General features: G+C 54.6%; 26 protein-coding genes and 2 pseudogenes (1 of these 28 running past the window's edge). 10 read left to right on the top strand and 18 right to left on the bottom strand.

What is annotated here, in order from left to right:
* Window positions 1-195: 195 nt before the first annotated feature.
* A complete protein-coding gene (locus AC3WJN_RS09500; protein WP_007786616.1) occupies window positions 196-1,233 on the top strand; it encodes a tetratricopeptide repeat protein in 1,038 nt (345 codons plus the stop codon).
* Between the two features lie 91 nt (window positions 1,234-1,324).
* On the opposite strand, the gene AC3WJN_RS09505 is transcribed toward AC3WJN_RS09500, so the two are convergent.
* Window positions 1,325-2,203, bottom strand: a complete 879-nt coding sequence (locus AC3WJN_RS09505; protein WP_007786619.1) for a 5'-3' exonuclease — start codon at window positions 2,201-2,203, stop codon at window positions 1,325-1,327.
* A gap of 250 nt (window positions 2,204-2,453) precedes the next feature.
* On the opposite strand from AC3WJN_RS09505, the gene AC3WJN_RS09510 reads away from it, so the two are divergent.
* The 9 genes from AC3WJN_RS09510 to AC3WJN_RS09550 all read left to right on the top strand — a co-directional run bounded on the left by AC3WJN_RS09510 (window position 2,454) and on the right by AC3WJN_RS09550 (window position 9,620).
* On the top strand, window positions 2,454-2,654 hold the full coding sequence (locus AC3WJN_RS09510) for an alpha/beta-type small acid-soluble spore protein (protein WP_005836264.1): 201 nt from the start codon (window positions 2,454-2,456) through the stop codon (window positions 2,652-2,654).
* Between the two features lie 189 nt (window positions 2,655-2,843).
* Window positions 2,844-3,101: a hypothetical protein gene (locus tag AC3WJN_RS09515; protein WP_007786621.1), complete on the top strand. Its 258-nt coding sequence runs from the start codon at window positions 2,844-2,846 to the stop codon at window positions 3,099-3,101.
* 103 nt (window positions 3,102-3,204) lie between these two features.
* A complete protein-coding gene (locus tag AC3WJN_RS09520; RefSeq protein ID WP_005836267.1) occupies window positions 3,205-4,080 on the top strand; it encodes a M23 family metallopeptidase in 876 nt (291 codons plus the stop codon).
* 14 nt (window positions 4,081-4,094) lie between these two features.
* Window positions 4,095-4,910, top strand: a complete 816-nt coding sequence (locus AC3WJN_RS09525) for a GTP pyrophosphokinase (RefSeq protein WP_005836270.1) — start codon at window positions 4,095-4,097, stop codon at window positions 4,908-4,910.
* A 74-nt stretch (window positions 4,911-4,984) separates the two neighbouring features.
* Window positions 4,985-6,220, top strand: a complete 1,236-nt coding sequence (locus AC3WJN_RS09530; RefSeq protein WP_007786623.1) for a D-alanyl-D-alanine carboxypeptidase family protein — start codon at window positions 4,985-4,987, stop codon at window positions 6,218-6,220.
* A gap of 164 nt (window positions 6,221-6,384) precedes the next feature.
* The gene (locus tag AC3WJN_RS09535) at window positions 6,385-7,278 is read left to right on the top strand and encodes a hypothetical protein (RefSeq protein WP_007786625.1); all 894 of its coding nucleotides are present in this window, start codon (window positions 6,385-6,387) and stop codon (window positions 7,276-7,278) included.
* Window positions 7,279-7,282: 4 nt separating this feature from the next.
* Window positions 7,283-8,005, top strand: coding sequence for a glycosyltransferase family 2 protein (locus AC3WJN_RS09540; protein WP_007786627.1), 723 nt, complete (start codon window positions 7,283-7,285; stop codon window positions 8,003-8,005).
* A gap of 121 nt (window positions 8,006-8,126) precedes the next feature.
* Window positions 8,127-8,834 carry a purine-nucleoside phosphorylase gene (deoD, locus tag AC3WJN_RS09545; RefSeq protein WP_005836275.1) on the top strand — a complete coding sequence of 236 codons (708 nt, stop codon included), beginning with the start codon at window positions 8,127-8,129 and terminating at the stop codon, window positions 8,832-8,834.
* Window positions 8,835-8,927: 93 nt separating this feature from the next.
* Complete coding sequence (locus AC3WJN_RS09550; protein WP_005836277.1) at window positions 8,928-9,620, top strand: DUF4241 domain-containing protein; 693 nt, start codon at window positions 8,928-8,930, stop codon at window positions 9,618-9,620.
* A 2,125-nt stretch (window positions 9,621-11,745) separates the two neighbouring features.
* On the opposite strand, the gene AC3WJN_RS09555 is transcribed toward AC3WJN_RS09550, so the two are convergent.
* From AC3WJN_RS09555 to AC3WJN_RS09635, 17 genes and pseudogenes are all read right to left on the bottom strand, one after another.
* Window positions 11,746-12,603, bottom strand: coding sequence for a class I SAM-dependent methyltransferase (locus AC3WJN_RS09555; protein WP_007786634.1), 858 nt, complete (start codon window positions 12,601-12,603; stop codon window positions 11,746-11,748).
* A gap of 33 nt (window positions 12,604-12,636) precedes the next feature.
* Window positions 12,637-14,892, bottom strand: a complete 2,256-nt coding sequence (locus AC3WJN_RS09560; RefSeq protein WP_007786636.1) for an ATP-binding cassette domain-containing protein — start codon at window positions 14,890-14,892, stop codon at window positions 12,637-12,639.
* Between the two features lie 163 nt (window positions 14,893-15,055).
* Window positions 15,056-16,648 (bottom strand): alpha/beta hydrolase, encoded by a 1,593-nt coding sequence (locus AC3WJN_RS09565; RefSeq protein WP_007786638.1) that lies wholly within the window; start codon window positions 16,646-16,648, stop codon window positions 15,056-15,058.
* Window positions 16,649-16,698: 50 nt separating this feature from the next.
* The gene (locus AC3WJN_RS09570) at window positions 16,699-17,433 is read right to left on the bottom strand and encodes a thioesterase II family protein (protein ID WP_007786640.1); all 735 of its coding nucleotides are present in this window, start codon (window positions 17,431-17,433) and stop codon (window positions 16,699-16,701) included.
* 54 nt (window positions 17,434-17,487) lie between these two features.
* A complete protein-coding gene (locus AC3WJN_RS09575) occupies window positions 17,488-19,275 on the bottom strand; it encodes an ABC transporter ATP-binding protein (RefSeq protein WP_007786642.1) in 1,788 nt (595 codons plus the stop codon).
* A gap of 2 nt (window positions 19,276-19,277) precedes the next feature.
* Entirely contained in the window at window positions 19,278-21,059 is a 1,782-nt protein-coding gene (locus AC3WJN_RS09580; protein ID WP_007786643.1) for an ABC transporter ATP-binding protein, read from the bottom strand.
* A gap of 84 nt (window positions 21,060-21,143) precedes the next feature.
* Window positions 21,144-40,604: a tyrocidine non-ribosomal peptide synthetase TycC gene (gene tycC / locus AC3WJN_RS09585; protein ID WP_492329251.1), complete on the bottom strand. Its 19,461-nt coding sequence runs from the start codon at window positions 40,602-40,604 to the stop codon at window positions 21,144-21,146.
* Window positions 40,605-40,711: 107 nt separating this feature from the next.
* Window positions 40,712-43,456 (bottom strand): annotated as a pseudogene (tycB, locus tag AC3WJN_RS09590) (tyrocidine non-ribosomal peptide synthetase TycB); the annotation flags it as partial.
* Window positions 43,348-49,833 (bottom strand): SDR family NAD(P)-dependent oxidoreductase, encoded by a 6,486-nt coding sequence (locus AC3WJN_RS09595; protein ID WP_492329252.1) that lies wholly within the window; start codon window positions 49,831-49,833, stop codon window positions 43,348-43,350. The gene AC3WJN_RS09595 and the pseudogene tycB, both read right to left, overlap by 109 nt.
* Before the next feature lie 99 nt (window positions 49,834-49,932).
* A complete protein-coding gene (locus AC3WJN_RS09600) occupies window positions 49,933-50,655 on the bottom strand; it encodes a thioesterase II family protein (RefSeq protein WP_152344092.1) in 723 nt (240 codons plus the stop codon).
* Between the two features lie 358 nt (window positions 50,656-51,013).
* Window positions 51,014-51,684 (bottom strand): annotated as a pseudogene (locus AC3WJN_RS09605) (RNA-guided endonuclease TnpB family protein).
* A gap of 250 nt (window positions 51,685-51,934) precedes the next feature.
* Window positions 51,935-52,912 (bottom strand): LLM class flavin-dependent oxidoreductase, encoded by a 978-nt coding sequence (locus AC3WJN_RS09610; RefSeq protein WP_007786655.1) that lies wholly within the window; start codon window positions 52,910-52,912, stop codon window positions 51,935-51,937.
* 61 nt (window positions 52,913-52,973) lie between these two features.
* Entirely contained in the window at window positions 52,974-53,258 is a 285-nt protein-coding gene (locus AC3WJN_RS09615) for an acyl carrier protein (protein WP_492329253.1), read from the bottom strand.
* Between the two features lie 67 nt (window positions 53,259-53,325).
* Entirely contained in the window at window positions 53,326-54,360 is a 1,035-nt protein-coding gene (locus AC3WJN_RS09620) for a cysteine peptidase family C39 domain-containing protein (RefSeq protein WP_492329254.1), read from the bottom strand.
* Window positions 54,361-54,419: 59 nt separating this feature from the next.
* A complete protein-coding gene (locus AC3WJN_RS09625; protein ID WP_007786661.1) occupies window positions 54,420-56,837 on the bottom strand; it encodes an excinuclease ABC subunit UvrA in 2,418 nt (805 codons plus the stop codon).
* A complete protein-coding gene (locus AC3WJN_RS09630) occupies window positions 56,827-57,306 on the bottom strand; it encodes a type II 3-dehydroquinate dehydratase (RefSeq protein ID WP_005834032.1) in 480 nt (159 codons plus the stop codon). Before AC3WJN_RS09630 ends, AC3WJN_RS09625 begins: the two co-directional genes overlap by 11 nt.
* A gap of 32 nt (window positions 57,307-57,338) precedes the next feature.
* Window positions 57,339-57,671 carry the final stretch of a beta-ketoacyl synthase N-terminal-like domain-containing protein gene (locus tag AC3WJN_RS09635; RefSeq protein ID WP_492329255.1) on the bottom strand. The gene runs 4,062 nt beyond the window's last position, so only the last 333 of its 4,395 coding nucleotides appear in the window; its start codon lies off the right edge, out of view — the gene reads right to left on this strand; the stop codon is at window positions 57,339-57,341.

Below are 57,671 nucleotides of genomic sequence, written 5' to 3' on the forward strand. Positions count from 1 at the left end.
TGGAGTGTAAACCAGCCATATAAAAAAGTGAAAAACTACGCTAGAGGAAGATCAAGCACGTTTAATGGTGAAGAGCTCATATTTACTAGATTTGGAAACTATTTCTATTATACCTCCAAAAGAACAACTTGTAAATTATGTAAAAAGTTGGATAGAATATAGGGAGCTAACCTTATATGTCAGGAGGACCTGTTGATGAGAAAGGTAACGGAGAAAGAGACACATCTAATCTTACAGCATATCGTCAACAAAATAGAAGAGAACAAGTGGGAGGAAGCGAAAAAGCCATTTGACAATCTGGATGTAGAACAAGTCGCTGCAGAAGACAGAAGCATATACTGGTGGGCGAATGCTCGCTTTCATCATAGAAGTCAGAATTTTGCGGTTGCGGAAAAACAATATCTGCTCAGCATTGCCCTGGCGAAAAAAACGTACGAAGAAAAAGCAAATCCTACCGACTATGTGAGGGGGTTATCCTCCATCGGGCTGTTTTACTCGCAGGTCGGGGAAGCGCACAAAGCCGTTCCTTACTTGATGACGGCCAACCAACTGATCGACAGGCATGAAATCGGCGGGGTGCAAAAGGTGCTTGCCTACTATTCCAAAGGCGTGATGCACGGCGTCCTCGACGAGCACGTGTCCGCGATTGAATGGCTGAAGCGTGCAGAAGAGTTGAATGTTTCGCAAAGATTGCTCTACAACGGAGCAGACATACATATTGTCATGGGGATTTGTTATCACAAGCTGTCCCATTTCGAGGAAGCGGAGCGCAGCTTTTTGAAGGTGCTGGATATTTTGAAAATCATTCCCGACGAACGGCTGGAAGCCGCTCTCGACCACAATCTGGGGATGCTGTACAGAAGAACAGGCCGCTACGAAGAAGCGATTGAACATTTGCAATCCGCTTACGAGCTGCACCAAGAAGCCGGCCGACACCATTCCACGAACAATACAACGATTGAGCTGGCAAAGGCGTACCGACTCAACGGCCAGTTGGAAGAGTCCAAACGGCTCTGTTACAAGGTGATGAATGATGGCCCGGTGGAGGAGCTGTTGGCGGAAGCGCAATACGCTCTTGCCGAGACGCTGTACGTGGACGGGCAGTATGAGGAAGCGCTGGAAAACGCCAAGCTCGCCCTGGAGTTTTTCAAAAAAGCGCCGAACCGGCTTGAATTTGTAAACAAGACGTATGAACTCATGGTGAACATATACGAGATAAAATGTTCTTCCTGAATAGATCGGGGGGTTCCCGACAAGCACGAAAAAAGCATCCCGTTTCACTTTTGATCGCGAAAAGTGGGACGGGATGCTCGTCTTTGTTTTGCTAGCCAACTCTTGTCGCCAAGCTGCGGCCAAATTCGAGTTCTTCAAACTTGCTGAGCACCATTTCAGAATCGTATTGCCAAGCGGCTTCCTCCATGGAAAACTCGACAGGCACATCGCGAATGATCGTCGCCAGCTTCTGGCTTAAGTACACCTGCTCGCGATGCTCTTCCAGCTTGCTGCGCATTTTCGGCGTGCAGCTCGTCAAGTTGTCGTACAGGTTGTCCAGATTGCCGTGCTCGGTAATCAGCTTGGTCGCCGTCTTTTCCCCGATGCCCGGGCAGCCTGGAATACAGTCTGACGTGTCACCCATGAGCGCTTTGACATCTACGACCTGTTCCGGAGCGATGCCGCGCAGGGCTCGCAGGCTCGCCGGGTCGTAATGTTCGTGCTTGCCGCCGTTTTTCAAGATTTTGACGCTGACGTTTTCATCGACCAACTGCAAGCTGTCGTAGTCGCCCGTCGCGATGACGATCTCATGGCCATCTGCGGCGAGGCGCGTGGACAGCGTCCCCAAAACATCGTCGCCTTCGTAACCCGGACAGCCCAGGTTCGGCACGGAAAAGGCAGCGGTGATTTCCTTGACCAGCTCGAACTGCGGAATCAGCTCGTCCGGCGGCGCCGTGCGATTGGATTTGTAGCCGTCAAACCACTGGCTGCGCACGAGCGACTCGCGCGACGCGACGTCCCAGCCGACCATCAGGTGGGTCGGGCGAACCAGCTCGGCGTAGTCCAGCATCATTTTCGTAAAGCCGTAGACCGCATTGGTGTAGACGCCTGTGGACGTTTGCCGATAAGCGCCGCCCCAGGCAGACCCGTAAAAGGCGCGAAATAAAAAGCTCATGCCATCGATGAGCAGTACTTTCCCTGTTTCATTCACAAATGGTGACTCCTCTCAGCTCCAAACTTTACGCCTCATTATAGCATAAAGCAGGGGGACAGCTTTGACAGATTTTACATTTGCAAAAGGCGTATGGACTTAGGATCTCGTGGGATGATAGTAGCACAAGAGGTTGAACCACCGCCTCTTGGACCTCAAAATCATCTTCCGGTCTCAGTCGGTGGGAGGCGAAGAAGCAGGCGGTTCAAATCCGTCCCGGGAGAAAAAAACGCGTCAGGAGGAATCAATCATGGCTAACAACAACGGAAGCAGCAACAACCTGGTAGTTCCTCAAGCGAACCAAGCTCTGGATCAACTGAAGTATGAGATTGCATCTGAATTTGGTGTAAATCTCGGCCCAGACACTACTTCCCGCCAAAACGGATCTGTTGGTGGCGAAATCACCAAGCGTCTGGTAAGCTTCGCTGAGCAACAAATGGCTGGCCGCTAAGCACAAGCTTTTGACAAGTAAATAGTTGGATGAAGAAAGGTCCCTTGCACGGGGCCTTTCTTGTTTTGGCTTGCAGCCCTTTCTTTTTGACAGGGTGCAAACACACAAGCACATTCGCGGACTAGTCATATGGTGTAACGAACAGCTCTCTATTTTGGTTGTACACGCGAAAGGAGTGACGTTTCGACGATGAAGAAAAAAGAAGTGAAAAAGCTTCTGCGGGAAAATCCTGAATTCGAAGCGTGGGTCGTGGAAGACTCCATGCGCGTCCGGGCCGTCCGCAGCAATCCCGGCATGGCCGAAGAATTGTTCAAGCGTTGGAATGACCGCAAAAGAGGGCGCCTCGATTTTGACAACATCTCGCAAAAAACAAAACGAGCCAGCGAAATGCTGACAGGCGTGCAGTCGATCATGGACATGATGGCTGATTACACGAAAAAACTGTAGGGCGCGCTGCAATGGATTGGAGAAGGCTAGTCGGATAGCCTTCTTTTTCTTTTTCCTTTCAAAGCCTGTTTTGTTATACTAGAAAATGGGAGGGAGCATGCCTATGTTTCAATCGATGGTCAGTTTGATGACGGTCGTTGCCCTGACGCTCACGTCCGGAACGGCCGCTTGCAGCCAAGTACTGGAAGGCGCTTACGCGAGTGTAGAGAAACAGCAACCATCGATTAGCGTGACGCCAGCCAGGACGTATCCCGGTGATGTCATTTTCGTGCGCAGCAAACAGCCTCAAACGGTTACACTCTTCTCGCGATCGTACCGTTTGCAGCCCTCTTCTAACGAGTATGCCCGATTTATCCCGATTCCATTTGACGTGAAGCCGGGAGATTACAACGTGCAATCAGCGGATAAAAAACTCACGGCAACCTTGACGGTTCAGCCGAAGCAATTTGCCGTGGACAAGCTGACCGTCAGCAAGCAAATGAATGCGATGCGGCAGGACACGGCCCGGATCAACGCGGATCAGAAGAAAATCAACGCCGCTCGCGCAAGCTCCCGGGCGACGCCGTACTTTAGCGAACCGTTTACGATGCCGGCAAAAGGGACATTGACGACACCTTTTGGCTATCAGCGCGTCGTAAACGGAGTGCCCGCCAACCGCCACGCAGCGATTGACATTGCGAACAAAACCGGAACGCCGATCTGGGCGAGCAACCACGGCAAGGTCGTTTTGGCCGACTCGCTCTATTTGACCGGAAACACGATCATTATCGACCACGGCATGAACGTCTTTTCGATCTATGCGCATCTGTCCAAGCTTGCGGTTGCGACCGGGCAGGAAGTGAAACAGGGACAGGTGATCGGGCTTATGGGCACCACAGGTTTTTCCACAGGCCCTCACCTTCATTACGGCATGTTGATTGGCAATACGTACGTAAATCCGCAGCCGTTTTTTGATGCATCACCTTTCCTCTGGAAGTAATTGGAGGTGTTTTCATGAGAGTTACCCATGTGCCAAGCAAAGTCTTGAACAATATGGTCCATTTCTTGGCACCGTATGAACAGGCAGTAGAGGAATTGAAGCTCAAACTGAAAGGAATCAAGTACGGCTTTCTGAAAAGCGGCCGCTATTCTCCGATTGAGTTCGTGGTGGGACGGGTCAAAAAAGTGGACAGTCTCATCAAGAAAGCCAATGAGAAAGGAATCGATTTTCAGCAAGCCAACTGGCAGGACGAAGTGGCGAAGGAAGTCCAGGACATCGCTGGCTTGCGCATAGTCTGCCGCTACGTCGATGACGTCCGCGAAGTTCAGCAGTTGCTGCAGGAACGGGAGGATATCGTCATTCATGACATCAAGGACTATATCTCCACGCCAAAAGATTCGGGCTATCGCAGCATCCATATGATCGTTTCCTACACTGTATATCACGGGAGCGAAAAGCGTACCCTTTTTTGTGAAATCCAAATTCGTACACTCGGCATGAACTTCTGGGCGACAAACGAGCACGAGCTGCGCTACAAATACGCCGGAAACATTCCAACCGACGTGATGCAGCAACTGCACGAGGCTTCGGTCATTACTCATCAGCTAGACGTGCTGATGAACAACCTGCGCCATGAAATCCTCACGCCGGCCGAGGTGGATTCGACTTTGGAAGAAAAGCTGGAGGAAATTTTTTCGCTGTACGTGAAACAAGATGTGGAGTCCGCCGCAGCCCTGTACCGCGAGCACGTCAGCGGCTTTGAAGAGGCGTTTGCAGACAATCCCAAGTTTAAAATGATTCACGATTTGCTGGGAAAGCGTTTGAAATAGCAGACTCGCGAAGCTTCCTGAAGCCAAAAGCCATACGTTAACACCCGACAAGCAAGGAAAGGATATAGACTAACATGCGTCTTCTACTAACGTACCTTCTCGTTGTGGTCACGGTTATTTTCAACCTTGACGTGCCTGTGGCTTTTGCCGAGGGATCGTCATCGATTACACCAAATGAGCTGTTTGGCGAATCGGCCATCCTCATTGATGCGACAACGGGACAAGTCCTGTTTGAAAAGAACCCTCATGTGAAGCTGTACCCTGCAAGCATTACGAAAATTGCCACTGGCATTTACGCCATTGAAAAAGGAAATCCGGACGACGTTGTCACGGTTTCCAAAAAAGCCCGATATGAAGAGGGAACCCGGGTTTATTTGGGCGAAGGCGAGCAGGTTTCGCTGCGCAAGCTGGAATACGGCCTGCTCATGCACTCCGGCAACGATGCGGCGACAGCGATTGCGGAGCATATGAGCGGGTCCACCGAGCAGTTCGCCGAGGAATTGAACGCGTTTTTGGTCGAAAAGGTCGGCGTGACCGAAACGCATTTTGCCAATGCGCACGGCCTGCACGACCCGGAGCACTATACGACGGCGGCCGACATGGCGAAAATCGCGCAGTACGCGATGAAAAACCCGATTTTCCGCGAGATCGTCGGAACGAACCGCCTCCCCTGGGACGGAAGAGAGTGGAAGTCGGAGCTTATCAACCACAACAAGCTGTTGCGCGATTACCCCGGCGCGACCGGGATTAAAAACGGCTTTACCGATCAGGCGATGCATACGCTGGTTGGCTCTGCCAAGCGCGGCGATACGGAAATGATCGCGGTCACGATGAAAGCGGCTTCCGGCAATTACGCCTACAAAGACGTGACCAAGCTGCTCGATTTCGGGCTGAACGGATACGAAACGAAACAGATCGCCGCAAAAGGCGAGCGCTATTCCGCCATTGCGGCTCCAGGCGACACAAACCAGGTGAGCTATACGGCCAAGGAAGACTTGTACGCCACGGTTCCGGTCGGGAGCGAGCCGCTCGTGGAGCTGACCGCAGACGGACAGCTTTCGGTGTCCGCCGGAGAACTGGCGATGACGTATCCGCTGGAGCGCCACGAGCCGCCTGCGCAGCGCGTGCAGGCAGCAAGCGCCGCTTTTGGCTTTGGCGCGGCGGACGACGACAGCAGCCATTCCTACGCGCGTTACGGGCTTTTGATCGCCTGGCTGGGAATGAATCTGTTTTTGATCGGCTATACGTTTTCCCGCTCGCGGCGAATGCGCCGAGTCCGGCAGCGCAACCTGGAGCGCCGTGTCAATTGATCGACCCGACAAAATCAAAAACAGGACGGAGAGCAAAGCGCCGTCCTGTTTTTTTGGCATGCGGATTTGTATGAGCGACGCGGGTATAGCAGCCGTGTCCAAACGATCAAGCAGTACGTACACTACCGATATAGCTTTACTTTTCTGGCGAGGGGGAAGGGGAAGTGGACTCTCAAAACTATGCGCAAAGCCTCGTGTCCGTCATTATCCCCACCCATGGCGGAGCCAGGAATGTGGAACGACTGGTTCACATCGCCAAACAGGTGGCTTTGGCTACAGAAGTGATAATCGTCTGCGCAGGCTTGCCCCCGCACGCGGCAGACAGCGAATACGTGTGGGGCGCCAAAGTAGTTCCGGCGAGCGAGCAGGCCACGGCCAGCGAGTGCCGGGCAATCGGGGCGCAGCACGCTCAAGGAAACGTGCTGCTGTTTTTGGAGGAAGGCATCACGCTTCCTCTCGGTTCCTTGAAAAAATACACCGCAGCCTTGCTGAAAGGCTACGACCTCGTTCTCTCCGCAGGGTGCCGCGTGTTGACGACGAAAGGCAAGCTGTCGTCAGAGCGCTGTGCCTATGCGCTATTGAACCATCTGCTCGGGCAAAAGCAGCTCGGGAGCGCTTCCTTGGAAAAAGCTCCGTTTGCCTTGAACCGCAAAGCGCTGGAAGCGATCGGGCAGCACCATTTGCACGTTCCGGCGGCTGCGCTCGTCCGCGCTGTGCAAAAGGCTCTGGCGATTACGCTCGTGACATCTGGCTCGACTGGCCAAGCAGCGCGGAAAAGGTCAGCGGCGAATCAGCCTTTGGCCAAAAAGCAAGCTTTGATATTCCAGGAGCATGGCGAAGCGATTCAACTGCTCCTGCAGGATAAAGACGTGCGTGGCGCCTTGCCTGATGGAGAGCGGCACCGCATCCTGGTGCAAGCGCCTGGACTGCTGCATTTGCGTTCCGTATTCTATCAGGAATCCCGCGAAAAGGAGGGGGATGAATGGGGTGCCAAACGGAAAGAAAGGCCCAAAAGAACCCGCAAAAGGGCGCAAAGTCGCAAAAAACGGTCGCATTAGCGATGTGGACAAATTGGAAAATCAGGACAGACTAAGCATTATCATCGGGGTGGAGCAGGACGAAGACACGATCGTCAAGGTGCTCAAGCAGGCAGAAAAGCTCTGTCCGCTAGAGATTGTCGTCGTCGTGCACGGCAGCCATGATCGGTCACTGGAGCATGTGCTCGCTTACTCGGCGTCGCCCGTCCTCCGCGTTTTTGCCTACCCGTATGCGCTCGGGGAAGACGTCTGGCGGGCGATCGGCGCGCGCGAAGCGGCAGGAGATGTGTGGCTGTTTCTGGGGGCGGAACAGATCGTCGCCGCGCAACAGCTTCAGCTTTTTGTCCGCTCCTGCTATCGCGGTACAGATATCGCGTTGCGGCAAGCGCATGCTTTTCCTGCGAGCGAAAAAATTGGGCAAGATCCAGTAGAGCTGGCGAAGTGTTTTCTGAACAACCTGCTCGAGCGAAGCGAGCTCGGCAGCTCGTCGATGGGCGATCTTCCGTTTGCCATGACCCGGGAGGCCGCGGCGTCGATTGGCGCGCATCATTTGTTCGTTCCGGCTGTCGCCCAGGCGATCGCGCTGCAAAAAGAGCTGCGAGTAACCCCCGTGCGCACCGCGAAGGAGCGCGTCTCTGCCAAAGCGGCAAAAACAGAGCAGGCGAGAGACAGCACAAGCGCCCTGACAGACTTAGGAGATCATCTGGAAGCGCTCTCCCTTTGGCAAGCACAAGCAAAGGACAAGTGAAAAACCTCAAACAAGCGATGCTGCGACAAGTATCGCTCTATATTTTTCATTTTGCAGCGTTCGGTTTTTGTAGTACGATAAGCTGGTAGGAAATTTTTTGAAAGCGAAGGAGCAAGCGATTATGAGCATACATATCGGAGCCAAGCAAGGCCAAATTGCGGACACCATTTTGCTGCCAGGCGATCCGCTGCGGGCCAAATACATTGCCGAGACCTTCCTGGAAGGTGCCGAATGCTACAACGAAGTGCGCGGCATGCTCGGATTTACAGGTACATACAAAGGGAAGCGCGTATCCGTACAAGGGACAGGCATGGGTGTGCCTTCGATTTCGATCTACGTCAACGAGCTGATGGAATCTTACGGCGTGCAAAACCTGATTCGCGTCGGCACGTGCGGAGCGATCCAGGAGGACATCAAGGTGCGCGACGTCATCATTGCGATGAGCGCTTCTTCTGATTCGCAAGTCAATCGCCTGTTGTTTAACCAGATTGACTTTGCCCCGACAGCAAGCTTCGACCTGCTGCACAAAGCTTACCAGGTCGCTTCCGAGCGCAACCTGTCAGTGAAGGTCGGCAATATTTTCACAAGCGACAGCTTCTACCGCGAGAATTTTGACCTGTACAAAAAGCTGGCCGGCTACCAGGTGCTCGCCGTAGAAATGGAGTCTTCCGCGCTCTACACGCTCGCTGCCAAGTACAAGCGCAACGCCTTGTCCATTTTGACAGTAAGCGACCATATCTTGACCGGGGAAGAAACGACGGCCGAGGAGCGTCAAACGACTTTCAACGAAATGATCGAAGTGGCGCTGGACGCAGCCTTAACCAAATAACCATCGCGAAGACTGACAACCCGCTGGCAACACGTGACAGTGGGTTGCTTCATTCTGTCGCTCACTATATCGCTTTGCTAGGAGGAATGAAGCTTGAGACAGCATTACCCGGATTTTTTCGAAACAGCGTTTACAGAAGGCTTCCGCACGGAGCAGCATAACTACGAATACCGCCTGGTGCCCCAGGAGATTGGCCAGTTGCAGGTGCCAACGGGAAAAATCGTCGCTAACGATCCGCTCGTCATGTTTGAAACCGAGCCGTTTACCGAAACATTTCCGACAGGCTCGTTTCCGGTGCAGCTTGCGATCGCCCAGGTAACGCCTTTGGACGCGGCAGGTGCGACACAAGGGGAAATGGAGCCGGATGAGCGCGTCGCGCTGGCCCGGATCGTTTTTGCCGACAGGCCGGTCGCTAGCTGGAAAATGGCTGTCTGGGAAAATTCCGATGTGACGCAGCTCGCCGCCAATGAGTTTTTCGGCTACGGCGTGGACGCCGGAACGGGCGCTTTTATGGACGAAAAGGCGTGCAAGCGCCTGGAGAGCCGTTTGGAGCAGGATGAGGCATTTTCCGAGGCGTTGATGGCGGAAATGGATCAGACGTACAAGCATACGAGAAGCTGGCTCGTCAAAGATATGGGGGATGGGTGCAACATCGCGATGTTTTCCAGCGGCTGGGGTGATGGCAGCTACGCGAGCTATATCGGCTATGACGCAGACGGGCAAATCGTTCGGCTGTTGACGGATTTTTATTTGGTGGATTGGATGGAAGGGCAAGAAGGGGAGTAAGGTGGGAGTCCTCTTGGAGTCTTATCTTTATATCTTCTGATCTGGAGAAGGGAAGCGAAGGATAGGGCGAAGGGGAAGGAATGTTCATAGTTCATATACGTCAAAACAGAGTGCCGCTATTTTTGGGCACTCTTTTATGTTTACTTTTTCTTGGCTTCTTTTTTCAGGTAGTGGGCCAGGTTGTTCAAGGTGTCTTCGTAGGAGCGTTTTTGGGAACGGGTGGCGGTTGCCGTCGAGTTTGTTTTGCTTTTCGTCATGTCGGGACCTCCAGGTGGGTGAATTTGAATTTTTAGGTATAGTGATCTCGATTATACTATATATTAATTTCCAATAAATGTAAATACAATTTTATATAATACTTAAAAAAGTTACTTTATAGTGAATTTTGACTGGAGCTTTTTCGCATCGCATGTGGTCTACTGACCGTTTTCAGGCAGCGAAAATACCGCGCGCCGAATGTGGGACCCGAGTGCGAGTATCTGAAGGGAATGGTCGAGTTTGGTGGAAGGTTGCTGATGTGGCTTATTGTCAGAACATGCTTTTTGTCATTTTTGTCAAATGAAAATTTCGTCTGAGCGTATGTTAACTGATGTATGCAGGTTGCTAACGGATATTGAGGTTTGTTGATTGAAGTTGATGTTGAATTTGCGAAGTTTGCTGTTTGTTGCTGATTTCGTTGCTTAATCCGCAAATGCGCAGTTGGCGATCTACGGCTAGTAGCCAATCCAAGTTGTGTAGCTCTTGTTACTCAAACAGGCAATAGGCGAGCGCATCTCACTGCTGCTTTCTCCATTTTATTTTGAGTCCGATAATATATATTATGTAAACTTATAAAAAGAGCAAGAAATGCATGGGTGTGGTTACGCTGGATGATGTGTGCTGATTATGTACGATTTAAGTGTGTTAAGTATGCAGCAGCAGCTCCAATAACTGCGTATGGCTTAAATTTATGGTTCCGTCCATAGATTTTGCATAGTTTGATGCTATATCCAGATTCGCAATGGGATTGCATGTTAATAGCGTGTTGTAAGTTATGAGAAATTGTCAGTAACGATAAACAGTTGTCAGTAATGCTTTTTGTCGACGTCAGAAGAACCAAGTAGTAGCCCTCCACAGTCAAAGTTTCAAGTTTTCCTTTCAGTTCATGAAATGGCTGTTTTATGAACTGAAAGGAAAACGAAATGAGTTTCGCTCATCATTGAATCAAAATCTAATCATTTTTGTTTGATGTTCGTGTCCCTCACCACGGGTTGGCATTTTGCCCCCAGCTTCAAATAAAATTCGACTTCCCGAATTGCCCCCCTTGCTCTTGGCTGATGGTTAGTAACTCTAATCCTCGCAACGGACTCCTCCACCTGGTTGTTTGATGCTCCTCTCTCCCCTGTTCGGCTCCCTCGGTTTGGCGTCGCTTTTGCCGGATTGCCTTTCCGCTCAGGAGTTTAAGCGGATAGCGCTGAAAATGACGGTTTGATAAACACCCGAAACCTTGGCCCTCGTGATCTCTTGTCTTGCCGCCTCGACAACTGCAAAAACGGAAAAGATCGGCGTAAAAATTTCCCCCAAAAAGCTTGACTGCTCGTGGAAAACGGAATACAACTCTCCTATTTGACAATTATGACAATAGTCAGTAGATTCCGGTATGATGAAACAAAGTAAGGAAGAGGCACACTTTTTTGCGGAATACCAAACTTCTGATTGTAGATATAGAACTAATTACAAATGAAAGGATAATTGGTTGGTTTGAGCAAACATTTGCACATGCGCCCGTTCGCCAATTTGATTACATTGAACGAACTGGTCCATTTGGAGATAGCCCTTGCATGTACGTTGCCAGAAAAAATCGGTGGCCAAGAGTAATTATAACATGACCAGCTCGATGTGCAGTTGTTTCCAGAGGCGGAACAAAACGTCGCCGCGCAACATCTTTAGCCCTTTGTGCGCTCCTGCTATCGCGGGACAAATATCGCATTGCGGCAAGCGCATGCTTTTCCTGCGAGCCAAAAAGGTGAAATCAAAAAGCAAGGCATAGGTATTTATCCTACACCTTGCTTTTGGCAAAGGAAAAAGTGCAGATGTATCTCCCTGCACGGTGCAGCCGACTCGCACATTTTCCCAACAGCCTAACCTAAGTACTCGCTAGAAGAAACTCCTCTCCACTAGGCAACCGCAGCCCATCTGCTCGACCGCTAAAATACCGCTGGTCAAGCTCGCTTGCAGACACGTGCTGAACTTCCCGGAACCCGGCCGCGCGGGCCAAAGCTAGCATTTCCGGCGGCGTGAAAAAGCTGATGAACGGGGTTCCGCTTGCACGCGCGCCCTTTGCGGATGTGGCAAATCCGGAACGGACCTCGGGAGCTGTGGCCTCCATCGGCAAAAGGAACGTCATCGCCAGCGTGGAGCCAGGTTCGAGCGTCGCTACCTGGCGCAAAGTGGCGGCAATGGCGTCTTTTGTGAGGTACTGGGTAACGCCAGTCGAGGCGACCACAGCCGGGCGGCTCGGGTCGAAGCCGGCAGCCTTAAGCTGCTCCAGCCAGGACTGGTCTGCCTCGAAGTCTACCGGGACGAACCGCAGCCATTCCGGGATACCAAAGCCAAGGTCCAGCAGCCGCTGCCGCTTCCATGCCTGTGTCTCGGGCTGGTCAATTTCGAAGACGCGGATGTTCGCGGCGATCTCCGGGCGACGCTGGGCAAAAGTGTCCAGACCTGCACCGAGAATAACGTATTGCGTGACGCCCTGATCGGCTTGTTCGCTGACGAGATCCTCCACGAAGCGGGCACGAGCTACGATAGACGCCCGGAAGCTGCGCGAGAACTGCGGGTCCATATCGGGGCGCTGGCGCCAATCGGCGTCCGGGTTCGCCAGTTGCAGGCCAACTTCGTCTGCAAGCACATGTGGTGCGGAGTCGAGCCGGACGTGCAATGCCCGCCACAATGCGACTCGCACCGCCGTGTTGTCCGGGATTGTCTTTTGCTTGTCTGGCATGATGTGCGCTCTCCTTTCCATGACTGTTTTCTATTACCGCAAATACTTCCCCGTGATCGACTGCTCCGCATGGACGATCTGCGACGGTGTGCCCTCAAACACAACCTGGCCGCCTTTGCTCCCACCGTCCGGCCCCATGTCGATGATCCAGTCCGCCTGGCTGATGACTTCGAGGTTGTGCTCGATGACGATCACGGTATTGCCCGCATCCACGAGGCGGTTCATGATCTCCAAAAGGTGGCCGATATCTGACATGTGCAGTCCTGTCGTCGGCTCGTCCATGACGTAAATGCTGCCCTTTTTATGCAGCTCGCTGGCCAGCTTGATGCGCTGGCATTCCCCGCCCGAGAGCGTGCTGAGCGGCTGGCCGAGCGTAATGTAGTTCAGCCCCACATCGCTTAGCGCCTGCAGCTTGCGGACGACTTCTTTTAGCTCGAAAAAGTCCAACGCCTGCTCCACTGTCATTTCCAGTACATCTGCGATAGACTTGCCGTTCAGCTTGTAGTCGAGCACCTCTTCCTTGAACCGCTTGCCGCCGCATACTTCGCACGGCAGCTTCACGCTCTCAAGGAAGGCCAGGTCTGTGTACACGACCCCGAGCCCCTGGCAGTTCTCGCAAGCGCCTTTGGAGTTGAAGCTGAACAAGCTTTGATTGACCTTGTTCGCGGAAGCAAACGCCTTGCGCACATCGTCCATAATCCCTGTGTAGGTGGCGGGATTCGAGCGCGTCGACACGCCTACTGCCGACTGGTCGATGACGATGGCGTCCGGATGCTGGCGGAGGAATACTTCGTTAATGAGCGTGCTTTTGCCTGAGCCGGCGACACCCGTCACGACTGTCAGCACGCCTGTGGGAATGTCCACACTCACGTTTTGCAAATTGTGCAAAGTAGCTTCTTTAATGGAAAGATTGCCGGACGGCTGCCTGCAATCTTGCTTCAACTGCAGCGGCCGCTTCATGTGCGTGCCTGTCAGGGTGCCTGACTCCAGCAGACCCTGGAAGCTGCCTTCGTACATGATGTTGCCGCCGCGGCTGCCCGCGTGAGGCCCGACGTCGACGATATGGTCGGCTACCTTGATGACATCCGGGTCATGCTCGACGACGATGACGGTATTGCCTTTGTCGCGCAGCTTTTGCAGCAAGCCGTTTAGCCGATGGACATCGCGCGGGTGCAAGCCAACGCTCGGCTCATCGAAAATGTAAGTGACATCCACCAGACTGCCGCTCAAATGCTTGACCATCTTGACGCGCTGCGACTCGCCGCCGGACAGCGTATCGGTCTCCCGGTCCAGCGTCAAGTAGTCCAGCCCGATATCGACCAGATGCTGCAGCCGCTCTGTCAGCGACTTGACGATCGGGGCGGCGGTGGCGTCGTCAATTTCCCGGATGACGCGGATGAGCTGGCCGACCTCCATGGCAGACATGTCCGCGATGTTGCGCCCGTTGATTTTGCAACTGAGCGCGGCCTGGCTGAGCCTTGCGCCGCGGCAACTAGGGCATGGCCCTTCGATAATGTACGGGGCGACCGCTTTTTGGGTGCGTTCGGACTTCGTTTTCACGTCCTGCTTGATGTACTTGTTGGTGAACTTCTCGATGACGCCTTCCACGGTAATGTTCGTCGCCTTTCCGGCGAAGTCCAGCTTCACTTTCCTCGCTTTGCCGTACAGCAGTTGCTCAAGTTCCTCCGCCGAGTAATCGCGCAGCTTTTTGTCCGGGTCAAACGAGCCTGACTGCACGACCAACGTCCAATCCCAGCTATCTACTTTATAGTCCGGCAGCATGATCGCCCCTTCGTTCAGCGACTTGGACATGTCGATCGCCTTGCTCATATCGACGCCCAATTTGCGGCCGATCCCGTTGCACTCCGGGCACATCCCTTGCGGATCGTTAAACGAAAACATGTGCGCTTGTCCGACATACGGCTGCCCCACCCGCGAAAAAAGCAGGCGGAGAATGGGAGAAATATCGGTAATCGTGCCCATCGTGGAATGCGAACCGCCGCCCAGCCGCTTCTGGTCGACGATGACAGCCATACTCAAGTTTTCGATTGCGTCTGCATCCGGCTGCGGATAGCGCGGCAGGAAATTGCGCACGAACATGCTGAAGTTCTCATTCAGCAAGCGCGTCGATTCTGCGGCAATCGTATCGAACACGATGGAAGATTTGCCGGACCCGGATACCCCGGTGAAAATCGTAATCTTCCGTTTGGGAATGCGCAACGATACGTTTTTGAGATTGTTTTCCCGCGCTCCCGAGATGACGATATACTCCTGATTCGGTTCGCTCATGCGTAACACCCTCCCGCTACTGGTAGTTTCTGACTCATCTTCCCATTGTACCATTCCTCGTGCATCCATAGTCGAGCCGGACATGCTTTTTCTCCCCGGGAAGAGAAGGCCGACACAGAAAAAAACGACCCTGTAAAAAGGGTCGTCCATCGTTTGCCGCAGCTTATTTCTCTAACTCACCATCGTCATCGGTTACCGCAAAATTGTAGTTGATCGAACGGGTAAATGGCTCGCCGTCTTCATTGATGCCCGTTACGTCAAAAGACAGATTGTACACGCCCGGCTTGGTTGGGACTGTAAAATTGCCAGTCAGCTCTTCGCCCTTGATGGCAAACTTCACCTGGTCGAGCACACTCGCCTTTTTGCCGTTGAGCGAGCGCGTCACATTTGCTTTTTGCAGCAAGGACGGATCAATTTCGTTGTTGCCCAGCTCGACGGAAATTTTCGCTTTGTCGCCCTGCTGGAATACTTTTTTGCTTGCTTTTACCTTGGCCCGCTCGCCGCCTTCAATCGAAGCGACCATGAAGAACGCATCGTCTTCGCCCTCTACCTCAAGCGTCCATTCCCCCGCTTCAGGCTCGTCGACTTCAATGAAATGATGAACGGCATCGCTGAAAATCGGAGGTTCGTCCTCTGCGTTGCTCTTTTTGCTCAAATCTGCCTCATACTCCTGGCCAGACGGGCTAATCAATGTCACCTTCGTATCTTTCGAGGCAGTCATCGTGTCGAGGTTCAGCTTGTCAATGCCGCTCTCCAGGAAAAACGTTTCAGATACCTTGTCCTCCACTTCGCCGCCGCGCAAAATGAAGGAGCTTTCTTCTGCGGCAGAAGCTTTCGTTTTGGTTTTGCTTACTTTGTTCGGTTGTTCGCGAAGCGCAGCGGATGCTTTTTTCAGTTTCGGCTCGACCAGGTTCCACGTGTGCGAAGCTTTCGCGATTTGCCCGTGGGAAATGTTTTTCGTAAAGCTCTTGATCCCGTAAGGCAAGCCGAGAGCCGAATCTACGGAAACAGCGCCATCGTCTTCGCCGGGAAGAACGGCATGGGCAAACCACGTGGCGCTAAACAAGCCATCGTCGCCTGTTCCGGCAGACATGTAAGTGGTCGTGTAACCGTTTTCGCTACGGTTGTCGGTCTGGGAACGGAAATTCGCCATGTATGACGTTTGCAAGGAGTACACGGCATCGTCTTTTTTGCCGAGAATATCCGCGAGCCACCCTGCCCAGTTGCTGTATGCCAGGTCCGCCAGTTCTGACCCTTTGTTCGGGGTAGACAACTGATGGACCACGTTTACGTACGGATGTGCCCCGTAGTGGACGAGCGCGGTCTGTGTGTCAATGCCGCCTTTGGAATGCGCAATGACATTGATTTTCGAAACGCCGTAATAATTTGCCACTTTTTTGATTACTTCGGCGAGCTTCGCACCGTTTGTCCACATGTTTCCGCCAGTGCCATCTGCGTCCTTCAACTGGACAAAAGCGGTACGATACCCGGCGTTATAGGCCGCATCGTAAAATCCGTCTTCCGTGTACCATGTTTTGTAGGTAGAGTGCAAGCCTTGCACAAAGAGAATCACGGGTTTGTCATTGGAGACGTTGGGAGGAATTGCACCCGTGTACCAGTCCCCAAAATGGCCGTTCGGGTTGTCGTCATGCAGCATCGGAGCAGGAGCCGCTGCGCTTGCGACAGTGGGGCAGACCAGTACCGTCGTTAACGTAGCGGCTGCCAGCATGCGGGACAAAGCTTTTTGCGTTTTCATCGTAACACCAACCTTTTCAGATAGGATTTATATTGTGCCACCCCGCTTTGCTAGAAAGAGGGATGGATTGGCACCATGGTTTCTTCGTTCAGCGCATGTTGAATGATTTCGAGGATCGGGCCGGTTTGCTGGAGCAGGAAGAAATGACCGCCAGACACCGGGTAAAAGCGACATGCCCGCTCGCAGTAGTCGCGCCAGGTCCAAATATCTTCGGGTTCAATCGAATCCTCCGTACCGTACAGCACCGTCATGTTCACAGGCACTTGGCGTGGAAGGGCGGGATTCATTTCATACGTCTGCACCGCTTGAAAATCGGCCCGCAAGATCGGCAAAAACAGCTCCAGCAGCTCCGGATTTTCCAAGACGTCTTCTGGTGTGCCGCCGAGCTTGCGCAACGCTTCGACGAACTCGGCGTGCGGCAGGTTGTACGTCTTTACGAGCTTGTGATACGCATGCGGTACACGCGAGGCGGACAAAAACAAGTGCTCGGGCAACGGCGCTCCCTTTTGCATCAGCTTTCGCGTCAGCTCAAAAGCGACGAGACCGCCCATACTGTGGCCGAAAAAGGCAAACCGTGTCTCGTGAAGCGCGGGCGTGATCCGTTCGCACACGTCCTCCAGCAGCTCGTAAAAGCAGGTTGGCAAGAACGTATCCTGCTTTTGCTGGGGAGGGTGCGGGCGCACCTCAAACGGGTCGATTTCCAAAAACGTGGGCGGAAGTCTCGACTTCCAACTGTAATAGATGCCAGGAAGTCCGCCTGCGTACGGAAAGCAAAACAGCTTCAACTCTTTCCCCCATCTTTCCTGATTCCTAAAAGCGTAGCCCGATGCCAAACACGGCTATGCGAGGCCGGCGCTGCTCTGTGACCATTCGCGCGCAGGTAGGTCTTTTCGCTGCTGGACTTCATACATGCTGGCGTACAAACCGTTTTGAGCGAGCAACTCCGCATGCCGCCCCTGTTCCACGACTTTTCCTTCGTGCAGCACGTAAATGATGTCCGCATGCTCGACGGTCGACAGGCGATGCGCGATGACCAGAACCGTTTTTTCCTGCATGAGAGCCGCCAATGCTTGCTGCACCCAATACTCCGATTCCGCATCCAGCGCAGAGGTTGCTTCATCGAGCAACAAAATCGGCGCATGTTTCAGGATCGCTCTGGCAATCGCGATGCGCTGACGCTGTCCCCCCGACAGCTTCGCGCCCCGCTCGCCCGTTCTCGTCTGATAGCCGTCCGGCAGCTCCAGGATGAAATCGTGAGCGTAGGCCGCTTTGCACGCTCTCACGACATCTTCTTCCGTGGCGTCCTGGCAACCGTAGCGGATGTTTTCTGCAATCGTCCCTTCGAACAAAAAGGCGTCCTGCGGCACGTAGGCAACCAGGCTTCTCAGTTCGGCAATCGAGTATTGTCCGAGCGGTTTTCCCATCAGAAAAAGCGAGCCGGCTGCAGGCGGGTAATAGCCTAGCAAAAGCTTCATGACCGTACTTTTGCCGCCGCCGCTCGTCCCGACGAGCGCAGCCATTTGGCCGCGTCCGATGTGCAGCGATACTCCATCGAGCACTTTTGTGTCGGCGGTGTATCCGAAGACGACCTGCTCCATTTTCAGCATGCTGTCGCTATCATCGGCGTGGGCGAAACGGAGCGGGTACTGGTCCGGTTCGAGCGGCTCCTGGAGAAACCCGACGATCCGCGAAGCGCCCGCGAGCGAGCCTTGCAACGTCGTGATGACCTGACCGAGCTGCAAAAAGGCCAGTGTCACAAGCATTTGCTGCTGAATCATGGCGACCAGTACGCCGAGTCCGATCATTTGTTTGGCGACCAGCATGATGCCAACCACAAGCATTCCGCCGAAGCTGACAAACTGGATGAAAAAGTTGGTCCCTTCCAGCAGCGCGTGCTTATGCCCTTGCTTGATGGCCGACGAAGCCACTTCTTCATTGGCTTTCGTATAGCGGGCAGTCACGACGTTATGTAAATGAAACATTTTGACGACGGGCAAGCCTGCCAAAAAATCGCTCAGCCGTTCGGTTCCGATCCCCAACTGCTGCTGCAACTGGTCGCCGATGCGCCGCACGGACTTGGCAAACTGCGCATTCACGTACAAGGTCAACGTGCTTACGAGCAAAAGCACCGTAGCGATTTTTCCATCCAGGGCAAACATCCCGATGATAGACCCGATCAGTGACAACAAAATGATGCACAGCGTTTTCAATTGCTCTCCGTACGCCCGCTCCATCAGTTGGACATCGTTGCCCAGCCGCGACATCGTATCGCCCGAATGGTGCTGTTCATAATAGGCAAACGGCAATCGGCTCAAACGCTGAAAGACAAGCAGCCGGATGTCGGCAATCAGCTCGCGAACGCAGCGCCGATAGATGTAGCTAAAAAAGGGCGACAGGAGACTGAACAACAAAAACATCGCGGCGATGGTGACAATCGCTCTGGTGAGCAGGGCCGGGTCTTTTGTATGCGCAAAATCGGTCAAGTCCTTAAACACAAATGGCAACGCGACCAAAACCGAGGCTTGCCCGATTCCATCGCCCAAAAGCCCCAAAAAATACGCGCGCTTTTTGGCTTTCATCAACGACAGCAGTTGAAGAAGCTCCTGCCCCAACTTTTGGATGAACATTCCTATATCCCCTCCGCTGCCAGCGCTCGTTGCTCCTCTGTGGCAAACTGTTTTTGATACAAGCGGGTGTACACGCCGCCTTGGGCAAGCAATTCGTAGTGCGTGCCTCTTTCGACGATTCGGCCATGTTCGAGGACGAGCACTTCATCCGCGTCTTTGATCGTGGAGAGGCGATGGGCAATGACCAGCACCGTCCGATCGCGCATCACATTTTCCAGCGCTTCCTGGACGAGCGCCTCCGACTCGGTATCGAGAGCTGACGTCGGCTCATCCAGCAACAAAATTGGCGCATCCTTTAAAATCGCCCGGGCAATAGCGATACGCTGTTTTTGTCCGCCAGACAGGCGAGAGCCGCGTTCCCCCACTTTTGTTTCATAACCGTGGGGAAGCTCCATGATGAAGTCATGCGCATTGGCTGCTTTGGCCGCAGCAATGATCTCGTCTCGCGTCGCATGAATCCGGCCGTACGAGATGTTTTCCGCAATCGACACCGGAAAAAGCGTCGTGTCCTGCGAGACGAGGGACAAATAGCTGCGCATCTGTGCCGTATTCCAGTCGTGCAAGGAATGCCCGAACATTTTCACGCACCCGTTGCCCGCTTCGAGTCGGTAAAACCCGCACAGCAATTTCAGAATGGTGCTCTTTCCGCTGCCGCTGGAGCCGACCAGCGCAACCGTTTTGTTGCGGGGGAGCGCAAAGCTGACGTCCTCCACGATGTTCGTCGTGTCATAGGCAAACGTGACGCTCTCGAACTCGACCGGAACCGCTTGTGGATTGATGCGAATGGCTGGCTGATCGTCTGGCTCCACAGGCTGCAAAAAAATTTCTTGCAGACGCTTGGCTGCTCCGGACGTTTCCTGGACTTGGGCAAACAGCACGGGGGCAAGAGACAGCGGCTCGATAATAAAGTGAAGCAAATAGCTGAAAATGACCAGGCTGCCGAGGCTCAATTCCCCTGTCTGGATCAAGTAACCGCCGTAGGCGACAAAAAACAGGATCGGGGCCGAAAACAGCAAAATGCCGGGTGCGGTCATAAAGGCTCGCTTTTTTTCCGCCTGTATCCCGTTGTGCAGCACTTGTTTCATCCCCGCTGCGTATTTGCAATACATCACGTCTTCCAGTTGAAAAGCTTTCACCATGTGAATCCCGGACAACGTGTCCTGGGCAATGGCGTTGGTTTGCCCCAAATGCTCCTGCATCCGCTCGGCGTACTTTTGCAGTGGTCTGCTCATCCGCCCTGTGACCGCGATTGCAACAGGCAGGATCGCGACGCTGAAAAGAATCAGCTTCCAATGGATCGACAGCAGCAGGGCCAGTGCCCCGGCAAACACGACCGGCAAGTAAAACAGTTGGAAAAAATGTTGCTGCAAAAAACTTTGCAAGAGTTGCGCATCGCTTGTCAGGCGAGAGACGAGATCGCCTGAATGGTATTGATCCATCGTGGACATGGGGACTTTTTCGAGATGAGCAGCGATTTTGTTTTTCAAATCCCGCATGGCTCTTGCGCTGAATCGGGCTGCTGCGTACGTAATGAAATATTTTGCGAGAAAACCGACGATGGTGAGACAAAAAATGATGAGGGCGATGCTGACCAGCTTGTCAAAGTCGTTTGTATGTTCGACCATGCTTTGAATCAGGATGCCCATCCAAATGTCTGCCACCGCCACGAGCACCGAAGCAACGATGCAGATCACAACCCAGATCCGGTAAGGCTTGACAAACGACAATGCCCAGCCAAACGCGGAGGTGCTCCTTGCGTGGGGATCTTGCTTGGGAAAAATCATGTGCGGCTCCTCTCCAAAGATGTTAGGGATGGATTCCCCCCGGAAAAGCTTTCTCCCAAGGGGAATCCTCACTCGGTTGCCGTCTTATTTCAGGATGAACAGTTCCTGCAGGATGTTTTGGAAGATCGCGGCATTTTGCGACACGTAGCGGCCTGCCAACATATGCGCGTGGATGCCGTACCCGTTGTACGTCATCAGCCGTTTCGTCGCTTTTGCCCAGGCAGCTTCGTTCCATTCGGCTGCCACCGGAGCGTCCTCGTCCGCCTCCAGCTCCGATTGGATGAGGTGGATCGCGGCATTCGTCATTCCGGTGTTCACCAGTTCGTTATGGAACATGACATAGCTGACCGTTTTGCGGACGAAGCTTTGCTTCACAAACTCGTTGGCCGCGTACAGTTGGAAATCTTCTTCGGTCATGTTGAACATCTCGGTGTTTTCGCCGATCTCAGCGAACAACTGGGCAATGTCGTTTTCCGTTTCCGCGACAGTCCGCTCGATCGCCTTGTCTTTCCAGTACGAGTCGAACAGGATGAGATCGGTTACGACATGGCCGCGTTTCTCCAGTTCTTTTGCAAGCTCAAAGGCCAGATTGCCTCCGGAGGAATAGCCCATGAGCGTGTACGGCCCGTCTGGATCAATCGCGGTGATCGCCTCGATATACTGCTCCATCCGGTCGTCTTCCTGGATGAAATCAAAGCTGTACAGGGAGACACCGTGAGTTTCTGCGGCAAGCTTCTGGTAATACACGCTCTGGGCCCCGATTGGCGTGAAGCAGAAGACGTTTCTGCCCGTTTGCTCATTCAGCAAAATGGCTTTGCCGTACCGCGTTTCAAAGCGTTTGTGCGTGATGAAATCGGCTACCTTTTCTACCGTCGGATGTTGGAAGATGAGGTTCAGCGGCAGCTCGATCTGCATGTACGCATACACTTTGGCAATCAACAGCGTAGCTTTTAAGGAATGGCCGCCCAGTTCAAAGAAATCGTCCGTGATGCCGATTAGCTCTACGCCCAATACTTCTTGCCAAATGGATGCCAGTTGCTGTTCGGTCGCATTTTTCGGCGCCACGTACTCGCGTGTGGTCGCATCCGACTGTTGCGGTTTCGGCAATGCTTTGCGATCTACTTTTCCGTTTGCGGAGTGCGGCAGTTGCTCCAGTTGGACGAAATAGCTCGGCACCATGTAAGCAGGCAGCTCTTTGGCCAGATGGCTTCGCAAGCCGGATACGGACACTTCTGCTGCGGCGACGACATAGGCGCAAAGGTATGGGCCATAAGCGGCGTCATCGTCACGGGCGACGACGACTGCTTGATCGATGCCTTGGTAAGCGAGGACGGCACTCTCGATCTCCCCGATTTCGATGCGATACCCTCGCACCTTGACCTGTTCGTCTGCACGGCCGATGTATTCAATCGTGCCGTCTGGCCGCCATTTCACCAGGTCGCCTGTTTTGTACATGCGCTCGCCCGGGCAAAACGGATTTTCGACAAACTTCTCTGCGGTCAGCTCCGGCTTGTTCCAATAGCCGCGGGCAAGCCCGGCTCCGCCGATGCATAGCTCGCCGACCACGCCAACCGGCTGCAGGTGATGCCCGTCGTCCACGATGTAGACGTGTACGTTGGCAAGCGGTCGGCCAATCGTGATCGCTTGCCCCGCTTCAATCGAACGGGAGATGGTGGTCACGACGCTGTTTTCGGTCGGCCCGTATTCATTGTTGATTTCGATTGCCGGGTGCTTTTCTTTTGTTTTTTGCACAAGCTGTACAGGCAGCTTCTCGCCGCCCAGCGTGACGCAGCGCAGGCGCGGGAAGTCGGTTGCCGCCGAGCAATCGAAAATCGCCTGGAACAGACTCGGCACGCCGTAGTAGTGGGTGACTTCCGTTGCGCCGATCAGCTTTTTCAACGCGACCGGGTCTTTGGCTTCTTCCTCTCGCGGCAGCACGCACGTTGCTCCACCGAGAAGCGGAGCGAACAAGCTGGCGACAAAGCCGTCGAAGGCAAAAGAGAATACTTGCAAGGCTCTGTCGCGCGGCCCGAAGCCGTATTCATCCCTTCTCCACTGCAAGCAATTGACGATTCCCCGATGCGGGATCATCACGCCCTTCGGCTTGCCAGTCGTACCGGACGTGTAAATGACATAGGCAAGATCAGTCGGCTGGTTGACGGGCGGCAGATTGGTTCCGCCAAGCCCGGCATCCTGTTCAGCGTTCAGCTCAAGGCACTCCGGCAGCTCGTTGGACACGCGGGCCAACAGCGGCAGCAGATGGGCTTGGCTGAGCAGCAAGGCTGCCTGGCTGTCTGCTAGCAAGTACTGGATGCGTTCCTGCGGATAGCCAGGGTCGATCGGCACGTAGGCGCCGCCTGCCTTCAAAATGCCGAGAATGCCGATCACCATTTCCGGTGAACGCTCCGCCATGATCGCCACAAGCCGGTCCGGCCCGATTCCTTTTGCGCGCAGTACCCTTGCCAGTCTGTTTGCTCGCTCGTTCAGCTCGCGGTAGGTCAGCGTTTGCCCGTTAAAGAGAAGCGCGGCCTGATCCGGTGTCTTCTCGACCTGCTCTTCGAATAGCTGGTGCAGCGTTTTGTCCAGGTCATAGTTGACGGCTGTGTCGTTGAACCCGGCCAAAATCTGCTGTTTTTCTTCAAGCGAGAGCATGTCGATATCGCCCAGGCGGATGTGCGGATTGTGCACGATGCTCGCGGCAATCGCCAGGAAGTGGCGACTTAGCCGTTCGATCGTTTCGCGCGTGAACAAGCTTGTGCTGTACTCTACGCCAATCGTAATTTCTTCTTTCTCCTCCGTGGCGATCAGCGTCAGGTCGAACTTCGCGTGCTTGCCTGTTTCTTCGGTCATGAACGGCGTAAGCGTGCATTCAGGCAGCGCCACGACCTCTTCTGTGCTGTTTTGGAACGTAAACACGGTGTCAAACAGCGGATTTCGGCTCAAGTCGCGCGCAATCGCGAGCTTTTCCACCAGCTCTTCAAACGGGTAATCCTGGTGGCCGTACGCATCCAGCGCATTTTGTTTGACTTCCTGCAAAAATTCGCTGAACGTTTTTTCGCGCTGCGGCTTGTTTCGCATCGCCAACGTGTTCACGAACATGCCGACGATCGGTTCCAGATCGGCATGGGATCTGCCTGTAATCGGCGTGCCGACGACGATGTCCTCCTGCCCCGCATACTTGGAGAGCAGCACGTTGTACGCGGCGAGCAAAACCATGTACAAGGTCGTTCCCGTCGCTTGCGCCAGTTGGTTCAAGCCTTCCGCGAGCGGTTTGCCCGTTTGAAGCGTGTACTGATCCCCGGCAAAGCTCTGGGTGCCGGGGCGGGCGAAATCCGTCGGCATGTTCAGCACGGGAATCTCATCGGCAAACGTCTGGAGCCAGTACGCTTCCTGCTTCTCGAAGGCAGCCGATTGGAAAAACGCCTGCTGCCACACGGAGAAGTCTTTGTACTGGATGCGCAGCTCCGGCAAAACGTCACCCTGATACAACCGCACCCACTCGGCCAGCAAAATGCCGGAGGACACGCCATCGGAAATGCTGTGATGCATATCGGTGAGTAGCACGTGACGATCCTCGCCGATTTTCAAAAGCGAGACGCGCATGAGCGGTGCGACCCCGAGATCGAACGGCTGCACGAGGGAAGAAACGAGTTCGCGCGCTTCGTCTTCCGTAACTTCCGAATAGGCAAGCGCAAAAGGAACGTCCGCGTGAATGTGTTGCACAGGCTCTCCGTTGACGACGGCAAACGAAGTGCGCAAGCTGTCATGGCGCGCAATCAGGCGCTGGAACGCCGCTTCCACCCGTGTTCGGTCCAGCTTGCCTTCGATCAGCATGGTCGACGGCATGTTGTAGCTGATGCCGACTCCTTCAAATTGATCGAGAATGTACATGCGCTTTTGCGCCGAAGAAACCGGGTAGTACGCTTGCTGTTGCGCTGGCTCGATCGAGAAAACGTTCCCTTTGGCAGTCTCTTCGATGAACGCCGCCAATTCCTGAATCGTCGGTTTCTCGAACAAGATGCGGAGCGGAATATCGACCTGGTATTCGTTGTGCATGCTCGCTATCACCCGCATGGCACGCAGGGAGTGGCCGCCGAGCGCGAAAAAGTCGTCTTGCACGCCCACTTGCGGAACGTTTAGCACCTGCTCCCATACGCGGGCCAGTCGGTCTTCCCATACAGAGCGCGGCGCGACGTATTCGGTCGTTCGCAGCATGGTGACATCCGGCGCTGGCAAGGAGCGTCTGTCAACTTTGCCATTGGCAGTTAGCGGCAGCGCGTCCAAGGTTACGAAATACGATGGAATCATCGCTTGCGGCAGCTCCTTCAGCAAATTCGCCCGTAACTCTGCGGCGTCAAGCGCATGGTCCGTCACGACGTATGCGCATAATTCCTTTTCCTGCCTGTGGTCTTCTCTTGCGACCACGACTGCTTCCGCGATTCCGTCCAGCTTGCGCAGTTGTGTCTCGATTTCGCCCAGCTCGATGCGGACGCCCCTGATTTTTACCTGGTGGTCATTGCGTCCGAGGAACTCGACATGGCCGTCTGCGCGCCACTTCGCGAGATCACCTGTGCGGTACAGTCGTTCACCTGGGGCAAACGGGTTCGGCACGAACTTTTCTTGCGTCAACTCCGGCCTGTTCAAGTAGCCGCGCGCCACGCCCGCTCCGCCGATGCACAATTCGCCCACGACCCCGACAGGCTGCAAATTCAAATGCGCATCGACTACGTACATCGTCATGTTCGGAAGCGGTTTGCCGATCGGCACCGTTCCCGAGCGGATGGCGGTGACGTCTGTTTCTTCGTAGTAGCTGGTGTCGATGCACGCCTCTGTCACGCCGTAGCTGTTGATAATGCGCATCGTGTGGCCGAAGCGCGCAAGCAACGTTTTGAAGTCTTCTGCCGGACAACTGTCCGCTCCGAGAATCAACAGCTTCATCTGGCTGATGTCCAGCTTGTTTTCGTAAATGTAGTGCATCAACGGCATAATCAGGGCGGGTGTCGCTTCGAAAATGGTGATTTCGTGGCGCCTGATAATCTCGTACAGCGAAGCAGGGTCCAGCTTGACCTCGTTCGGGCAGATGACGAGTTGCCCGCCTGTCAGCAGTGCCCGGGCAAAATCGCCCGTCGAGACGTCAAAGGCAAAGCTCGCCATTTGCAGCAACCGTACCGGGAAGCTGTCCAGGTGATACTCGTCCTTCCAGGCAAACGCGACATTGGCATAGCTGCGATGCTCGATGACGACCCCTTTTGGCTTGCCTGTCGTACCGGAAGTGTAAATGATGTATGCTGCGTGCTCTGGACGCGCAACGTGCTCCAGATTGTCTGCTTCCTCCTGGTCCACTCTCTCTGTATCCAGATAAATGGTTTCATAAGGGAAGGCAACTTGGCTGTTCATTTTTTGCAAAGTGAGCAGCAGCTTCGCCTCGCTGTCTTCGAGCATGAACGCTTGGCGCTCCAGCGGATAGTCCGGATCAATCGGGACGAATGCCCCGCCTGCTTTCAAAACGGCCAGCATGCCGATGACCATGTAGGGCGAGCGGTCTACGAGGATGCCGACGGTGCTCTCCGGCTTGACGCCTTTTCGCCGCAGGACGCGGGCGAGCCGGTTTGCTTTTGCATTCAACTCGCGATAGGTCAGTTGTTCGTTTTCGCACACGACCGCAATCTGGTACGGTGTTTTTTCCGCTTGCTCCTCGAACAGCATCTGGAACGTTTTGTCCGTTGGATAAGCTCTCTTCGTTGCGAGGAAGCCCTCCAGCATGCGCTCCGTCTCCGCCTGGGACAGCACGCTGATCTCGGCCAGCTTGATGTCGGGATCGGCGGTGATCGTCTGCAAAAGCTGGACGAAGTGGGTCGCCAGCCGATTGATCGTTTCTTTGGCAAACAACTTCGTGCAATAGCTGAATTGGACCAGCAGCTCATCTCGTTTTTCCATCGCATCCAGCGAAAGGTCGAATTTGGCGATATGGCCGTTCACCGGGTACGGCGACAGCTTCAGTCCCGCTACTTGCCCTGCGGCTGCGTCGGCAAGCCCGAGGCTGAACATCGTGTCAAACAGCGGGTTTCGGCTCAGATCGCGCCGCACTTGCAGCTTCTCGACCAGGTGCTCGAACGGATAGTCTTGATGCTCGAAGGCATGGAGCGCATTTTGCTTCACGTCCGCCAAAAACGCGCGGAAGCTCAGGCTGCCTGCCGCCGTATTTTTTAAGGCGAGCGTGTTGACAAACATCCCGACGATACGCTCCACATCTGCGTGCGAGCGGCCTGCAATCGGTGTGCCGATGACGATCTCTTCCTGGCCTGCGTACTTGGAGAGCAGCACATGGTACGAAGCCAGGAGCACCATGAACAAAGTCGTACCGGTATCGCTAGCGAGCTGACGCAGTTGTTCCAGCAGGTGTTGTCCCGTGCCAAGCGCTACCGTGTCGCCGTCAAAGCTCTGCACGGAAGGTCTTGGGTAGTCAGCAGGCAGATTTAATAACGGAATCTCGTCGGCAAACGTCCGGGTCCAAAATTCCTCCTGCTTTTGGAAGCGTTCAGACTGGGCCAGCTTCGTTTGCCACACGGCAAAATCTTTGTACTGGATGCGCAGGTCAGAAAGCTGCTTTCCTTCGTATAAACTGGCGATTTCCTCGACGATGACCGCAAGCGATACGCCATCGGAAATAATGTGGTGCATATCCATGAAGAACAAGTGCCGCTCTGCGCCAAGCTTTATCAGGTTCACCCTGAACAACGGGGCAGTCGCAAGATCAAATGGCTGGATCAACTCTTGCACGAGCGCTTCTGCCTGCTCGTCTGTCGCCTCGATCATGCGGATTGGCAGCTCGACCTCGGCATGGACTCGTTGCAGCGGCTCCCCGTTTACCGAATGGAACGAAGTGCGCAAAGCTTCATGCCGCTTGACCAGGCTCTGGATGGCAACGGCAAAGCGGTCGTAATCCAGCTTGCCTTCCAGCACCAGCACGTTCGGCACGTTGTAGCTGATCCCGCTTCCTTCGAACTGATGCAGGATGTACATTCGTTTTTGCGCAAACGACACCGGATAATACGCGGCTGGCTCTGTCGGCGGGATCGTTTCGAACTGCTCGAAGGCACTCTCGGCAATATAGGCCGCCAACTCATGGATCGTCGGAGAGGCAAACAGCGCTTGTAGCGGCAGCTCTACCTGGAATGTTTTATGGACTTGCGTGATGACGTTCATCGCCTTCAAGGAATGACCGCCGATTTCAAAAAAGTTGTCGTGAATACCGATGGCTGGAAGCCCCAAAACCGTCTGCCAAATCTGCGCCAGCTTCGCTTCGGTTTCCGTTTGCGGAGCGACAAAGGCGCTTCCTGCCGTCCGTTCGCCAGATGGCTGCGGCAGTGCCCGGCGATCGACCTTTCCATTTGCGGTCAACGGCAGCTTTTCCATTTGCACATAGTAGGCAGGAACCATGTAGCCAGGCAATTGTTTGGACAGCGCGTCTCTCAGCTCGGTGGCGTCGACTGCCTGTTCCGGAACGAAGTAGGCACAGAGCGCTTTTTGCCCGTTCGCTTCCTCGATCACGGCCACGACTGCTTCTTTTACGTTGTCCTGCTGGGACAGTACCGTCTCGATCTCCCCAAGCTCAATCCGGTATCCGCGAATTTTGACTTGCTGGTCGATCCGGCCCAAATACTCAATCGTCCCGTTTGCCAGCCACCTCGCCAAATCTCCCGTGCGGTACATCGTTTCGCCAGGCGCAAACGGATTAGGGACAAACTTCTCCGCGGTTAAGTCCGGCTTGTTCAAATAGCCTCGTGCGACCCCGTCGCCGCCGACGCACAATTCGCCCGGCACGCCAATCGGCTGCGGCTGATTGTTGCCGTCGACGATGTACGCGGTGGAGTTTGCAATCGGCTTGCCAATCGGAATCTGCTCGGCAAAATGCTTCTCGATCAAATAGCACGTCGAGAAGGTCGTGTTTTCGGTCGGGCCATACCCGTTCCAGATTTCCAGGTCGGGCAGGGCGCTTTTTACCCGGTTGATGTGTGCAGGCGACAGCGCTTCGCCGCCGACGATCAAGGCGCGCAAGCTGTCAAACATCGCCGGGTTTTCTTGCGAGAGCTGGTTAAAGAGCGGCGATGTCAGCCACATGGTCGTAATCTGGTTCGCCCGCAGGAAGCTGCCCAGCTTCTCGGCATCCAAAAGGACGTCCTTGCGCACCACATAGAGGCTCGCCCCGTGCAGCAAAGCGCCGAAAATCTCAAACGTCATGGCGTCGAAGCCAATCGCGCCCGTTTGCACCATCCGGTCGGTTTCGCGGACTTGCACGTAATTCGTATGCATGACCAGTCGGGTGACGTTGCGGTGTTCGACCATGACGCCTTTTGGCTTGCCTGTCGAGCCTGACGTGTACATCACGTAAGCCATGTCCCGCGCTCCGTTGACAATCGCCGGATTGCCGGAGTCCTCCTGATCCAGACTCGCCGCTTCCAACACGATCGGAATTAAACCTTCGCTTACGAGCGGCAACAAGCGTCTCTGCACAAGGACTACCTTCACGCCGCCATCTTCGAGCATGTAGGAAAGGCGTTCTGACGGATGTTCCGGGTCCAGGCCCAAATAGGCGCCGCCCGCTTTGAGAATCCCCAAGATGCCTGCAATCATCTCCGGCGAACGATCGGCGAGCAGACCGACGATGCCGTCTTTTTCGACGCCGTGTCGACGCAGGACATGGGCGATCTGGTTTGCTTTTTCGTTCAGCTCCCGATACGTCAGCCTTTTTCCGTCCATCACGACGGCAGCATGCTCGGGCGTTTTTGCCGCCTGCTGCTCGAACAGCTCCTGAATCGTGCAATCGCGCGGATAGTCGGCAAACGTGTTGTTAAAATCAACCGTGACAAGCCGCCGCTCTTCCTCGCAGAGCAGGCTGATCTCCTGCAAGGCAACGGTTTGATCGGCAACGACTTCGCGCAGCACTTGCAGGAAATGCCCCGCCATTCTTTCGATGGATTCCCGGCGGAACAGTTTTGTCGAGTAGACGAGCGCAAAATGAATGCCTGCCTCGTCCTCGTGCGCTTCCAGCGTGAGATCGAATTTCGCGTTGCCTGCCTCGGCAGGGTATGCTTCCAGTTTCAGCCCATCCAGCTCGTACGCTTTTTGGTCCAGGTTTTGCAAAATAAACATGGTGTCAAACAGCGGATTGCGGCTCGGATCGCGCCGGATGTCCAGCTTTTCGACCAGCGCTTCGAACGGATAGTCTTGATGCGCATACGCTTGCAGCGTATTTTGTTTGACCTCTTCCAGAAATGCCTGGAATTGTTTCGCTTTGGCCGGGTAGTTTCGCAACGCGAGCGTATTGACAAACATCCCCAAAACGTTCTCGACGTCGGCGTGCGATCTGCCCGCAATCGGCGTTCCGACGACGATGTCTTCTTGTCCGCTGTACTTGGCCAGCAGCACGTTGTAAGCGGCCAGCAACACCATGAACAACGTGGACTGGTTCTCCTGGGCGAGCTTGGATAATGCGTCCATCAGTGGTTTGTCTGCCTGGAACGAAACGCAATCCCCCTCAAAGCTTTGGGCCAATGGACGGGAAAAGTCGGCTGGCAAATCGAGCACCGGGATGTCGCCGGAAAACGCGTGGAGCCAGTAGTCCTCGTGCTTCCTGTACACGTCGGTTTGGAACAGCTCCGACTGCCAGAGGGCGAAATCTTTGTAATGCACAGAGAGCGCCGGCAACGCTTCGCCTCGATACAGCTTCGAGAACTCCTCCACGATGATCCCGGCCGAGACGCCGTCCGAGATGATGTGATGCATATCCATCAGGAACAGATGCCGTTTTGCCTCCAGCTTGAAAAGTCCGACCCGCCATAGCGGCGCTTTCACCAGGTCAAACGGTTGCACAAACGATGCGACAGTTGGCGCCACTTGCTCTTCCGTCAATTCGCCGTACTGCACATGCAGCTCGACATGTTCGTGTACGCGCTGGACAGGCTCGCCATTTACGGTGTGAAAAGAGGTGCGAAGCGACTCGTGCCGCTCGACCAGCCTGTCGATGGCAGCCGCAAACCGCTCGACGTCCAGATCGCCTTCGATGTACAACGCGCTCGGCATGTTATAGACCGTGCCCGTGTCCGCAAACTGGCGCAGGACGTACATCCTCTTTTGCGCGGACGAAACGGGATAATACTCCTGCAACGGGGCAGGCTGGATCGGCACATACGCCTCTTTTCCGCTCGTCGCGACATACTGGGCCAACTCCTTGATCGTAGGCTGCGCAAAGAGCACTTTCAGCGGAAGCTCAACCTGATACTCGCGATGCACCTGTGCAGCGACAGCCATCGCTTTCAAGGAATGGCCGCCGAGCTGGAAAAAGTTGTCGAGAATGCCGATGCCGCTCATCCCCAGCACGCGCTCCCAAATCTCGGCCAGCTTTCGTTCCACAGCATTCGTTGGCGCTGCGTATTCCGCTCCGGTTACGGGCTTGCCCTCCGGCTTCGGCAACGCTTTCTTGTCGATTTTGCCGTTTGGCGTAAGCGGAAGCTGATCGAGCTGCACAAAATAGGCGGGAATCATGTACGACGGCAGTCTTTGCGCCAGAAGCGACCACAGCTTGGCGACCTCGAGCTTTTCTGTGGCAGTAAAATACGCAGCCAGAGACGTCTGACCGAGCTGATCTTCGTGGACGACCACAACAGCCGCTGTCAGCTTTTCTACCGCGAGCAGAACCGACTCGATCTCGCCGATTTCAATCCGGTAGCCTCTTACTTTGACCTGTTCGTCGATGCGACCGACAAATTCAATCGTGCCGTCCGGGAGCCATTTGCCGAGATCACCCGTCTTGTACATGCGCTCGCCTGCCGCAAACGGATGCGGAACGAATTTCTCGTCCGTGAGCGTCGGCTTGTTCCAATAGCCCCGCGCCAAGCCGAGGCCGCCGATGCAAATTTCCCCGATCACACCGATGGGCTGTAGCTGGTGGAATTTGTCGACGATGTACAGGCTGGTGTTGGCGATCGGCCGCCCGATCGTGATCGCGGCATCCGTATCGACTATGCGCAGCGAGGTAGCGACGACACTGCTTTCCGTCGGACCGTACTCGTTGACGATAACGAGATCGGGATTCAACTGCTTGCTCTTTTCAACGAGCGGAGCCGTGATTTTTTCTCCCCCGAGCGTGACGGTTTGCAGCGGACGGAGATCCGCCGACGTACTGCATTCCAAAATAGCCTGGAACAAGCTCGGCACCCCTGTCATCAGGGTGCAGCGCGAAGCGGCGATGCGCTTTTTCAGCGCGACAGGGTCTTTGGCTTCTTCCTCTTGCGCCAGTACGACGGTTGCTCCGGACAGAACAGGCGCAAAGAACGACAGCACGAAGGCATCGAAGGCAAACGACAGAGACAGCAAGCTTCTGTCGCCAACGGTCAGCTTGTATTCCGCTTTTTTCCATAACACGCTGTTGACAATGCCGCGATGCTCGACCATGACCCCTTTTGGCTTTCCGGTCGTACCTGATGTATAGATGATGTAAGCCAGATCGGAAGCGGTATGGATCGGCTGCAAATTCGCGCGCTGCGCCGAATAGGCGCTCTCGTCGTCCACGTACAGGCATTCCGCGCTCACCCCGGAGCCGAGCTTCGGTCCCAGATGCTTTTGCGCAAGCACCAGCCGGGCTTCGCAATCCGCGAGCATGTAGGCGATGCGTTCCTCCGGATATTCCGGGTCGATCGGCACATAGGCTCCGCCTGCTTTCAAAATAGCGAGGATGCCGACAGCCATCTCCACAGAGCGGTTGACCATAATCCCTACGGTTTGGTCAGGCTTTACGCCCCGCTCGCGTAACGTGGCGGCAAGCTGGTTGGCCCGCTCGTTTAACTCCCGATAGGACAACTGCTGCTCGCCGATCTCAACGGCTGTCGCCTGCGGCGTTTTTTCTGCTTGCTCTTCGAACAGCGCCGAAAGCGTTTTGTCTTGCGGAAAATCCTTGTGCGTGTCGTTGAAGTCGACCAGCAAGCGTTGCTTTTCCTCTGCGGTCAGCATGGCGATCTCGGACAGCAGCACCTCGGGGTTCGCGGCGACGACCCGCAAGATTTGCAGGAAATGCGCCGCTACGTTTTTCATCGTCTCGCGCGAAAACAGCTTGGTGCAGTAGTCCAGGCTAAAGACGATCTCCGCGTTTTCCTCGTACGCCTCGAGCGACAGGTCAAACTTGGCCTGCTTCACCTCTGTCGCATATGGCGTCACGGTCAGTCGCTCCATTGCAAACGGCTTTTGCTCCATGTTTTGCAAAATAAAGACGGTGTCGAACAACGGATTGCGGCTCAAATCCCGCTGAATGTTCAACTTGTCGACAAGCTCGTCGAGCGGATAGTCCTGATGCTCAAACGCTTTTAGCGTGTTCGTTTTCACTTCGGCCAAAAAGCTGTGGAAGGCTTTGTCCCCGGCTGGCTCGTTGCGCAAGGCGAGTGTGTTGACAAACATCCCGACGATGGATTTTGTCTCTGCATGCGACCTGCCGGCAGTAGGAGCGCCGACGACGATGTCCTCTTGCCCGGAGTACTTGGACAACAGCACATTGTACGCCGCAAGCAACACCATGTAGAGCGTCGTCCCTGTCTTGTGCGCAAGCTGGTGCAGTTCTTTTTGCAAAGCGGTGCCGGAGCCAAAGACGAAGCGATCTCCCGCAAAGCTTTTGACCGACGGCCGCGGGTAGTCCGTCGGCAGGTTCAGAACAGGGATGTCCTCCGCAAAACGGTCGATCCAGTAAGCTTCCTGCGCGGCAAACTCATCGGTCTGGAACCAGTCATTCTGCCACTTGGCAAAATCTTTGTACTGAATGCGCAGTTCAGGCAGCTCTTCGCCGCGATAAAGCCGGGCAAATTCCTGGATGAGCAGCCCGATGGAGACGCCATCTGCGACGATGTGGTGCAAATCGAGCATGAACAGGTGGCGTTCCGGCGCCAGCTTGATGAGTCCGGCACGCCAAAGCGGGGCTGTTCCCAGATCGAACGGCTGGATAAACCGCTCGGCTATTTGCCGGATCTCTGCCTCCGTCGCTTCGCCAAACGAGATCGCAAGCTCGACATCCTCGTGCACGCGCTGAACAGTCTCGCCTTGCACGGAGTGGAACGAAGTGCGCAAAGATTCGTGGCGCTGCACCAGACGGTTGAGCGCTTGCTGCAGCCGCTCTGTATCCAGCTTGCCGTCGAGGTACAGGAAACCAGGCATGTTGTAGCTGATGCCTGCCCCTTCCATTTGCTGGAGAATGTACATTCTCTTCTGTGCGGCGGACACGGGGTAATACTCCTGTTTTTCGACAGGCTGGATCGCGGTGTACGCGCCTTTGCTGGCGGCAGCGACGATGGGGGCAAAGCTGGCGATCGTCGGCGATTCAAACAACGCTTTCAACGGTACTTCCGCCTGGAAGGTGCGCTGAATCAAAGCAATGACGTTCATCGCCTTCAAGGAATGGCCGCCCAGCTCAAAGAAATGATCGTGAACCCCGATCCGCTCCACGCCAAGCACACTTTCCCACATTTGTGCGAGCTTCGCTTCGAGTTCGTTGCGTGGCGCTACATACATCGAATCCGCTGCCGCTGCGTCCTCCGGCTGCGGCAATGCTTGGCGATCCACTTTGCCATTCGCCGACAGCGGCAACTGCTCCAAGAAAACAAACGCGGACGGAACCATGTAGGCTGGCAATGCGGCAGACAGGTACGTTCTCAGCTCCGCTGTTTGAATGTCCTGCTTTGCCACGACATAGGCGGACAGGCTGTTTTGCCCGTTGCCATCCTGGCGGGCGATGACAACGGCTGCTTTGACCGCTTCATGCTGCAAAAGCTTGGCTTCGATTTCCCCCAGCTCGATGCGGTGGCCTCTGATTTTTACTTGATGATCGATGCGGCCCACATACTCGATCTCGCCGTCTGGCAAATAGCGGACCATGTCGCCAGTGCGATACATCCTGCCGCCCGGCTCGAACGGGTTGTCGACAAAGCTTGCTTGCGTCAGCTCCTCGCGCTGCCAATAGCCGCGGGCCAAACCGTCTCCGGCAATGCACAGCTCCCCGGCAACGCCTACAGGCTGAAGCTGGTTGCTCGCATTGACGACGTACAGGCGGACGTTGTCAATCGGTTTGCCGATCGGAATGACGCTGTATTCCTGCTGGCGCGGGCAAAGCCAGTAGGTCGCGTCAATCGTGGCTTCTGTAGGGCCGTACAAGTTAATCAACCGGGCTTGTTGCGTCTCGTAAAAACGCGAGACGAGAGCAGGTGTCAACGCTTCGCCGCCGCAGAACACCCGTTGCAAGCTCGTGCATGCGCTCCAACCCGGGTCGGTCATGACCAGATCGAGCAAGGACGGGACCATCTGCAAAGTCGTAATGTTTTGTTCGCAAATCAGGCGAGTCATGTACGCGATGTCGCGATGCCCGTCCGGCTTCGCCAGGACGAGCCGCGCTCCCGTCATCAGCGGCAAGTAAAATTCCCATACAGAAGCGTCGAAGCTGAACGGCGTTTTTTGCAGGACGGCATCCTCCGTCGTCAACGGGAACGTCTCTCTCATCCACAGCATGTGATTGCAGATCGCCTGGTGCGAGATCATGACTCCCTTCGGCTTTCCCGTCGATCCTGACGTGTAGATCACATAGGCCAGGTCGTCTTGGCCAGCGACGTTGTCCAGATTCGTGTCGTCTCCTGTGTAAATCGCTTCTTCGTCTACGTCGATGATCGCCCCTGCATACGCTACCGTCTCCTGCAAATGGCGCTGCGTCAGCAAGATCGGCGCCTCACTGTCGCGGAGCATGTAGCGGATTCGTTCTGCCGGATAGCTCGGGTCGATTGGCGTGTACGCGCCGCCAGCTTTGAGCACGGCCAGCATCCCGACGACCATCCCCGGCGAGCGGTCTACCATAATACCGATCATTGTACCCGGACGGGTTCCCTGACTGCGCAGCAAGCGAGCCAGTTGATTCGCCCGGGCGTTCAGCTCGCGGTAGGTTAAGGCGTGCCCTTCATACGCGACAGCCACTTCATCCGGCGTGCGTGCCGCCTGCTCCTCCACGAATTGATGCAAGGCCATAGCGGTAGTGCGCTCCACAAACGTATCGTTCACGTTCAGCAGGAGGGCGCGTTTTTCTGCTTCCGTCATCATGTCGATGTCCGCCAGTTTGACTGTCGGCCGCTCGCTGATCGCACGCAAAATTTCCAGGTAATGCTCGGCCATTCTTTGCACCGTTTCTTTCTTGAACAGCCTGGTGGCGAATGTGAGCTGGAACTGAATGTCTGCTGGCGATTCACTGGCATTCAACACGAGATCGAACTTGGAAATTTTGTTGAACAGCTCATACGGCGACACGGTCAGTCGGTCGATGGCAAGCGTCTTCTGGCTCGCGCTTTCCAAAGAAAACATCGTGTCAAACAGCGGATTGCGGCTAATATCCCGCTGGATCGCCAGCTTTTCCACCAGCTCTTCAAACGGATAATCTTGATGGTCATAGGCCGCGAGCGCATTTCGCTTCACTTCTTGCAAAAGTTGCGCAAACGTTTTGCTGCTGGCCGGCTGGTTGCGCATCGCCAACGTATTCACGAAAATTCCCATGATCTGTTCCACGTCCGCATGGGAACGGCCAGCGACAGGGGTGCCGACAATGATGTCTTCCTGGCCTGTGTACTTGGACAGCAGCACATTGTACGCGGCGAGCAAGACCATGTACAGAGTGGTCCCTGTCTCTGCCGCTACTTGTTGCAGCCGCTCCAGCCGCTCTTTTCCGGCGGCAAACAGGACGAGGTCGCCTTCAAAGCTTTGCAGGCTCGGGCGCGGATAATCCGTCGGCAAGTTCAGGAGCGGGATTTCATCGGCAAACGCGTTCAGCCAATGCTGCTCCTGCTGCTTGTACGCGTCTGTCTGGAACCACTCGTTTTGCCAGGCGGCGAAATCTTTGTATTGGAGCGCAAGGGGCGGCAACTCTGCTCCCTGGTACAGCTCGGCAAACTCGCGCAGCCATATTTGCGAAGATACGCCGTCGGAAATGATATGATGCATGTCGAGCAGGAACAAGTGGCGGTCTGTCCCCAGCTTGACCAAGCCTGTTCGCACGAGCGGAGCGACCCCGAGATCGAACGGCCGGACAAACTCGCGCATGATGTTCTCCGCCTTGTCCTCGGTCGACTCCAGCATGAACAGTGGCACTTCTACCTTTGCATGCACTTTTTGCACAGGCTCGCCGTCGATGCGGTGAAACGATGTGCGCAAAGCTTCGTGGCGCTCTGCCAGTTGTTGGATCGCGCTGGCAAACCGGGCGTAATCCAGCTTTCCTTCCAACAGGATGGCGCCCGAAATGTTATAGCTGATGCCGCTTCCTTCGAACTGCTGGAGGATGTACATTCTTTTTTGCGCGGAAGAAACCGGATAAAACTCCTGCGCTTCCACAGGCTGAATCGCGGTGTGCTTGCTTTTCTCCGACTGCGACAGGAAGCGGGCCAGCTCCGCTATGGTCGGGTGTTCGAACAGAGCTTTGACAGGCAAATCGACTTCCAGCGCCTTCGCGACCTGGGAGATGACCGTCATCGCCTTCAACGAGTGCCCGCCCAGGTCAAAGAAATCGTCGTGAATCCCTACCTGGCTCATGCCCAGCACCTGCTGCCAAATTTCCGCCAGCTTTGCCTCGATGTCATTTTGCGGAGCGACATACGCGGTTCCTGTAACGACTGCGCCGTCTGGCTTCGGCAATTTCTTTCGCTCGACTTTTCCATTCGCTGTCAACGGAATTTCCGCCAAGCGAATAAAGAAGGAAGGAATCATGTAAGAAGGAAGCGTACTGCCCAAAAACGTTCTCAACTCCGCTACGGTCAGCTCTTGCTCGGAAACGAAGTAGGCGTACAGCACATTTTGGCCGCTCTCGTCCTTGTCCGCGATCACGACCGCTTCCTTGACCGACTCGTGCTGCGTCAGACGCGTTTCGATTTCGCCCATCTCGATCCGGTGTCCGCGAATTTTTACCTGGTGGTCGATTCTTCCTGCGTATTCCATGTTTCCGTCGGGCAGCCATTTTGCCAGGTCGCCTGTGCGGTACATTTTCGTTCCCGGGCGGAACGGGTTGTCGATAAATTTTTCCTCGGTCAGCTCCGGTCTGTTGAAATACCCTTTGGCTACGCCGTCTCCGGCTATGTACATTTCGCCCAGCGAGCCGACGGGCACCGGTTGCATGGAAGCATCGAGCAAATAAAGCTGGACGTTGTCTGCCGGAACCCCGATCGGGACCGATTCCTGGGTCGTTTTTTGCGGGTCGTACAAATAAATCATGCAGCCGACAACCGTCTCGGTCGGTCCGTATTCATTGAAAATTTGCACGTCCTGGCCGAAGTGGTCGTAAATTTGCTTCGCCAGCTTTGTCGGCAAGTTCTCGCCGCCGACGATGAACCGTCTGATGCTGCTCGCCTTGCCGTCTACGTCTTCAATCAGCTTCAGGTGCGTCGGCGTCAGCTTGATGATCCCCACTTTGTTGTCGCGGATGATGTCCAAAATGAGCTGTACCTTGTCTGCCCCTCTGTACACATAGATCGTGTTGCCTGATAGAAGCGGCGTGAAGATCGACGTGACAGTCAAGTCAAACGAAATGGATGAGTACAGCGGAAAGTCCACGGCTTCCCCCTGAACGTACACTTTGTTGGCCCACCAAATGTAGTTGACCAAGCCTTGATGGGTAATCATCGCCCCTTTTGGGTTGCCTGTAGAGCCGGAGGTGTAGATCATGTAAGCCAAATCGTCGGGCTTGCTCTCGGCTGCGAATGGTGTGCTGTCGCCCGCATACAAGGAAGGATCGTCCAGATAAAGAATGCTGCCTGCAAACCGGATGTTTGGCTGCAGATGCGACTGGGTGAAAAGAATCGTCGTCTGGCTGTCGTCGAGCAAATACTGGATGCGATCGAGCGGATATTCGGGATCAATCGGCAAGTAAGCGCCACCTGATTGCAGGACCGCCATGATTGCTACGATCAGCTCCAGCGAATGTTCCGCCATAATCGAAACGATGCTGCCCCTGCCAATGCCTCTGTCGCGCAAAGCCTTGGCAAGCTGGGCCGAGCGCTCCATCAGCTCCTGATAGGTCAGGCTGTCATCGCCGCATACAGCCGCGATTTTCGTCGGGGTCCGGGTCGCCTGCTCTGCGATCAATGCAAAAATCGTCTTGTCCCGCGGGTAGTCAGCAGCCGTGTCGTTGTAGGCGACGAGCAGTTGCTGCTTTTCTTCCTCGGTGATGATGCCGATCTCGTGCAGCCGCACGTGCGGATTGCGAATCACCTGCTCGATGACCGTTCTCAAATGCCCCTCGATTCGGTTGACAAAAGACGGCTCGTAGACGGCGGCATTGTAGCTTAGCTTCACGTACAGCTCGTTTGACGGAGCGAGGGCTACCACTACGTTCAAATCGTAGGAGGTCTGCTCTTCCCCGCTTTCCACGGTGAGCTGGAACCCTAACGAATCTTCCAAATGTTTCATCGAATGGTCCGGGTAGTTTTCAAACGTGACCAAATGATCGATCAACGCTTGTTTCAGTACGGTCGTGCTCTGAATTTCGTACAGCGGCGCGAAATCGTAGGCTGCCGAAGCCAACGCTTGCTTTTGCACCGTTTGGAGCAGCTCGCTGAACGATTGTTGCCTGTTCGTCTGGACGCGGGTAGGAATCGTGTTGATGAACAGGCCCACCATGCTCTCAATTCCCGGAATTTGCGGCGGACGGCCGGAGACGACCGAGCCGAAAACGACATCGTCCGCATTTTTGTACTTGCTCGCCAAAATGCCCCAGAGTGCCTGGAATACACTGCTCATCGTCGCCTGGTTTTGATTGGCGATCTGCATCAGTTGCTGCGTCTGCTCGGGAGCGATCGCAAACATCGACTCGACGTGGTCGTAGCGGCCAGCTTCCGCGCTGTGCTTCTTTTTCGGAAAATCGGCCTGATGGTCGTAGCCTGCCAAATAGTTTTGCCAATAGGTGAGCGCCGCTTCCTTGTTTTGCTTATCCAGCCATTTGATATATTCGCTGTACGGCTTCGTCGCTTCCCGCGGAATCGGCTCGCCGTTGCGCAGGGCTGCGTAGTACGCCAGCAGCTTCTGAAGCAGGACGCCCAATGTCCAACCGTCCACGATAATGTGGTGGAACGCCCAGACAAACTGGTACTTGTTCTCGCCTGTTTGAAAAATGGCGGCTTTCATCAGGCTGTCTTTTGTCAGGTCAAACGTATGGTGCTGATTTTTGTACGCCGTTATGTACTCGTTCTGCTCAAACGTTGGCAAATGCGCGATGTTTTCGAAAGCAACGGCAACCTTTCTCTCTTTCAACACAACCTGGCGGGGCCGCTGCAAGTTTTGGTACACAAACACCGTGCGCAATACTTCGTAGTTTTCCACGAGCTTGTTCAAGCTCTGTTCAAAAAGAGGCAGGTGAAAATCACCTTCGATCGTCGCCGACATTTGCAGGCAGTAGGCGCTGCTGCCCGTGTCTTTGACCGCGTGAAACAACATCCCCTCTTGCAACGGGGTTAACGGGTATATTTTTGCGATGTTTTCCTGCTTTTTCATTTTGCACCTCAACTCTGTAATTTATCGGTTCGAAGGAGGGGGGCCTCCCGTCAAAGCGCAGCTTGCCCCGCTTTGACGGGAGGCATTTCATTTCCAGCGTCGCCTGGTCAAATCAGTTCCAGGATGTTCTCCAACTCCTCCATGGAAAGATCGTCGTCCCCCAGGTCGCTCGGGGTGTACTCGCCTTCCTCTTTTGCCATGCAATGCTCCATGATGCCGAGCAAGTGATTCCGATAGCCGTCTGCCAGGCTGGCAATCGTCTCTTCCTTGTACTGGAGGCTGCTGTAGCCCACGGTGATCCGCAGCTTTCCATCTTCAATCAAGCCGGAAATGTCCAATAGGAACACTCTTTCCGATTCCGGGCTGAATAGCTGACCTGTTCCGAGCGGCGAGAATGTGTATCCGCCAGCCTTCCCGTCCGACTCGAATTGGCCGAGATAGTTAAAGCTGATTTCCGGCCGCAGCGCAAACGACAGTGGCGGCTGTACCTCGCGTGTCGTCATCGTACGCAAAATTTCGTAGCCAATTCCTTTTTTCGGAACCCGGCGCAAGCTTTCTTTGATGTGCTTGATCTGGTACGACAAGTCATCGGCCTTTTCCATGTCGAGCACGACCGGGTATTGCGAAGTGAACCAACCGACTGTTCGCGTGACGTTCATCTCGTTCTGGATGTCTTCGCGGCCATGGCCTTCCAGATTGATGAGCACGCAGTTCGTCTTCGCCCAGTCTTTGATAGCCAAGCCCAACGCTGTCAAGAGCAGGTCATTCATCTCCGTGTGATAGGCGTGATGAACGTGGCGCAGCATGTTTTCCGTCTGGGTCGCTGTCAGCTCAAACGAGAGCGTGCGCGTATGTTTTTGCTTGCGATCTGCGGCGGCGAAGTCAGTTGGCAGCGCGGCAGCCGTGGCAGTGCACTCCAGGTTGTGCCAATACGCCGCTTCCCGCAACAGCTCGTCACTGTCCGCGTACGCTTGCAATTGGGCCGCCCAGTCTTTGAACGAATCTGTCTTTTTCGGCAAGACGATCTCCTGCTGATGGAGAGCCTGCGCGTAGGCCGATGAAAAATCTTCAAACAAAATGCGCCAGGAGACGCCATCGACGACGAGATGGTGAATCGCAATCAGCAAATGATCTCCTGCGTTTGTCGAGAAAAGCGCGAGATGGACGAGCGGTCCTTGTTCCAGATCTATACTGCTTTGGATCTGATCGGACAGTTCCAGGATGCGGGCCGCGCAATCGGCCTGCTCCTGCAGATCATAGAAATCGAAGCGGAAGCGCTCATCAGTCAGTCCGCGGTTGATTTGCCTGATCGTTCCGGCTTCCTGCTTGTAAATCATGCGCAGCGCGTCGTGATGCTCGACGATTTTATGGAACGCCTGGCAAACCAGTCCTGCGTCAAAGCCGTCCGCGCGGAACAGCATGACAGCCTGATTCCAATGGTGGCGATCCGTGAAATTGCGCTCGAAGAACCATTTCTGGATCGGCGTCAAGCCAATCTCGCCTTCTACGACGCCCTGCTCGCTCTCTCTGCTGTTCGGGGCGACGTGGGCTGCGACTTCTTCGATCGTCGGGTATTGGAACAGCTCTTTCATCGCAAGCGTCCAGCCTGACGCATTGAGGCGAGTGGACACCTGGATCGCTTTGATGGAATCGCCGCCCAGTTCAAAAAAGTTGTCTTTCGTTCCGACCTGCCTGATGCCCAAGACATCTGCCCAGATGGAAGCCAGCAATTGCTCCAGCTCGCTTTGCGGTGCCGCGTATTCCTCGGCGCGATTCGCTTCCTGGCTTGGCTTCGGCAGTGCTTTCCGGTCAATTTTGTCATTGGGGGTCAGCGGCATCTTCTCCAGTTGGATGAAGAAGGCGGGAACCATGTAAGGAGGCAGCTCTTTTTCCATATAGTCCCGAAGCTGCGCGGGCGTGGCTTCTCCTTCCGCCACGTAGTAGGCGCACAAATAAGCTTGGCCGCGGTCGTCCTCATGGGGGATGGCGGCTGCCTCTTTGACCGTTTCATACCGCAGCAGCACGCTTTCCACTTCGCCCAGCTCTACCCGATGCCCGCGAATCTTCACCTGGTGATCCATTCGGCCCACGTACTCGACGTTTCCGTCCGGGAGCCATCGTGCCAGGTCGCCTGTGCGGTACATTTTCTCTCCCGGGGCAAACGGATTGTCGACGAACTTCTCGGCAGTCAGCTCGGGACGATTCCAATAGCCTCTGGCCAGCGACAAGCCGCCGATGCACAATTCCCCGATCTGGCCGGGCGCTTTCAGACGCAACTGGTCATCCACAATGTACAGCTTCGTGTTTGGAATCGGCTTGCCAATGGTGATCGTCTCGACGGGTTCATCCGGGTCGGCGATCCAGAGCGTCGCGCAAATGGTGCTTTCGGTCGGGCCGTATGCGTTGATGTAGGTCACCTTTTCTTTCCACTTCTCCACCAGCGCGGCAGAGGAAGCCGATCCGGCTGTAATCAGGATACGTAGCGACGGCAACTGCTCCGGTTCCAGGTACACGGCATACGTCGGCGGCAAGGTGAGAATGGTGATCGCGTTGTGGCGAACGTATGCGGCAAACTGCCGAAAATCGTTAATGATGTCGCGGGACAAGACGTACAAGGTCGCTCCCGTCAGCAAAGGGATAAACATTTCCCACACCGAGGCGTCGAACGAGATGCTGGCAAAATGCCCCGCCCGGTCTTGCGGTGTAACGCCAAGCTGGTTGGCAAATACCGCTTGCAGATTCGCTACCCCTTTGTGCTCCAGCATGACGCCTTTTGGCTTGCCCGTCGTACCGGACGTGTAGATGATATAAGCCAGGTCAGACGGCTTGGTTGTGCAAGGCAGATTGTCTCCTGCCGGAACAAGTCTGTGCGGTAAAAGCATTCCAGACAAATTCCTGTCGCCGTCTCGTATAAATGGATATTCAGATCGGCTTTCGTCGTTTTTACCTCGATCGGATACGCTGACAGCTTCATCTCCCCGTCGTGCGCGGCATCGCTTTCCGTCTGGTTTTTCATGCTCTGGTAATTGAAGATCGTATCGTACAAAAAGGTACGGCTCGGGTCGCGCTTCACATCGAGCTGATCCACAATCAGTTCCATTTGCAAATCCTGATTTTCCAAAGCGGCAAGCAAGCTCGCCTTGACTTCGCGGAGCAAGACGCGAAAGCTTTTCTCCCTCTTTGGCCGATTGCGCAGGACTAGCGGATTGACGAACATGCCGACGATCTCTTTTACGTCCTCGTGGTTTCGGCCTGCCTGCGGAATGCCTACCAGGATGTCCGCTTGGCCGCTGAGTCTTGCCAGCCATGCGTAGTACGCAGCGAGCATCGTCATAAACCAGGTGACGTGCTCTTCCTGGGAAAACCGCTTGATGCCATCGCTCAGTTGCTGGTCAAGCTCGACGATGATCCGGTCGCCGTGGAAGCTGAGCGAAGCCGGACGGGGAAAATCCGTCGGCAGTTGCAGCACAGGCAACACGCCTTCCAGTTGCTTCAGCCAGTACGCTTCCTGTTCCCGGTAAGCGTCCGACTGCGCAAACGCGTGCTGCCACTCGGCGTAATCTTTGTACTGGATAGCCAATGGCGGAAGCGACTTTCCGCTGTACAGTTCGGCAAAGTCTTTTATCAACAAATTAATCGACGTTCCATCGGAAATGATGTGATGGATGTCGAGCGCCAACACGCTTTTGTGCTCCCCGAGCCGGATTAGCCCCACGCGGAACAGCGGCGCCTGCGCCAGATCGAACGGCTGGACAAACTGCGCAAGGTCGCGCTCGACGGACTGCTCATCGGACATGAGGCAAATGACCCGGAAGTCAACGTGCGGGTGCACAACCTGGACGATCTCGCCGTCCACCACCTGAAACGAGGTGCGCAAGCTTTCGTGCCGCTCGATGATTTTGGCAAATATGTCTTCCACTCGCTCGGCTTCTATCGGCCCTTCCAGCAAAACTGCGGTCGACTCGTTGTACCCTACCGTATCCGGCACAAGACCTTGCAAGAAAAAGACCCGTTGCTGCGCAAGCGAAGTCCTGTAATGAGGCTTGGCCGCCACTGGCGCGATCGAATGCTGCCCGGCCTGGCGGCTGTTTGCGATGAAGGCGGCAAGCTTCTCAATCGTTTTCTCCTGGAAAAAGTCTGTCAGCGTAATATTCGCCTGGCACTGCTTGCGGATGCTCGTGCTGACGTGAATCGCCTTGAGCGAATCTCCGCCCAGTTCGAAAAAGTCGTCCGCTATGCCAATCGGAGCGATGCCCAAATGATTTTCGTAAATGGCGCACAGCGCTTTTTGCAAGTCGGTTGCGGGCGGGACGTACGCTGCGGACAATGGCGGCCTTTTTCCTTGAATCTTTGTGCGCACGGATTGCTGAGCGCTGCTACTTCCCCAGATGTCCTGCTTGCTGTCGCGCCTTTTTTGCACGCGGCTTTCGATATCCGTCGTAGAAATGAGGTAGGTAGCAGCGCCAGCCGCCAATGCTTTGCCGAATATGTCGCGTCCCTCTTCCGGCAAGATGCCGATCTGGCCAAAATCGTCGCCAGCCGCACCAGCGTTCATCCATTCGTCGAGAGCGAGCGTAATGCTCGGCTTGTTTCCGTCACTAATCCGCTCGGCAACCGAAGCGGATATGGCGATCATCGTGTAGTTGCGAATGTCAACGAGCACTGTTCCCGCTTCGTCCATAATCTGGATATCGAAGCTCGCCAAGCCGTCTTGCGGAAATTCGCTGTCCAAATATTTGCAATAGCTGTAAATGCGCCGCGGCATTTTGCCGTAGACGGCGAGCGATTCGTAGGACAGCGGAATGAACATCTCTTTTTTGCCGAGAAATCCGAGCAAAAAGCTCGTAGCCGAATCGAGCATCCCCGGGTGCAAGTGATAGTCGTCCAGATCACTTTCATATTGCTCCGGTAGCTCAATCACGGCTAATCCTTCGTCTTTTCCTGCCATCACCTGGCGGATGTTGCGCCATCTTTTTCCGAAGATCAAATAGCCTGCGTGCTTTTTGTGATCCGAATCGCTAAACAGCACATTTCTGTCTGCGCACCGCGCTTTTAGCGCTTCCAGATGGACGCTGCCAGGCGGACGCTCAATCGTTCCAATCGTCCCGACTGTCCCGGTAACATGCGGCAGCCACGTATCTTCTGCCGGATGAATCCGGCTGTACACCGCAAACAAACAGCTTTCGTTGCTGTTCGGAGAGAAGAGTAGCACCACTTCTTTTTCCTCGTCCGCGCGCACCGTTATCGGCGTGTGGAACTGCACGTCTTGCAGGGCGCAAGGCTTTTTCAGCAAGCTGTGGTCGGCCGCTTCCCGAACCATTTCGATCAATGCCGTTCCCGACAATACGCCATGCTCCTCTGTGCGGTGATCTTGCAAAACCCAGTGACGCTGCTGGCTCAGTCTGGCAACGAACAGCTCTTTGCCGCCTGCCTGAAAGCTGTAGTCAAAGAGCGGATGCGCCAGCGCCTGCTTCGGCGATGGCGCGATTCCCGACTTGACGGCCATCCCTACGTTTTTCCAGATATCCCACTTCAGATTGATGATGGCCTCGTTGCCATCCCGGTTGCGATACTCGGCATATGCATCCAAAAAAGCATTGGCTGCGTTGTAATCAGACTGCCCGATCATCGGGGAGAGCGTGCTGATGGACGAGCAGAGCACAAAAAAGTCCAGGTCGTTTGCTCGCAAAATCCGATTCAAGTTCAGGCAGCCTGCTGCTTTGGCGAGAATGACCTGGTGCGACGTCTCCTTTTTGGCCTGCTGGATCAAGCCGCTGCCCGGAAGCCCGGCGGCGTGAATCACACCGTGAATCGCCCCTGCTTCCTGTTGGACACGCTGCAACGTCGCGGCCAGAGCAGGGAAGTCGGAAACATCCGCCTGACAGACGTACACCTGCGCGCCTTTTTGTTCAAGCTGCCGCATTTGCCGGATTTTGGCCGCGATCGCATCTTGCTTGCCGTGCTCCCGCAGCCAGTTGTCCCACTCCTCTTTGGCAGGGAAAAACGAGCGCCCCAACAGAATCAGGCTCGCCTGGCAGTGACTGGCGATGTAGTCAGCCAACTCCAGTCCGATGCCGCCCGTTCCCCCGGTAATCAAATAAACGCCCCCGTCTTTGAGCGCCGCACCGGAACGGGCTGGGAGCGATACCGGCTCATAGAGCGGAAGCCACTTCGCTTTTCCGCGCAGCGCGAACAGCTCGTCTTGCCCTCCTGCGATCTCTTGCAACAGCTTGTCGACCAGACCGGAGGCGACGAGCTGCTCCTGGCAGGATATATCAATCAACTGGCAGTTCCTGTCGGGAAACTCCAGCGGAATGCCGCGCACAAGCCCGAGCAGCGTCGCTTTCCACGGGTTAAGCGGTTCGCTGCCGAGCACATCAAACAGGCGATTCGCCACGACAGCGAGCCGAATCGCCGCCGCCCCGTTCACTTCGTCCAGCGCTTGCACGAGGTGCAGGAGGCTGTCGTAAGTCGCATCCAGCATGCGCGCTGCCTGCTCCTGATCTGCTTCGACGAACTCGTCCTCGGATAGCGCCATGTACAGGATCGCGTCCGGTTCCGTTTTCGTTTTTTGCCAATACGTCTGCAAAACGTCCGTGTAGCTTGCCTGACTGTCGTCCGCCAACCCGCATCCGTTTTCCGCGCAAGCGACAGGAGCGCCGCCCCGCGCTACAAAAAAGGGCTGCGCAAACTGGCGCTTGCACGCTTCCACGACCGCCTCGGCCAGCTCGACATCATGGAAAATGATCGCGGACCTCCGCTGGTTGGCGGCAGACTTTGCCGACCAGTCTGAAAAAGCTGCGCGCTTCCACGTCGGTCTGTAGGACCAATCCGCGGCATCCTTTTGCGCCAGCGTCTGTTCCTTTACTTGTTGCAAAAACGCTTTCCCGAGCTTTGCCGGGTCATCGTCCAAAAAGTAGCGCTGCCGCTCAAACGGATACGTCGGCAACGGGATTCGCCCCTTCGCCTCGCGCTTGTGCAAGGCTTCCCAATGGATGGTCACTCCCCGGCTCCACAGCTCGCCGATCCAGTGCCAAACCGCAGCTTCGCCGTAAGCCAACAAAACCCCCTCGCGGACAGGCCACTCTGCGTAGTCTCCCTCCGCTGCTCGCTTATTTCCTAGGAAAGCGACGACTGTCTTCGGCGTTTGACAAAGATCGGCAAGTCCGGCCGCAAACGAGCGCGGCGCGTTCAGCAGGGCATGCCAAAAGCTGCGCTCTTGCAAATGCTCGCGGAACAGCTTGTCGCCATTTTCCGCCGAAAACAGCGGGATGCGCGGCTGGAAAACCGGATTTTCGGTAATCGCCGTCAGTTCATGGTCCAGAAAAGCGGCAAAACAATGCGCAAACGCTACTGCTTCGGCCAGCGCAGCCGCTACGAAATTTCCGCTCCGGAAGCCAACGATCCCGAAAGGCTGCTCCTGGCAGGCGAACGTGACTTTTGCAAAGGCATAAGCAAACAGGAAATGGATCGCTCGTAGCTCTACTGCCGCCTTTTCACCCGGAGCGAACAACCGGTGCAAGTCGAGCTTGCCGTGCGACCCGATTTTGCCCAGACATTGCGCCACTTCCTCGCGAAACGGCTGATGCTCTGCATACAACGCGAGCGCGAGCTGAACGATTTCGGCCTCCCCGGTAATCTCCGGCACGAAATACAGGACAGCCGCCTCGCCTTTTTCCACCGTCCGCAGCGGTACTTTTTTCGCGTCCAATTGAGGCAGCAGCTCCTGATAGTTCCGGGCAACCACATAGGAACGGTTGGACAAAGCCATTCTCCCTGCTTGCAGCGTATAGGCTGCGTCGTGCAGGTCGACTGCGGGCTGCTGTTTCAGGTGATTTTTGAAGCGGGTGATTTGCTCCTGCAAGGCCGTCGTAGTTTTGGCGGAAAAGACAAACAAGCGAGCTTGCTCTGCGGCAGCTCGCTTTTCGCGTATCGGCGCTTCTTCCAAAATGACGTGCGCATTCGTCCCGCCGATGCCAAACGAGCTGACGGCTGCTCGGCGCGGAGTGGCTGTTCGGTGCCAGTCGCGCAAGGAATGGTTGATGTAAAAAGGAGTAGTTTCAAACTCGATTTTCGGATTCGGCTTCAGCACATGAAGCGACGGAGGAATTTGTTTGTTTGCCAGCGAAAGCACCGTTTTGATTAAGCCGGCAATCCCGGCCGCTTCATTCAAGTGCCCAATGCTCGACTTGACCGAGCCGATGGCGCAGTATGCCTTTTTGTTCGTTTGAAAAGCCCGCTTGAGCGCTTCGACTTCGATGGAATCGCCAATCTTCGTCCCTGTCCCGTGCGCTTCCACCATGGTGATCGACTCTGCGTCCACTTCGGCCATTTGCAGCGCTGCCTCGATGACTTCTTTTTGCCCTTGAATGCTCGGGGCGGAAAAGCCGGCCTTGCGATGGCCGTCGTTGTTGATCGCCGATCCTTTGATGATCGCGTAAATATGATCGCGGTCCCGGAGCGCATCCTGCAACGGTTTCAAGACGACGACTCCCGCGCCGTCGCTGATGAGCGTTCCGGCGGAAGCGGCGTCAAACGCGCGGCAATGACCATCCGGCGAGTAAATGAGGTCGTCGGAATAGTAGTAGCCTTTTTTCGCCGGGAGGGAAATGTGCACACCGCCCGCAACCGCGATACTGCACTCGCCGTTCAACAATGCCTGGCTGGCCAGATGCACGGCAACCAGCGACGTTGAGCATGCGCTCAGCACGGAGACGCTTGGCCCCTTCAGCTTCAGCTTGTAGGAGACAGACGTGCACAAGTACTCGCGAAAGCTGAGATTAAAAGTGGGGTTCTCGTCGGCGAGCATTTGTCTCAGCAGCCAGTTGACATTTTCCGTGCTCCCGGCGTACAGGCCGATCTGCCCTTTGTACGTCTCAGGATTGTAGCCTGCATGCTCCAAAGCGTTCATGACGACTTCGTGAAACAGCCTGATCTGCGGGTCCAGCACGGTCGCTTCCCGGGGGGTATAGTCAAAGAAGGCCGAGTCAAAGCAGTCGATCCCTTCCAAGTACCCTTTTGCCTTTACATAATGCGGGTCGTTGCAGAGCGCTGGATCTATTCCCGATTGCCGCATTTCCTCAGCGGAAAAAAACGAGATCCCTTCGACTCCATTTTTGAGATTGTCCCAAAATTGGCTGGCATTGTTTGCTTTCGGAAATTTGCAATCCATGCCAATCACAGCGATTTCCAGCCCTGTATATGCCTGATCGTCGTATTTATGCCCCATGGTAAGCTCCCATTTCCCTTTTCAAATTTGTTTACAGCCAAAACAAAACGAACCCTTCACCAGTCACTGGCAAGGGTTAGCTGCTCGCATGCGCGCGTCTTATGCAGTTAGGGTGCGATTGATAATCTCAATCACCTTTTCTTCTTCGTCATGGATAAAGAAGTGTCCACCGTGCAGAGTCACGATCGTACAGGATTGGCTCGTGTACTTTTGCCATTGGCTAATATCATCCGCTGTGACGAGGTCATCGTCATCGCCCGTCAAAACCGTAACATGGATGTCCCACGTCTCCGGGGCCGCTTGCAGCAAATACTGTTCGACGTTTTTGTAGTCGCCCCGCAAAATCGGCGTGAAAATTTGCATAAGCTCCCGGTTTTCCGCCACTTCTTTGGGCGTGCCGCCAAGCTGGATGATTTCCGCGATGAACTCGTCATCCGGCAAGTGATGAATCTTTTTCTTGTCGCGAATATGCGGGGGATACATGCCGGACAAAAACAGATGCCGCGGCTGCTTCCAGCCATGCTTGCGGATTTGGTTCATCAGCTCGCAAATGTACAGCGTTCCCATGCTGTGTCCGAACAACGAATATTCGCCGTCGCCGACCTGCTCCACAATGAACGGAAAAATGTCTTTGACACCGTCCGGCAAGGAAGGATAGAACGGCTCTCGAAAACGTCTCCCTCTCCCCGCCAACTCTACCGGCACCAACTCGATTCGCGGGTCCAGCCCCCGTTTCCACTTGCTAAAAGCCGTCGCCGATCCGCCTGCGTACGGCAAGCAAAATAACTTCATGCAATCCGTAGAGCTGCGATTGTTTTCCACTATGTCTTCCCCTTTGTTCACACCAAGCGAATTTTTTAAGCCTGTTTTCGGGCATAGCTCCGCCATTTCGTGTATCGAAGCCGGATACACTACACCGTGTCTACTCCATGTCGTATGACCCCTGAGCGATTTTAATGTGCCTAAGCTTCAATAAAACCTGTCAGGTTGTTTTGACGAGAAAATAGCAAAAAATTTTCCCTCTCGTTCGCTTTCCTCTGCAGGGCAAGTTTCCCGTTTTATCACAATTGAACCTCTCATGACCAAAAGCCACGAGATTCTTGGTTAGTCCGTTCTACTGAACAGAATTGGTGCATGATGTACCACCAAGCTATCCCCGTAGTTCCTACGGATCCTGCGATTATACAGATAGTAGTCTTTTGCCTTCGTTAAGAATATTCAAACTTGCATTTATGTCCCTATCCCATTCGCTATGGCAAGAAGGGCAAGTCCATTTACGCAAGTTCAGGTTTTTAACTTCTTTGTTTTGGTATCCACAACACGCACAGAGCTGAGAGGAAGCGAATGTTTTGCCTACGGCAACAACAGTACGACCATACCACTTTGCTTTATACTCAAGCATCGTTCTGAATTGATACCAAGACACTTCACTAATCGCTTTGGCAAGTTTGTGGTTCTTAATCATGTTAGATACCTGCAAATCTTCAATCGCAATATTTCCGTTTGTGTGTTTCGTTGTATAGGATTGAACATTGTTCTTTTTACTTTTGAAGCGTGGAGCATCATTCTGCTTCTTGACGAATCGAGAATAGGCATCAGCAAGATTCTTTACTGACGACTGAATAGCGATGCTGTCTACTTCTTTGAGCCACGTCAATCTTTTTTTAGATTCGGTAGTTCAGAAGAACATACTCCGTATGATAATCCTTTGCCCGTTTCTTTGTACGTTTCATTCCCCTTAGCCAAGAAGTGGTTAAATACAAATCGACTGCAACCAATTGTTTTAGCGATTAGCACATCTTCTTCCTTGGTTGGATAGATGCGGAATTTGTACGCTTTATTTACTAACACTGCATGTCACCTCACTTTCTGATTTTGAATGTATAGTCGTATTTCGCTTCCATGTGTTCACTTACGATATTCTCGGCTAATTCATAAATATTTTAGAAAGATAACTTTGTTTCTGGATAAAGTTATCTTTCTAAAATCTCCGTATATCGTCTGTAGTTCAAACTAACAAAAATGCATTTATTTGGAAACCATTACAAATATACTACCCCATGCCCGTCCTGCTTGTCAATCCAAGGAGGAAATGGCGTTTTTAACGAACAGGCTGGGCCGTGTCGCTCACGCCAGCTCGATCCAGCACCTGTTTTACATGGTGCAAATCTTCCGCGGAGCGTATGCAGCTAAAAATGACATGCTTGATGCCCAGCTCCTTGTATCCGCGGAAATAGCTTGCCACCTCGTCGTAAGAGCCAACCAGCAGCGGCCCCCGGAACGCCTTGCCTTGCTCGACCGGAAAATAAAGCCGCTCTTCTTCTTCCGTATAATATCCGGCCAATCTCCCCTGCTTTTTCACAATTTGCATGAAGCGCATCGGCACTTCCTCTTTGGCAATCTCCAGCGCTTCCTCGGAAGTCGGGCGCGCGATCATGCCGAGTCGGCAGCACAATTCCACATGGGAGTCGTAGAGAATGTCAAAGCTTTTGACAAGCTGCGAGACCGGGCTTGCCAACTGGATGGCGACGTCGACCGCCTGGTGGGCAGCCTTTTGAAACAGCGTGGAGGCGCCCGGCATAAAAATGAGCGGCTGCAACGCTTGATCGACCTGGGCAAAAATTTGCAGGTCGTTGTAAGTGAAGTATTTGCCTTTGTAGGTCAACGGATCGTTCGAGCGAAGCAAGGCTCGTAAAATGTCGATGTATTCGACCAGTCGGTCAAAGCGCTCTTCGCCCGGAACGGTATCATTGACTTGCCGAAGCTCGGATATCGACTGCCCAGGAATCATATTTAGCGCAACTTTACGTCCGTACAAATGAACCAGCGAATGGATCATTTTCGCTGCTGTGAACGGCGGGACCGTATTCGGCTGCAAGGCGATGATCGGCAAATGATCGTTCGTAGCCTGCAAGGTGCCAGCCGCTACAATCCACGGATCGAGAGTCGTGTGCTGATAAAACAGCAACGACCCGGTAAAGCCGTTTGCTTCCAGCAAATGCGCGGCTTCATGGATGATCTGGAGCTGATTCTTTTCGCGGTGATGCAGCCACATGGGCAAATCTGCGTAAAATTTCATGGAGCTTTTCCACCTTCCCCAAAATGGTTATGCGCTCGCAAACAGCCGAGCGGTTTTCGTCTTACTGGCTCACTTTTTCTTCGATATAGGCGATTAGTTGCTGGATCGTTTCAAAAAGTTCGACATTGAGCATGTCATCGTCAAACTGAAACCCGAATTCATTTTCAATCGCAACCACCAGGCGAATGAAGCCGAGCGAGTTAATCCCGACGTCCTGCAAGCGAATGTGCTGGGAAGAGAAATCAATCCCGCTTTGCTGCACTTGTTCTGGGCCGACTTGAAGCTCTTGCATCTGCTGCATGTAGATGTGCACCAGTTTTTCTTCAATTTCGTTTTTGGTTATCATCCAACGCTCCTCCGTTCACTGTTATGAAAATGGGCATAAGTTTTGCGGGCAAAAAAACGGGCGGCTGCTACGACAGTTGCGGCTGGTGTTTGCGCAGCACGGTCAAAAACTGCTCGATCGCCAGCGCTTCCGCAGCCGCGATTTCTTCCAGGTAGCGCATGATTTTATGCAGCGTCGCCTCCTCCTGCTGCATGTAAAACTTGAGCGTCAAGTTGCGCGCGTTCCGCGCTTTGCGCTCGATTTCGCTATACGCCGCATGAAGCCGGTCGGGCGCGTCGAGATAGTCGGTGTGCTCCTGCATGTATTTGATCCGGGCGACCATCAAGCTTTTGTGCTCCCATAAGCTGTGGACGTGGCGCACGTCGAAGCCTGCCTTGCCCGCAAGCAAGCGTTCGTAATAGTCTTGCAGGCAACGATATGTATCCAAACCGTAGGCGCAATGATCCCACGGGTTGGCGACCATGCGAAATCTGCTGGACGTATTGCCGGAAGTCAAATACTCTTCCAGCGTTTCCTGCACCAATGCCAAATCAAACGCATACGCCCCCGTTTCCTTGATTTTGTACAAATAGATGCGATTGCAAATGGCCTGGTGGTCGATCCGGGCGATGCTGTCATACGCCTGCGCAAACGCTTGAAAAGACGCGCTCGTGGTGGCGAGCATCTGCTTGTCTGTAAAGCCCAGCAATTGAAACGTTTCGTTTTGCAGATCGACGCCGTGCACCAGCACATCGTGGGAGAGATGGCTTTTTTGATAGACGGCGCGCTCGGGAATGTAGTACTCATCGACATTCAGGTACACATAGTAGCCGTCCAGGAGGCAATCGCGGACAAACTCGACGATGTTCCTTTGGACGATGTTCATCGTGCCCCTTTGCAAATGCTCGACGTGCAGCCATGGGTTCAACGTATAGTCGTGAATGTAAAACGTAAACGGAACAGGAGGATCAGGGCGCTTGTCGAAGCACACCTGGATAAAATTGCTGTACAGCCAGGGCAGGCTTCTTTTGTCCTGCAAGACGATACATAGAGGAAAGGCAAAAAATTGATAGCCGAAAATCGGCGGCTGGACGACTGGCAGCGTTACGCTCTCCACAAGCATCTCCTCTTTTCCGTTTCGAATCATGATTTTGCGGGCATGGCTGCAAGCAAGCGTGCCGTTTAGTCCAAAAACGGACCGATCATCGAGCGCGGCGACTGCTTGATCTCCTCCGGCGTTCCTTTGGCGATGACCTCGCCGCCTTTGTGCCCCGCGCCTGGCCCAAGCTCGATCAAATAGTCGCAGTAAGACAGCACGTACGGATCGTGTTCGATGAGCAGGACGGAATGTCCGCTGGCGATCAGCTTGCCGAGAATGACCAGCAATTTTTCCGTGTCGTAGTAACTGAGGCCGACAGTCGGTTCGTCCAAAATGTACAGAAAGCTTCCCTTGCTGCTTTTTCCCAGCTCGCGCGCCAGTTTCAGCCGCTGGGCTTCTCCCCCGCTCAACGTCGTCAGGCTTTGCCCGATGAGAATATAGCCCATGCCGAGTTCCTCGATCGTGCCGAGCATCTTGCTGATTTTGGCGTGGTCAGAGAAAAACGCGTGCGCTTCGGAAATCGACATCTCCAAAATGTCGGAGATCGTGCGCTCTTTGTAGCGAACCTGCATCACTTCCTGCTTGAATCGCTTGCCGCGGCAGGAAGGGCACGGATCGCTGAACGTCAACTGCCCGAGCCATCTTTTGATCTGCCCGTTTCCGTTGCAAATCGGACACGAGCCTGTCGAGTTGAACGAAAAAGAGCTGCGCGTAAACTGCCGGGCGATGGCCTCCTCCTGCGCGGCAAAAAGTTGCCGGATGTGGTCCCACACCCCCAAAAACGTGGCGACGCAAGAGTTTTCATGGCGCCGCGCCAGCTTCTGCGTGACGACGATGCAGCCGTCGACGTTTTCCGCGCCTTCCAGCCTGGCATCGGCGTGCGCATGGGCGTAATCGCTGTCGTGCTCTTCTTCCTCCAGCAACTGCTTTTGCTTGCCCGCTTTTGCTTTCAACGCTGCTTGAAGCTTAGGGATAAGCGTGTCGATCACCAGCGAGCTTTTTCCGCTGCCAGACAGCCCGCTGATGCCGACGATGGCACGCAAAGGAAGAGCGACGTCGATGTTTTTCAGATTGTTCGTGCGCGCGTTGCAAATCGACAGCTTGGGAGCGGATGCGTCCACGCCGCTTGCGTATTCTTTTGGCGGGTGCTTTTTCTTCCGCAAATACTGGGCCGTGATTGATTCGCGCGACTGGAGAAAGCCGGCGTAGCTCCCCTGGTAGACGATAGAGCCGCCGAGTTGGCCAGCCAAAGGGCCGAAGTCCATGATGTAGTCGGCGTGCTTGATGACGCTTTCATCGTGCTCCACGACAATGACCGTGTTGCCTTGCTGCTTTAGCCGATGGAAGCTTTCGATGATCTTTTCTTTTTCTTTTTCGTGCAGCCCGGCGGTCGGCTCGTCAAAAATGTAGATGATCGAATCGACCTTTGCCGACAGGTGAGACATGATGTGCAGCCGCTGTGTCTCCCCTCCGCTCAACGTCGGGATTTCGCGATACAGGTTCAGATAGGACAAGCCGACCGTTTCGAGGCAATCCAGCTTGCGCAAAATCTCTCCGAGCAAGTGGGCAATAAACGGGGTATGCGGCCGCGCTGTCTGGTAGTGGCGGAGAAATGCCGCCAGGTCGCTGACATTCATCTGGCAAAGCTGTCCGATATGCTTGTCGCCAATCGTAATCGAGAGCGCTTTTGGCCCGAGCCGGAACCCTTGGCATCTCGTGCACGGCCGCGTCGTCTGCAGATCGGGAAATTGCTGCAGATTGATCTTTTTCAGCTTTTCTTCAATGACGACAGTGACTCCGTAAAAAATCAGGTGGCCTTTGCTCTGCGTCCGCTTCGGCCGATAATGCAAAAACGCTTCCTTCGCTTCCGGCGGCAACTCGGCAAAAGGCGTGTCCGCGCTCACCTGAAAATGTTTGCTGAAATTATCGAGGCGCTTGTACACGTACTCCTTTTCCTCTTTTTTCGCGTGCGGGAACTGGTAGGCGAACTGATGCCACCGTTCAATCGTTTCGCGCTCCGACGGCAAAATTTTCTCGACGTTTACCTCGACGACACTTCCCCTGCCGCCGCAGGCCGGGCATGAGCCATGCGGGGAGTTAAACATGAACAGCCCCGGCACAAATTCGTCTGGCTGGTGCGAGGCTATCTCCTTGCCTGCCCGCTGTCCTTCCTGGGCGTAAATGATCGCCAGCAGGTTCAAAATGCGGGTGACGGAGCCGACGACCGAGCGCGGATTCAGATTGCTGACAGTTCGCTGCTGCACGGCAATCGTCGGGCTGAGTCCCTGAATCATGTCAAACGAGTCGTAGTGCAGGACATCGTGCGCGATGCCCAGCGCCTCCAAGTAAATCCGCTGCCCCTCGTGGTGCAAGGTGTCGAAAATAAAGCTGGATTTCCCCGAGCCGCTAACTCCCGTGACGACGATAAACTGATGCTTCGGAATCGTCGTGGTGATGTTTTTCAGATTGTGAAGCTTCGCGTTGTAGACTTCAATGTGCACCCGTTCTCCATTCCTTCCCACTGATCGATGTTCGCTGCTCTTTTACGTACTGCGCGATCCCTCGCAAGCCAAGCTCGTACACATTGGCCTTCAAGCCGATCACGTGGCCCACAGCGTTGGCGAAGAAAATTGATTCGGCATGCCAGCCGCCCCGTTCAAAAATGTTGGACATGTGCACCTCGATATAGGGAATGCCGACTGCGGCCAGCGCGTCGAGTATCGAGTAACCGGTCTTGGAAAATCCCGCCGGATTCAGCACCACGCCGTCCAGGTCGTGCAGTTGCTGCTGAAAAAAGTCGACGATTTCGCCTTCGTGGTTGGATTGGAAAAAGAGGACATCCACTTGCAGCTCGCCCGCCAGCCTGTACAGCCTGTCCTCGATTTGCTTCCAGGTGACGGTTCCGTAAATCGCGGTTTCCCGCAATCCGAGCAGGTTCATGTTCGGTCCGTTTACGATTGCAATTCTCATAGCGTTTATCATTCTCCTACGTGGCATGCGCCTTACTTCATCTGATTTTTTGCCTCTGCCCACAAATCGGCAATCCCGTCAGCTCGCGGGACGGCCACTACCAGACGTTTTACTTCCTCCAGCAGTTGCGCGACCGCATCGTGGGCAAATTGACTGCTGTCGTATTCCGCCCGGAGCGTGAAGCGGTCCTCGGACGGGTTGACAAACAGGCGCAGCGGAAGGTGAAGCTGCCCGCTGCTCTTTGCCTGAAACGGCTTTTGCTCGCCAGCTTGCGTCTGGAACGGAAAGTGCGTATAAACCAGGCTGCGCGTATTGATGACGGTTTGCAAAAAATCGAGCGGAATTTGCGACCACTGCGCCATTTG

The organism is Brevibacillus sp. FW306-2-1A-C05A (assembly GCF_058781555.1).

What these genes read in the sequence shown, in the direction of transcription:
- AC3WJN_RS09575 (WP_007786642.1), bottom strand. Translation starts at nt 19,275, where the DNA reads ATGTTCATCCAAAAGTTGGGGCAGGAGCTTCTTCAACTGCTGTCGTTG.
- AC3WJN_RS09525 (WP_005836270.1), top strand. Translation starts at nt 4,095, where the DNA reads ATGAGAGTTACCCATGTGCCAAGCAAAGTCTTGAACAATATGGTCCAT.
- AC3WJN_RS09530 (WP_007786623.1), top strand. Translation starts at nt 4,985, where the DNA reads ATGCGTCTTCTACTAACGTACCTTCTCGTTGTGGTCACGGTTATTTTC.
- AC3WJN_RS09620 (WP_492329254.1), bottom strand. Translation starts at nt 54,360, where the DNA reads ATGCTTGTGGAGAGCGTAACGCTGCCAGTCGTCCAGCCGCCGATTTTC.
- AC3WJN_RS09515 (WP_007786621.1), top strand. Translation starts at nt 2,844, where the DNA reads ATGAAGAAAAAAGAAGTGAAAAAGCTTCTGCGGGAAAATCCTGAATTC.
- AC3WJN_RS09555 (WP_007786634.1), bottom strand. Translation starts at nt 12,603, where the DNA reads ATGCCAGACAAGCAAAAGACAATCCCGGACAACACGGCGGTGCGAGTC.
- AC3WJN_RS09610 (WP_007786655.1), bottom strand. Translation starts at nt 52,912, where the DNA reads ATGAAATTTTACGCAGATTTGCCCATGTGGCTGCATCACCGCGAAAAG.
- AC3WJN_RS09560 (WP_007786636.1), bottom strand. Translation starts at nt 14,892, where the DNA reads ATGAGCGAACCGAATCAGGAGTATATCGTCATCTCGGGAGCGCGGGAA.
- AC3WJN_RS09500 (WP_007786616.1), top strand. Translation starts at nt 196, where the DNA reads ATGAGAAAGGTAACGGAGAAAGAGACACATCTAATCTTACAGCATATC.
- tycC (WP_492329251.1), bottom strand. Translation starts at nt 40,604, where the DNA reads ATGAAAAAGCAGGAAAACATCGCAAAAATATACCCGTTAACCCCGTTG.
- deoD (WP_005836275.1), top strand. Translation starts at nt 8,127, where the DNA reads ATGAGCATACATATCGGAGCCAAGCAAGGCCAAATTGCGGACACCATT.
- AC3WJN_RS09615 (WP_492329253.1), bottom strand. Translation starts at nt 53,258, where the DNA reads ATGATAACCAAAAACGAAATTGAAGAAAAACTGGTGCACATCTACATG.
- AC3WJN_RS09520 (WP_005836267.1), top strand. Translation starts at nt 3,205, where the DNA reads ATGTTTCAATCGATGGTCAGTTTGATGACGGTCGTTGCCCTGACGCTC.
- AC3WJN_RS09580 (WP_007786643.1), bottom strand. Translation starts at nt 21,059, where the DNA reads ATGATTTTTCCCAAGCAAGATCCCCACGCAAGGAGCACCTCCGCGTTT.
- AC3WJN_RS09510 (WP_005836264.1), top strand. Translation starts at nt 2,454, where the DNA reads ATGGCTAACAACAACGGAAGCAGCAACAACCTGGTAGTTCCTCAAGCG.
- AC3WJN_RS09565 (WP_007786638.1), bottom strand. Translation starts at nt 16,648, where the DNA reads ATGAAAACGCAAAAAGCTTTGTCCCGCATGCTGGCAGCCGCTACGTTA.
- AC3WJN_RS09595 (WP_492329252.1), bottom strand. Translation starts at nt 49,833, where the DNA reads ATGGGGCATAAATACGACGATCAGGCATATACAGGGCTGGAAATCGCT.
- AC3WJN_RS09630 (WP_005834032.1), bottom strand. Translation starts at nt 57,306, where the DNA reads ATGAGAATTGCAATCGTAAACGGACCGAACATGAACCTGCTCGGATTG.